Source organism: Marinobacter sp. L-80 (genome assembly GCF_056859395.1).
Genome location: NZ_JBSXOI010000076.1, coordinates 1 through 56,201, shown reverse-complemented (window position 1 = coordinate 56,201; position 56,201 = coordinate 1). Strand labels below are relative to the sequence as shown.

The 56,201-nt window shown below is 56.0% G+C and carries 56 protein-coding genes, 1 tRNA gene and 1 pseudogene (1 of these 58 running past the window's edge); 25 read left to right on the top strand and 33 right to left on the bottom strand.

The window, feature by feature from the left end:
• A protein-coding gene (locus AC13E3_RS18930) for a DUF1631 family protein (RefSeq protein WP_482902340.1) crosses the window boundary here: on the top strand, positions 1–792 show its end. The gene continues 1,032 nt to the left of window position 1, outside the view; only the last 792 of its 1,824 coding nucleotides appear in the window; its start codon lies off the left edge, out of view; the stop codon is at positions 790–792.
• Between the two features lie 25 nt (positions 793–817).
• Entirely contained in the window at positions 818–1,222 is a 405-nt protein-coding gene (locus AC13E3_RS18925; RefSeq protein WP_008171722.1) for a PilZ domain-containing protein, read from the top strand.
• A 71-nt stretch (positions 1,223–1,293) separates the two neighbouring features.
• On the opposite strand, the gene AC13E3_RS18920 is transcribed toward AC13E3_RS18925, so the two are convergent.
• From AC13E3_RS18920 to gloB, 7 genes are all read right to left on the bottom strand, one after another.
• Positions 1,294–2,079, bottom strand: coding sequence for an enoyl-ACP reductase FabI (locus AC13E3_RS18920; protein ID WP_008171720.1), 786 nt, complete (start codon positions 2,077–2,079; stop codon positions 1,294–1,296).
• 65 nt (positions 2,080–2,144) lie between these two features.
• The gene (locus tag AC13E3_RS18915; RefSeq protein ID WP_273085504.1) at positions 2,145–3,749 is read right to left on the bottom strand and encodes an ABC transporter ATP-binding protein; all 1,605 of its coding nucleotides are present in this window, start codon (positions 3,747–3,749) and stop codon (positions 2,145–2,147) included.
• 1 nt (position 3,750) lies between these two features.
• Entirely contained in the window at positions 3,751–4,779 is a 1,029-nt protein-coding gene (locus AC13E3_RS18910; protein ID WP_008171717.1) for an ABC transporter permease, read from the bottom strand.
• Positions 4,776–5,861: a microcin C ABC transporter permease YejB gene (locus AC13E3_RS18905; RefSeq protein ID WP_008171714.1), complete on the bottom strand. Its 1,086-nt coding sequence runs from the start codon at positions 5,859–5,861 to the stop codon at positions 4,776–4,778. Before AC13E3_RS18905 ends, AC13E3_RS18910 begins: the two co-directional genes overlap by 4 nt.
• Before the next feature lie 15 nt (positions 5,862–5,876).
• Positions 5,877–7,700 (bottom strand): extracellular solute-binding protein, encoded by a 1,824-nt coding sequence (locus tag AC13E3_RS18900; protein ID WP_482902339.1) that lies wholly within the window; start codon positions 7,698–7,700, stop codon positions 5,877–5,879.
• Between the two features lie 12 nt (positions 7,701–7,712).
• Positions 7,713–9,413: a LysM peptidoglycan-binding domain-containing protein gene (locus AC13E3_RS18895; RefSeq protein WP_008171711.1), complete on the bottom strand. Its 1,701-nt coding sequence runs from the start codon at positions 9,411–9,413 to the stop codon at positions 7,713–7,715.
• A gap of 168 nt (positions 9,414–9,581) precedes the next feature.
• Positions 9,582–10,376 (bottom strand): hydroxyacylglutathione hydrolase, encoded by a 795-nt coding sequence (gene gloB, locus AC13E3_RS18890; RefSeq protein WP_008171709.1) that lies wholly within the window; start codon positions 10,374–10,376, stop codon positions 9,582–9,584.
• Positions 10,377–10,472: 96 nt separating this feature from the next.
• Between gloB and AC13E3_RS18885 the strand changes: the two genes are divergently transcribed.
• The 5 genes from AC13E3_RS18885 to AC13E3_RS18865 all read left to right on the top strand — a co-directional run bounded on the left by AC13E3_RS18885 (position 10,473) and on the right by AC13E3_RS18865 (position 15,065).
• Complete coding sequence (locus tag AC13E3_RS18885; protein WP_273156510.1) at positions 10,473–11,267, top strand: class I SAM-dependent methyltransferase; 795 nt, start codon at positions 10,473–10,475, stop codon at positions 11,265–11,267.
• A 28-nt stretch (positions 11,268–11,295) separates the two neighbouring features.
• Entirely contained in the window at positions 11,296–11,739 is a 444-nt protein-coding gene (gene rnhA, locus AC13E3_RS18880; RefSeq protein ID WP_008171705.1) for a ribonuclease HI, read from the top strand.
• Between the two features lie 38 nt (positions 11,740–11,777).
• A complete protein-coding gene (dnaQ, locus tag AC13E3_RS18875; RefSeq protein WP_092032498.1) occupies positions 11,778–12,488 on the top strand; it encodes a DNA polymerase III subunit epsilon in 711 nt (236 codons plus the stop codon).
• Positions 12,489–12,706: 218 nt separating this feature from the next.
• Positions 12,707–14,413, top strand: coding sequence for a FimL-related protein (locus AC13E3_RS18870; RefSeq protein WP_092032501.1), 1,707 nt, complete (start codon positions 12,707–12,709; stop codon positions 14,411–14,413).
• A gap of 4 nt (positions 14,414–14,417) precedes the next feature.
• Complete coding sequence (locus tag AC13E3_RS18865; RefSeq protein WP_008171698.1) at positions 14,418–15,065, top strand: hypothetical protein; 648 nt, start codon at positions 14,418–14,420, stop codon at positions 15,063–15,065.
• Between the two features lie 63 nt (positions 15,066–15,128).
• Here AC13E3_RS18865 and AC13E3_RS18860 read toward each other — a convergent pair whose 3' ends face one another.
• Positions 15,129–15,443, bottom strand: coding sequence for an SCP2 sterol-binding domain-containing protein (locus AC13E3_RS18860; protein WP_008171697.1), 315 nt, complete (start codon positions 15,441–15,443; stop codon positions 15,129–15,131).
• Between the two features lie 231 nt (positions 15,444–15,674).
• Here AC13E3_RS18860 and sohB point away from each other — a divergent pair, with 231 nt between their 5' ends.
• Both sohB and AC13E3_RS18850 read left to right on the top strand, forming a co-directional pair.
• Positions 15,675–16,736 (top strand): protease SohB, encoded by a 1,062-nt coding sequence (gene sohB / locus AC13E3_RS18855; protein ID WP_008171694.1) that lies wholly within the window; start codon positions 15,675–15,677, stop codon positions 16,734–16,736.
• Between the two features lie 23 nt (positions 16,737–16,759).
• Positions 16,760–17,758: a YhdH/YhfP family quinone oxidoreductase gene (locus AC13E3_RS18850; RefSeq protein WP_092032504.1), complete on the top strand. Its 999-nt coding sequence runs from the start codon at positions 16,760–16,762 to the stop codon at positions 17,756–17,758.
• Between the two features lie 74 nt (positions 17,759–17,832).
• Here the strand turns inward: AC13E3_RS18850 and AC13E3_RS18845 are convergent, their stop codons facing one another.
• The 4 genes from AC13E3_RS18845 to metH all read right to left on the bottom strand — a co-directional run bounded on the left by AC13E3_RS18845 (position 17,833) and on the right by metH (position 24,313).
• Positions 17,833–18,339: a DUF934 domain-containing protein gene (locus AC13E3_RS18845; protein WP_008171689.1), complete on the bottom strand. Its 507-nt coding sequence runs from the start codon at positions 18,337–18,339 to the stop codon at positions 17,833–17,835.
• Complete coding sequence (locus tag AC13E3_RS18840; protein WP_008171688.1) at positions 18,332–19,984, bottom strand: nitrite/sulfite reductase; 1,653 nt, start codon at positions 19,982–19,984, stop codon at positions 18,332–18,334. The genes AC13E3_RS18845 and AC13E3_RS18840 overlap by 8 nt, the downstream gene beginning before the upstream one ends.
• Positions 19,985–20,344: 360 nt before the next feature.
• A complete protein-coding gene (locus AC13E3_RS18835) occupies positions 20,345–20,581 on the bottom strand; it encodes a DUF2970 domain-containing protein (RefSeq protein WP_008171686.1) in 237 nt (78 codons plus the stop codon).
• 33 nt (positions 20,582–20,614) lie between these two features.
• Entirely contained in the window at positions 20,615–24,313 is a 3,699-nt protein-coding gene (gene metH / locus AC13E3_RS18830; protein WP_482902338.1) for a methionine synthase, read from the bottom strand.
• 232 nt (positions 24,314–24,545) lie between these two features.
• Between metH and nfuA the strand changes: the two genes are divergently transcribed.
• From nfuA to AC13E3_RS18815, 3 genes are all read left to right on the top strand, one after another.
• Entirely contained in the window at positions 24,546–25,133 is a 588-nt protein-coding gene (nfuA, locus tag AC13E3_RS18825) for a Fe-S biogenesis protein NfuA (protein WP_008171684.1), read from the top strand.
• 219 nt (positions 25,134–25,352) lie between these two features.
• Entirely contained in the window at positions 25,353–26,552 is a 1,200-nt protein-coding gene (locus AC13E3_RS18820) for a DUF445 domain-containing protein (protein WP_008171683.1), read from the top strand.
• Between the two features lie 41 nt (positions 26,553–26,593).
• A complete protein-coding gene (locus AC13E3_RS18815) occupies positions 26,594–26,962 on the top strand; it encodes a hypothetical protein (RefSeq protein WP_008171682.1) in 369 nt (122 codons plus the stop codon).
• Here AC13E3_RS18815 and AC13E3_RS18810 read toward each other — a convergent pair.
• From AC13E3_RS18810 to AC13E3_RS18790, 5 genes are all read right to left on the bottom strand, one after another.
• Positions 26,949–27,275, bottom strand: a complete 327-nt coding sequence (locus AC13E3_RS18810) for a TusE/DsrC/DsvC family sulfur relay protein (RefSeq protein ID WP_008171680.1) — start codon at positions 27,273–27,275, stop codon at positions 26,949–26,951. The two genes, AC13E3_RS18815 and AC13E3_RS18810, sit on opposite strands and share 14 nt — an antisense overlap.
• Positions 27,276–27,278: 3 nt before the next feature.
• Positions 27,279–27,563: a sulfurtransferase complex subunit TusB gene (tusB, locus tag AC13E3_RS18805; protein WP_008171678.1), complete on the bottom strand. Its 285-nt coding sequence runs from the start codon at positions 27,561–27,563 to the stop codon at positions 27,279–27,281.
• Between the two features lie 5 nt (positions 27,564–27,568).
• On the bottom strand, positions 27,569–27,919 hold the full coding sequence (locus AC13E3_RS18800) for a DsrE family protein (protein ID WP_008171676.1): 351 nt from the start codon (positions 27,917–27,919) through the stop codon (positions 27,569–27,571).
• A 2-nt stretch (positions 27,920–27,921) separates the two neighbouring features.
• Entirely contained in the window at positions 27,922–28,326 is a 405-nt protein-coding gene (gene tusD / locus AC13E3_RS18795; RefSeq protein WP_008171675.1) for a sulfurtransferase complex subunit TusD, read from the bottom strand.
• A gap of 103 nt (positions 28,327–28,429) precedes the next feature.
• On the bottom strand, positions 28,430–29,128 hold the full coding sequence (locus AC13E3_RS18790; RefSeq protein WP_008171674.1) for a Bax inhibitor-1/YccA family protein: 699 nt from the start codon (positions 29,126–29,128) through the stop codon (positions 28,430–28,432).
• Positions 29,129–29,339: 211 nt separating this feature from the next.
• On the opposite strand from AC13E3_RS18790, the gene AC13E3_RS18785 reads away from it, so the two are divergent.
• Positions 29,340–29,430: transfer RNA gene (locus AC13E3_RS18785), tRNA-Ser, on the top strand.
• Positions 29,431–29,816: 386 nt separating this feature from the next.
• On the opposite strand, the gene hemH is transcribed toward AC13E3_RS18785, so the two are convergent.
• The 4 genes from hemH to AC13E3_RS18765 all read right to left on the bottom strand — a co-directional run bounded on the left by hemH (position 29,817) and on the right by AC13E3_RS18765 (position 32,360).
• Positions 29,817–30,926 (bottom strand): ferrochelatase, encoded by a 1,110-nt coding sequence (hemH, locus tag AC13E3_RS18780; RefSeq protein ID WP_008171672.1) that lies wholly within the window; start codon positions 30,924–30,926, stop codon positions 29,817–29,819.
• Positions 30,927–30,963: 37 nt separating this feature from the next.
• Entirely contained in the window at positions 30,964–31,395 is a 432-nt protein-coding gene (locus AC13E3_RS18775) for a protein tyrosine phosphatase family protein (protein WP_008171670.1), read from the bottom strand.
• A gap of 97 nt (positions 31,396–31,492) precedes the next feature.
• Positions 31,493–31,918 (bottom strand): YeeE/YedE family protein, encoded by a 426-nt coding sequence (locus tag AC13E3_RS18770; protein WP_008171667.1) that lies wholly within the window; start codon positions 31,916–31,918, stop codon positions 31,493–31,495.
• Between the two features lie 4 nt (positions 31,919–31,922).
• Positions 31,923–32,360 carry a YeeE/YedE family protein gene (locus tag AC13E3_RS18765; RefSeq protein ID WP_008171666.1) on the bottom strand — a complete coding sequence of 146 codons (438 nt, stop codon included), beginning with the start codon at positions 32,358–32,360 and terminating at the stop codon, positions 31,923–31,925.
• A 346-nt stretch (positions 32,361–32,706) separates the two neighbouring features.
• Between AC13E3_RS18765 and AC13E3_RS18760 the strand changes: the two genes are divergently transcribed.
• Complete coding sequence (locus AC13E3_RS18760; RefSeq protein WP_008171665.1) at positions 32,707–33,120, top strand: phasin family protein; 414 nt, start codon at positions 32,707–32,709, stop codon at positions 33,118–33,120.
• Positions 33,121–33,129: 9 nt separating this feature from the next.
• Here AC13E3_RS18760 and AC13E3_RS18755 read toward each other — a convergent pair whose 3' ends face one another.
• The 10 genes from AC13E3_RS18755 to AC13E3_RS18710 form a co-directional block, all read right to left on the bottom strand.
• Positions 33,130–33,759: a TetR/AcrR family transcriptional regulator gene (locus AC13E3_RS18755; RefSeq protein ID WP_008171664.1), complete on the bottom strand. Its 630-nt coding sequence runs from the start codon at positions 33,757–33,759 to the stop codon at positions 33,130–33,132.
• A gap of 18 nt (positions 33,760–33,777) precedes the next feature.
• Entirely contained in the window at positions 33,778–34,590 is an 813-nt protein-coding gene (gene xthA, locus AC13E3_RS18750; protein ID WP_008171663.1) for an exodeoxyribonuclease III, read from the bottom strand.
• A gap of 81 nt (positions 34,591–34,671) precedes the next feature.
• Positions 34,672–35,412, bottom strand: a complete 741-nt coding sequence (locus tag AC13E3_RS18745) for a hypothetical protein (RefSeq protein ID WP_008171662.1) — start codon at positions 35,410–35,412, stop codon at positions 34,672–34,674.
• Positions 35,409–35,930 carry a DUF2878 domain-containing protein gene (locus AC13E3_RS18740; protein WP_053115357.1) on the bottom strand — a complete coding sequence of 174 codons (522 nt, stop codon included), beginning with the start codon at positions 35,928–35,930 and terminating at the stop codon, positions 35,409–35,411. Before AC13E3_RS18740 ends, AC13E3_RS18745 begins: the two co-directional genes overlap by 4 nt.
• Positions 35,927–37,201 carry a class I SAM-dependent methyltransferase gene (locus AC13E3_RS18735; RefSeq protein ID WP_474546356.1) on the bottom strand — a complete coding sequence of 425 codons (1,275 nt, stop codon included), beginning with the start codon at positions 37,199–37,201 and terminating at the stop codon, positions 35,927–35,929. Before AC13E3_RS18735 ends, AC13E3_RS18740 begins: the two co-directional genes overlap by 4 nt.
• The gene (locus AC13E3_RS18730; protein ID WP_288365655.1) at positions 37,189–38,073 is read right to left on the bottom strand and encodes a DUF1365 domain-containing protein; all 885 of its coding nucleotides are present in this window, start codon (positions 38,071–38,073) and stop codon (positions 37,189–37,191) included. Before AC13E3_RS18730 ends, AC13E3_RS18735 begins: the two co-directional genes overlap by 13 nt.
• Positions 38,074–38,075: 2 nt before the next feature.
• Positions 38,076–39,341: an NAD(P)/FAD-dependent oxidoreductase gene (locus tag AC13E3_RS18725; RefSeq protein ID WP_053115354.1), complete on the bottom strand. Its 1,266-nt coding sequence runs from the start codon at positions 39,339–39,341 to the stop codon at positions 38,076–38,078.
• Entirely contained in the window at positions 39,338–40,138 is an 801-nt protein-coding gene (locus AC13E3_RS18720) for an SDR family NAD(P)-dependent oxidoreductase (protein WP_014577143.1), read from the bottom strand. The genes AC13E3_RS18725 and AC13E3_RS18720 overlap by 4 nt, the downstream gene beginning before the upstream one ends.
• Complete coding sequence (locus tag AC13E3_RS18715) at positions 40,135–40,602, bottom strand: nuclear transport factor 2 family protein (protein ID WP_062784247.1); 468 nt, start codon at positions 40,600–40,602, stop codon at positions 40,135–40,137. Before AC13E3_RS18715 ends, AC13E3_RS18720 begins: the two co-directional genes overlap by 4 nt.
• The gene (locus AC13E3_RS18710; protein WP_482902337.1) at positions 40,599–41,555 is read right to left on the bottom strand and encodes an acyl-CoA desaturase; all 957 of its coding nucleotides are present in this window, start codon (positions 41,553–41,555) and stop codon (positions 40,599–40,601) included. Before AC13E3_RS18710 ends, AC13E3_RS18715 begins: the two co-directional genes overlap by 4 nt.
• A gap of 116 nt (positions 41,556–41,671) precedes the next feature.
• On the opposite strand from AC13E3_RS18710, the gene AC13E3_RS18705 reads away from it, so the two are divergent.
• On the top strand, positions 41,672–42,700 hold the full coding sequence (locus tag AC13E3_RS18705; protein WP_482902336.1) for an NAD(P)/FAD-dependent oxidoreductase: 1,029 nt from the start codon (positions 41,672–41,674) through the stop codon (positions 42,698–42,700).
• Here the strand turns inward: AC13E3_RS18705 and AC13E3_RS18700 are convergent.
• Positions 42,690–44,174 (bottom strand): HD domain-containing protein, encoded by a 1,485-nt coding sequence (locus AC13E3_RS18700; RefSeq protein WP_092032525.1) that lies wholly within the window; start codon positions 44,172–44,174, stop codon positions 42,690–42,692. The two genes, AC13E3_RS18705 and AC13E3_RS18700, sit on opposite strands and share 11 nt — an antisense overlap.
• 114 nt (positions 44,175–44,288) lie before the next feature.
• On the opposite strand from AC13E3_RS18700, the gene AC13E3_RS18695 reads away from it, so the two are divergent.
• The 10 genes and pseudogenes from AC13E3_RS18695 (at position 44,289) to AC13E3_RS18650 (ending at position 55,799) form a co-directional block, all read left to right on the top strand.
• Positions 44,289–45,497 carry a PP2C family protein-serine/threonine phosphatase gene (locus AC13E3_RS18695; RefSeq protein ID WP_008171644.1) on the top strand — a complete coding sequence of 403 codons (1,209 nt, stop codon included), beginning with the start codon at positions 44,289–44,291 and terminating at the stop codon, positions 45,495–45,497.
• Between the two features lie 14 nt (positions 45,498–45,511).
• Positions 45,512–46,003, top strand: a complete 492-nt coding sequence (locus AC13E3_RS18690) for an STAS domain-containing protein (RefSeq protein ID WP_008171643.1) — start codon at positions 45,512–45,514, stop codon at positions 46,001–46,003.
• 60 nt (positions 46,004–46,063) lie between these two features.
• Positions 46,064–47,131 (top strand): NAD(P)H-dependent glycerol-3-phosphate dehydrogenase, encoded by a 1,068-nt coding sequence (locus AC13E3_RS18685; protein WP_008171642.1) that lies wholly within the window; start codon positions 46,064–46,066, stop codon positions 47,129–47,131.
• A gap of 42 nt (positions 47,132–47,173) precedes the next feature.
• Positions 47,174–47,623, top strand: a complete 450-nt coding sequence (locus AC13E3_RS18680) for a SixA phosphatase family protein (protein WP_053115346.1) — start codon at positions 47,174–47,176, stop codon at positions 47,621–47,623.
• Between the two features lie 45 nt (positions 47,624–47,668).
• Positions 47,669–47,785, top strand: a pseudogene (locus AC13E3_RS18675) (radical SAM protein); the annotation flags it as partial.
• A 90-nt stretch (positions 47,786–47,875) separates the two neighbouring features.
• A complete protein-coding gene (gmtY, locus tag AC13E3_RS18670) occupies positions 47,876–49,291 on the top strand; it encodes a gamma-mobile-trio recombinase GmtY (protein ID WP_323053715.1) in 1,416 nt (471 codons plus the stop codon).
• Complete coding sequence (gene gmtZ, locus AC13E3_RS18665; RefSeq protein WP_138437834.1) at positions 49,281–52,568, top strand: gamma-mobile-trio integrase GmtZ; 3,288 nt, start codon at positions 49,281–49,283, stop codon at positions 52,566–52,568. The genes gmtY and gmtZ overlap by 11 nt, the downstream gene beginning before the upstream one ends.
• Positions 52,561–53,196 (top strand): gamma-mobile-trio protein GmtX, encoded by a 636-nt coding sequence (gene gmtX / locus AC13E3_RS18660; RefSeq protein ID WP_127332577.1) that lies wholly within the window; start codon positions 52,561–52,563, stop codon positions 53,194–53,196. Before gmtZ ends, gmtX begins: the two co-directional genes overlap by 8 nt.
• Positions 53,189–53,629 (top strand): VPA1267 family protein, encoded by a 441-nt coding sequence (locus tag AC13E3_RS18655; RefSeq protein ID WP_127332576.1) that lies wholly within the window; start codon positions 53,189–53,191, stop codon positions 53,627–53,629. The genes gmtX and AC13E3_RS18655 overlap by 8 nt, the downstream gene beginning before the upstream one ends.
• Positions 53,622–55,799 carry an AAA family ATPase gene (locus AC13E3_RS18650; protein ID WP_127332575.1) on the top strand — a complete coding sequence of 726 codons (2,178 nt, stop codon included), beginning with the start codon at positions 53,622–53,624 and terminating at the stop codon, positions 55,797–55,799. The genes AC13E3_RS18655 and AC13E3_RS18650 overlap by 8 nt, the downstream gene beginning before the upstream one ends.
• Before the next feature lie 267 nt (positions 55,800–56,066).
• On the opposite strand, the gene AC13E3_RS18645 is transcribed toward AC13E3_RS18650, so the two are convergent.
• Positions 56,067–56,189 carry a hypothetical protein gene (locus AC13E3_RS18645; protein ID WP_482901970.1) on the bottom strand — a complete coding sequence of 41 codons (123 nt, stop codon included), beginning with the start codon at positions 56,187–56,189 and terminating at the stop codon, positions 56,067–56,069.
• Between the last annotated feature and the right edge of the window lie 12 nt (positions 56,190–56,201).

The following is a 56,201-nucleotide window of genomic DNA, read 5'->3' as shown; positions in this document are numbered from 1 at the left end:
CACTGGGACAGCACCTGGCTCAGCTTCGAAGTGCCCGCGGCAGAAGCTTTTGAACCGTATGAGGGGCAATGGTTTGTCGAGGGCGAGGGTGTCGCAGAGCAGCGCCGTTACTTCTATGCGTTCTTGCCGGAGTCGGCAGAAATCCTCTGGACCAACGGCGCCGGCGTGAAACTGGGGCTGCAGACCTGGGGCGAGTTTCAGAGGGCCCTTGAGCAGGAGCAGATCCGGCCATTGCCGCAGCTCACGCCGTTCGGAACGGTGTTGGCAGAAACCGTGGAACTGCTTGCCCGTGTCTGCGAGAAGCAGCGTCGGCAGAGGGAGCAGGCGGCGGAAGCTGCCAGGCTGCGTGCCGAGGAATTGAGGCGGGAAAAAGAAGCCGCGGAAGAACGGCGCAGAGCTGAGGAAGCGGAGCGTGAAGCCGAGCTTGAGCGCCAGCGGCAAGCCGATGAAGAGCAACGACTCGCCGATGAACAGGCTGAAAAGGAACGGATCCGGAAGGAAAGAACACTGCTGGCCGAGAAACAGGTGGATGCTATCAAGCTTGGTGGCTGGATTGTCGTTGAACCCGATGAAACGTCTGATGAACCTGCCCGTCTGAAACTGGCCGTGCGCATCAATGCGTCGAGAAAGCTCGTGTTTGTGGACCGTCTGGGCCTGAACAGGCGCGAATTTCTCGAGGACGCCCTGGTTGAGGGGATTGTCGGAGGACGGATCCGGGTTCTGGGAACCTCCGCGGAATTCGACGACACCCTTAGCAGGGTAGTCGGGCGGATTCGCGTTGGCCGCAACTGATATTGCCGAAGCAGGAAAAACAATAATGACAGATAATGACTATAGCTTTGGAACCCGGAATGAGCCGCCCGTTGATCAGGACAATCGGGCAGATTACCGTCTTACGGCGCGAGCCAGGGCAATACTCGAGCTTGAGTCCGGCTTGCCGGAAGAAACCGGAGCCGAGGAGCGGGACCTTGTCTGCGGTATTCGTGATATTTCGGCCAGTGGCCTTTGCCTGACAGCTGACGAACCCCTTTCCCTGGGGGCCCTGCTGCCGGCGAGCGTATTTCTTGGTAACCATGCCCAGCCTTTCGGTCTGATGGTCGAAGTGGTCTGGTGTCGACCCAACGAGTCGAGCTTTCTGGTGGGGGCGCGAATCATTGAGTCTGACGAAACCGCATACGTCGAGTGGGTGGAGGCCGTGGCCTCGGCGATGGCCCAGGATTGACTCTTGTCCGTGCAATCCAACGAAAAGAGCCGGCATAACGCCGGCTCTTTTACGTTCGGGGAGGGTGAGACTTACTCTTCAAGTTCACCCATTCCGGTAATGTTGAAGCCGCCGTCCACGTACATGATCTCGCCGGTAATACCGGAGGACATATCAGAGCCGAGGAATGCAGCAGCATTACCCACTTCGTCGATGGTGACGTTTCGCCGCAGCGGCGCACGCCTGGCATTTTCGGCCAGCATCTTACGGAAGCTCTTGATGCCAGAGGCGGCCAGGGTCTTGATCGGACCCGCGGAAATGCCATTCACACGAATGCCGTCCCGGCCCAGGCTGGCGGCCATGTAGCGAACATTGGCTTCCAGGGAAGCCTTGGCCAAGCCCATCACATTGTAGTTCTGCAGAACCTTCTCAGCGCCCAGGTAGCTCAGGGTAATCAGCGAGCTGCCTTCATGCATCATGCCGCGGGCACCCTTGGCCAGCGCGACAAAGCTGTAGGAGCTGATATCGTGGGCAATGCGGAAGCCATCACGGGTGGTCACGTCGACGTAGTTGCCGTCCAGCTCGTGTCCAGGCGCATAGCCGACAGCATGCACAATGATGTCGATGTTGTCCCAGTGCTTGCCCAGCTCTTTGAAGACGTTTTCAATTTCTTCGTCGCTTGCGACATCGCAGGGGAAAGTCAGCTTGCTTCCCCACTGTTCGGCGAACTTCTCAACCCGTGGCTGAAGTTTTTCATTCTGGTAGGTAAACGCCAGTTCGGCACCCTCGCGGGCGAAGGCCTCGGCGATACCGTAAGCAATGGACAGTTTGCTGGCTACGCCAACGATCAGTGCTTTCTTGCCACTGAGGATTCCCATGGGTCGTTCTCCCTGTGTTCCTGATTTGCGAGCATTATCCCTGAGTGCTCTGGTCGGGGTAACGCTCAAATAGTCGTAGTTGGTTTCTGGTAAAAGAACGCGGCGTTCAGCAGTTCACGGGTGTACTCCGCCTGCGGTGCATCGAAAATCCTGGCCGCGTCACCATATTCCACGATCCGGCCATGCTGCAGCACCAGCAGCTTATGGCTCAGGGCGCGCACCACAGCCAGGTCATGGCTGATAAAGATATAGCTTAGACCATAACGGGTCTGGATAGCCCTCAACAGTTCAATGACCTGCTTCTGCACGGTGCGGTCCAGGGCGGATGTGGGTTCGTCCAGAATGATCAGGTCGGGCTGCAGCACCAGAGCCCGGGCGATGGCAATGCGTTGGCGCTGGCCGCCAGAGAATTCGTGTGGATAACGATGCCGTGCCTCCGGATCAAGGCCAACGTCGGTGAGCGCGCGAATCACTTTGCTGTCGTGTTCGGCTGCGTTTTCCGCGTCGTGGATCTCCAGCCCTTCGCGGACAATTTCGGCAATGGACATTCTGGGACTGAGGCTGCCAAACGGATCCTGAAAGACAATCTGCACGCGCCTTCGCCAGGGCCTGAAATCCTTCTGGTTAAGAAACGCCAGCTCCTCGCCCGCGAGGCGGATACTTCCGGTACTGGCGGTAAGCTTCAGCAGCGCATGGCCGATGGTGGTTTTGCCGCTGCCACTTTCCCCGACGATTCCGAGCGTTTCGCCGCGATTGAGCTGGAAATCGGCGCCCTGCACAGCGTGAAAGGATTCCTTCACCTTGCCCAAAAGGCTCTTTCGTATCGGGAAACGCACGTCCAGTCGCTCAACAGCCAGCAACGGTTCTGCACGTTTATCGAGGGGTAGGGGCGCCTCCGGGGGCTCGGCATCCAGAAGCTTTCGTGTATAGGGGTGTTGTGGGCTGGCAAACAGGGCATCGGTATCAGCCTCTTCCACGAGTTTGCCATGTTCCATGACAGCCACCCGGTCGGCGTACCGCCGAACGATGGTCAGGTCATGGGTAATCAGAAGAATGGCCATACCCAGTTTCTTCTGAAGGTCCCTGAGCAATTCGAGAACCTGTTTCTGGACGGTTACATCCAGTGCCGTCGTAGGCTCGTCCGCGATAAGGAGATCGGGTTCATTGGCCAGGGCCATGGCGATCATCACCCGCTGCTTTTGCCCCCCCGAAAGTTGGTGGGGATAGGCGCCAAGCTTGCTTTCCGGGTTCTGTATCCCCACGAGTTGCAGCAGCTCCAGACAGCGCTGTTTTGCCTGTGGCCCGCGCATTCCCTTGTGCAGTTCCAGGGTTTCGCCAATCTGCTTTTCCACGGTATGTAGAGGATTAAGGGATGTCATGGGCTCCTGGAATATCATCCCGATCTCCCGGCCGCGGATCTGGCGCATGCGCTTCTCGGTGGCGGCCAGAAGATCTTCATCGCGGTACCGGATCTGCCCGCTGGGGTAGCTGGCGTGCCGCGCATCCAGGAGGCGCAGAATCGACAGTGCCGAAATGGATTTTCCGGAGCCGCTTTCGCCCACCAGTGCGAGGGTCTCGCCTTCACGGATTGCCAGTGACAGGGATTCGACGGCTGGAGGCCCGTGATCAAAACAGATGGAAAGATCGGAAATCTGAAGTAACTGGCTCATATCAGCTCTTCCTCGGATCGAAGGCATCGCGTACGGCCTCACCCACGAACACCAGCAAGGTGAGCATCAGAGACAGCGATACGAAGGCGGATATGCCCAGCCAGGGCGCATGCAGGTTGGCCTTGCCCTGGGCAATCAGTTCCCCCAACGAGGGTGAACCGGAGGGCAGACCAAAGCCCAGGAAATCCAGGGAGGTCAGGCCGGTAATTGCCCCCGTCAGAATGAACGGGAGGAAGGTCAGCGTGGCTACCATGGCATTGGGGAGTATATGCCGGAACATGATTTTGCGGTTGTCCAGACCCAGTGCACGGGCAGCTTTGACGTATTCGAAGTTACGGGCACGCAGGAATTCCGCACGGACCACATCCACCAGCCCCATCCAGCTGAACAGCAGCATGATGCCCAGCAGCCACCAGAAGTTTGGCTGCACAATGCTGGAGAGAATGATCAGCAGATACAGCACCGGCAGGCCGGACCAGACCTCGATAAAGCGCTGGCCCAGCAGATCAATTTTGCCGCCGTAAAAGCCCTGGATGGCGCCGACCACTACGCCGACAATGCAACTGGCGATGGTCAGGGTAAGGCCGAACAGAACCGAAATGCGGAAGCCATAGATCACCCGGGCTGCAACATCCCGGCCCTGATCGTCGGTTCCCAGCCAGTTCTCTGCACTCGGCGGCGCCGGTGACGGAACCTCGAGATCGTAATTGATGGTGTTGTAGCTGAACCGGATCGGTGGCCAGACCATCCATCCGTTCGCGCTTATCTCATCGGCGATAAAGGGATCGCGATAATCGGCTTCCGTGGGCAGGAAACCACCAAAGGTTTCTTCCGGCACGGATTGGACCACCGGGAAGTAGAGGTCGCCTTTGTAGGACACGACCAGTGGCGAGTCGTTGGCAATCAGCTCAGCAACCAATGACAGGCCAAACAGGGCGAGAAAGATCCACAAAGACCAGAAACCCCGGCGGTTTTTCCGGAAGTTCCGCAGGCGCCGCTGTTGGATCGGAGTCAGAGACCGGAAACTCACGCACCCTCCCGGCTTTCAAAATCGATCCGCGGATCGACCAGGACGTAGGTAATGTCGCTGATCAGCTTCAGGATCAGGCCCATCAGGGTGAAGATATACAGGGTGCCGAAGATCACGGGATAGTCGCGGTTCAGGGCCGCCTCGAAACCGAGCAGCCCGAGCCCGTCGAGGGAGAAGATCACTTCAATCAGCAGGGAGCCCGTAAAGAACAGAGCGACAAGGACGCCTGGCAGGCTGGCAATCACGATCAGCATGGCATTGCGAAATACGTGGCCATACAGCACTTCTTTCTGGTCCAGACCCTTGGCGCGGGCGGTTACCACGTACTGCTTTCCGATCTCATCCAGGAAGGAATTCTTGGTAAGCAGGGTCAGGGTGGCAAAACCGCCGATCACATTTGCGGTGACGGGCAACGCCAGGTGCCAGAAGTAATCCCCGATTTTCTGGTACCAGGTAAGCTCGTCGAAATTCGAAGAGGTCAGGCCCCGGAGCGGAAACCAGTCGAAATAACTGCCCCCGGCAAACAACACGATGAGCAGTATCGCGAAGAGGAAGCCCGGAATGGCGTAGCCCACCACAATGGCTGAGCTGGTCCAGACATCGAACCTGGAGCCGTCTGTAACGGCTTTCCGGATGCCCAGGGGGATGGAAATAAAATAGATGATCAGCGTCGACCACAGCCCCAGGGAGATCGAAACGGGCATTTTATCGATTATCAGGTCGATGACGCTTTTTTCCCGGAAGAAGGAATCACCGAAGTTGAAGGTGGCGTAATCGCCAAGCATCTTGAAGAAGCGTTCGTGAGCAGGCTTGTCGAAGCCATACATGACTTCGATTTCTTTCAGAAGCTCATCGGGTATGCCGCGGGAACCACGCGTGTCGCCGGAAGAGTCGGCTACCTCGCCACCGGTTCCACCACCGGAAGCCCGGGCCAGCGCGCTGCCGCCGTGGCCTTCCATCTCAGCGATAAGCTGCTCAACGGGACCACCGGGGGCCGCCTGCACAATGACAAAGTTGAGCAGCATGATTCCGATCAGCGTGGGGATGATCAGCGCCAGACGCCTGAGTATGTAGATGCCCATTTGGCGGCGTTTTCCTCAGGGCTTCGCCCACCAGTTGTCCAGATCAATGCCGTTTTTCGGCGTCTCGGCTGGACGTTGCAGATGGTTCCAGTAGGCGACACGGTCGCTTCTCAGGTGCCAGTGAGGAATCACATAATAGTGGTGCAGCAGAACCCGGTCCAAGGCGCGAACCCGGTAAACCAGTTCCTCTCGGTTTGGCGCCTGAATGACCATGTTCACAAGCTCGTCGATCACCGGATCGCTCACGCCCATGTAATTCCGTGAGCCTTTGGCATCCACGGTGGATGAATGCCAGTATTCCCGCTGTTCATTGCCCGGGGAATCCGATTGGCCGAACACCTGGGTGATCATATCGAAATCGAATTCCCGCAGGCGCTGGATGTACTGGTTGCTGTCCACGAGGCGTACGGTCACATCGATACCGAGACGGCCGAGGTTGTTCTTGAAAGGCAGAACCACCCGCTCGAAGCTTTTCTGGAACAGCAGGATTTCGAACGCCAGTGGTTCGCCGGTTTCGCCGTGTACCATCTTGCCATCGCGGATGATATACCCGGCGGACTTGAGCAGACCCAGAGCCGTCCTCAGATTCTCGCGGAGGCCCTGCTGGCCTTCGGTGGTGGGTGGCTGGTACTCCTCGGTAAACACATCATCGGGCAACTGATCCCGGTAAGGTTCGAGTATTTCCAGTTCACGGCCGGTGGGGAGACCCGAGGAAGCGAGATCGCTGTTTTCAAAGTAGCTGTCAGTACGGGTGTACTGGTCGAAGAAGAGGTTCTTGTTGGCCCACTGGAAGTCGAAACCATAGGCCAGCGCTTCACGAACCAGCGGGTCCGAAAACACCTTTCTGCGGGTGTTGAAGGCAAAACCCTGCATGCCTGAAGGCCGGTGATGCTCGATGGCTTCCTTCATGATCGTGCCGTTTTCGAACCGCTCCCCGGTGTAGGCTGTGGCCCAGTTCTTGGCAGAAGACTCCAACCGGAAATCGAAACTGCCGGCCTTGAACGCCTCCAGCGCCACGGTGTCATCGGTGTAGTAGTCGTAGGTGATCTGATCGAAGTTGAAGCGGCCATTCCGGACGCCAAGATCCTGTGCCCAGTAATCGTCAACCCGTTCGTAAGTAATCGACCGGCCTGCTTCGAAGTCACCAATCCGGTAGGGGCCACTGCCCAACGGCGGGTTGAGGCCATTCTTGCCAAATTCGCGATCGGCCCAGTAGTGTTGGGGCAAAATGGGCATCTGGCCGAGGATCAGCGGCAGCTCCCGATTGCTGGTTTCCTTGAAGTCAAAACGTACTCGCTGAGGGCTTTCTATCGTGACTGTTTCGACGTCAGCGTAGTAGTTCCGGAAGAAGGGGTGCCCCTGGGTAGTAAGCGTGTCGAAGGAGAATTTCACATCCTCAGCGGTAATGGCTTCGCCATCGTGGAACCGCGCCTGTTCACGGATATTGAAAACCACATAGCTCCGGTCTTCGGGTGTCTCCAGGGATTCGGCAATCAGGCCGTAGGCCGAAAAGGGCTCATCGTCAGACGACTCAAGGAGTGTGTCATACAGATAGTTGCTGATGCCCGCGGCGGCAACACCCCGGATATCAAAAGGATTGAATGAGTCGAAGCCGTTGGCAACAACCGCCATTTTCAGGGTGCCGCCTTTCGGGGCTTCCGGATTCACGTAATCGAAGTGGCTGAACCCGGCGGGGTATTTGGTGTCCCCGTGCATGGCAATGCCATGGGCTGGCATTGCCTCGTCGGCGACGGAAAAGGGTGAGATAAGCGGTGTGGCAATAAGTGCCAGGGCTGATAAAAACGACGTAAGGGATGAGGCTTTCCGTGTTCTTGTCATAAGTCTCGCACGTCAGGGACTGTTTCGGATATCAACGTAGAGTACCAGACTTTGCCCGGGTTGCAGATAACGGGCGGTATTCAGATCGTTCCAGCTTGCGATGTCCCGCACATTCACGGAAAACCTGCTGGCAATCCGGGCAAGGGAGTCGCCTTTGCGCACCCGGTAGCCTACTTTCCGAACCATAGCCTTGCCACGGCCACTGTTGGCTGCCACAACCGTCGGCTGACTGGTTTTGGACCAGATGACCAGTTCCTTGCCGGGTATCAGCGGATCGCCCGGCGCCATACCGTTCCAGGCAGCAACTTCACGTACGGACACCCGGTGCTCGCGGGCAATGTCCCAGAAGGTGTCGCCCTTGCGCACCGTGTAACGAACCTTGTTACCGTCCCGCTTACGCTCCTGTTTGCGCTCAAGGCGCTGGGAGGCGCTCAGGGCGTAAGCATCGCTGCCCTTGGAAGCAAAGGGAATCATCAGGCGCTGGCCAATTCGTATCAGGTCGCTGTCCAGATTGTTGACCTGCTGCAGCACTGACGGCGTTGTGGAGAACTTGCGGGAGATCGAATTGAGACTGTCTCCGGATTTGACTTCGTAGTTGCGCCAGGACACCCGTTGATTGGCTGGAATTTCAGCCAGGGCGGCACGGAACGTCTCCGCATTCCCAACCGGAACGAGCAACCGGTGAGGTCCATCCGGCGAAGTTGCCCAGCGATTGTAGGAGGGGTTCAGGAGGTAGATCTCGTCGACATCTACTCCGGCCAGTTCTGCCGCCTGGGCAAGGTCGAGCTGGGAGCCGGTATCAACAACTTCGAAGTAGGGTTCGTCTTTCAGCGATGGCAGTTCAATGCCATAGGCCTCGGGATTGTCGAATATTTTCGCCAGAGCAATCAGTTTGGGGACGTAGTGTCTGGTCTCCCGGGGCAGGTGAAGAGACCAGAAGTCTGTCGGCTTGTTGGCGTTCCGGTTGCGGCGCATGGCGCTGGAAACCGTGCCGCCGCCGCTGTTGTAGGCGGCAAGGGCGAGCGTGTGGTCGCCATCAAACCGGTTTGCGAGGCGCTCGAGATAGGTCAGGGCAGCGTCGGTTGCGGCGATGACGTCACGACGGTCATCGTGCCACCAGCTCTGTGTCAGGCCAAAGTATTTGCCCGTGGAGGGAATGAATTGCCAGAGACCGGCCGCGCGCCCATGGGAGTACGCAAACGGATCGAACGCGCTTTCAACAACGGGGAGCAGAGCATATTCGGCAGGCAAGCCCCGCTTTTCGGTCTCGTTGACGATATAGTGAAGGTAGCGACTGCCGCGTTCCACAACCCGGTCAATGTAGCCGGGATGTCGGGCATACCAGTTCAACTGGTCCCGAACCCGTTCATTGTCGATATCGTGATCCAGAACAAATCCTGAGCGCAGTCTTGCCCACAGATCTTGCTCAACTGCCTCCGCCTCAGCGGTTTTCTGAACCGGATTGTCGAGCTTCTCCCGGGCATCCCTGGCAGCATCCTTCAATTCCGGAGCAATAGCTTCGTCCAGCGGCTCGTCGCGGGCAGCGTCACGGTTTTCTCCGGTCTCGACAGCTTTCTTGAGCCCTTCATCGCCCGCGGCGACCGTGACTTCCTGTGTGTTCAGCGGGCTTTGCTCTCCCTGGCTGATCAGGCTGGTGCAGCCACTTGCGAGGGCTCCGGCGAAAAACAAAAACGACAATCGTCTGGCCGACATAACAGCATCCGGGTTCAGGTTGAGGCCGGATTCAGCATCTGAAACTCCGGCATATTGAACAATTTACGGTCACAATTTTGAAATGATTCTATGGGACCGATTAAAAAGGGGTCAAGAAACCTCTCGTTACGGCTCTGAGAGGATTTGTTAAGTGCGTATCACCAGGCGTCAGAAATTATCCTTGCCGTGGCGAATGGCCGCAAAAATAGCGTTATCGGAATCGGCGGGCAGGCCGCGGCTTGAGCAATAGGCCCGGGCGGAGTCCACTACCGCCGGATCATCCCACCGCAGAAACGGATTGAGCCGTTTCTCGTTCTCGAGGATTGAAGGAACCGTCGGTTCTCCTGCATCGCGGGCGGCCTGACACTCCTGCTCGAACGTCCGGAGACCTTCGTCTTCCGGCAACCAGCTGCGGGCAAAGCGCAGGTTCGCGAGGGTGTACTCGTGGGCGCAGTAAACGGCGGTCTTGCCAGGCAGCGCCCGGAGGGTCTGAAGAGACTGACGCATCTGCTCCGGTGAGCCCTCGAACAGACGTCCGCATCCACAGACAAAAAGGGTATCGCCACAGAAGAGAACCGGCCGACCATTTACCTCGACGTCGGTGAAGTAGGCAATATGATCGAGAGTATGGCCGGGAACGCCCAGGACCTGGAAGGTGATATCTTCCCAGATCACCTCGTCACCGGGATGAACCAGGTTGGTACTGCCTTTGTAGGGCGAATCCGCGGGGCCCGTTACCCTGCAATCCGGAAAACGGGAGAGCAATTCTTTGACACCGCCGACATGGTCCGGATGATGGTGGGTCACCAGAATGGTATCCAGGGTCAGTCCGTTCTCGGCCAGATGGTCCAGGACCGGTTGGGCCTGGCCCGGGTCCACGATCAGCGCCTTGTCGCTGGCGGTGTCGGAAAGGCACCAGATATAGTTGTCACTGAAGGCGGGTATGGCGGAAATGGTCAGCATAGGGCCCCACATGTGCTTATCGAATGTGACTGATATGATAGAGCATTAAATACAAGGCCCCAACCATGGGAAAGGGCTTCCTGGAGTGGCGCATTGGTGAGTGAATCCGAGGCAGTTGATTATTCCGCCAGACATGAGAGCTTTGAGCGCTGGTTCCAGACTCCGTTGGGTCGGGCACTGTTGGCCGACCAGAGACGCTTTGTCGACGCCGAGCTACAGCGTCTGACAGGCGCCAGGCAGTTGCAGGTGGGGATCAGCCATCGGCTGCCATTGGCTACCGGCACGGATTTTTCCCAGAAGATCATGACAGCGCCAAGATGGTATCCCCATATTCCGGATGGAGTCGCCATCTGCGATGCCGACGAGCTGGCCTTTCCCGGTGACTCGATGGATCTTGTCGTGCTGCATCACACGGCCGATTTCTCTCCTTACCCTCACCAGGTGATTCGCGAGGCGGCGCGCGTGCTCCGGGGAGAGGGCACGATGGCGCTGTTTGGTTTTAACCCTCTGAGCCTCTGGGGCGCGCGCAAACTGATCTCCAGGAGCAGCGAGGGCCCGTGGGGCGGTCGCTTCCTCTTGCGCGGACGCATGGAAGACTGGCTGCACTTGCTGGGCTTTAATGTCGAAGCGTCGATTACCCGGTTTTTCAGGCCACCACTGCAGCGCAGTGGTCGCAAGCCGACGAGCCGGATTGACAACCGTTTGTCCGGAAATCGACTCCTGCCAGTAGGCGCCTATTACTGTATCCTTGCCAAAAAACGCGTCCACGTTCGGTTGCCAAGGCGCCCCGTCTGGCGCCAAAGCAAGGTGATTGCCCTGCCGGGCACCGGTACCGTTGGCGCCTCCCGAGGTTGCAGCCGCAGTGGCTCGCCGATTAACAGACCGAAGTGAATCACCGAAAATTAAATCAGGAGGCTGAATGGCCGGCAAGGTAACCCTCTATACGGATGGCGCCTGCAAAGGCAACCCCGGGCCCGGCGGCTGGGGCGTGGTTTTGCGCTATGGCGACAATCGAAAGACCCTGCACGGCGGGGAGGCGAATACCACGAACAACCGCATGGAATTAATGGCAGCCATCCGTGGTCTGGAGGCCCTGAAGCGCCCGTGCGAGGTGGAGCTGTTTACGGATTCGCAGTACGTGCGCAAAGGCATTACGGAATGGATGGCAGGCTGGAAGCGGAACGGCTGGAAGACCTCCGCGAAAAAGCCCGTGAAGAACGAAGATCTCTGGCGCGAGCTGGATGCCGAAGTGGCCCGGCACCAGATTAACTGGCACTGGGTAAAAGGGCACTCTGGTGTTCCTGACAATGAACTGGCGGATGAACTGGCCAATCGCGGTGTCGACGAGCTTTCCGGCGCATAGATTCAGAGCGCATAAATACAGTTAACCAGGTACAGGCAATGAGACAGATCGTACTGGATACAGAAACCACGGGTATCGACCCGGCAGAAGGTCACCGGATCATCGAGATCGGTTGTGTTGAATTGATGGAGCGCCAGCTCACCGGCCGCAACTACCATGTCTATATCAACCCGGACCGGGAAGTAGAGGCTGAGGCGATCACTGTTCACGGCATCACCAACGAGTTCCTTGCCGACAAACCCCGTTTCGCGGAAATCGCCGATGAGTTCTTCGAGTTCATCAAGGGCGCCGAGCTGGTTATCCATAACGCTGCGTTCGACGTCGGCTTCATGGACTCGGAATTCGCCCGTCTCAAGCCGGTACGGAAAACCGCGGACCACTGCGGAATCGTGGACTCGCTCGCTATCGCAAGGGCCCGTCACCCGGGGCAGAAGAACAACCTTGATGCGCTCTGCAAGCGCTACGGTGTGGACAACAGCAACCGTGACCTCCACGGCGCGTTGCTGGATGCGGAGATCCTGGCCGATGTTTACCTCCTGCTTACCGGTGGCCAGACCGCGCTGTCACTGGATGCCGGATCCGAGAACGGCGGCGGTAACGGCGGAATTCGAAGGCTGCCTGCTGACAGAGCGCCCCTGTCGGTGGTTCGTGCCTCCAGTTCAGAGGCCGAAGCCCACAAAGAGTTCATGTCCCTGCTCGAAAAACAGGCGGGCGAAACTGTGTGGGGTAAACTCCAGAGCCCGGAATGAGAACTGGGTCGGGCTGTACCAAATGTTACATTCCGCCTTTCTTGAGGTACTTGAGTTTTATGTTATAAGTAATGATAAGTTCGCCAGTTTTTTGCGAACTGGCTTTGGCCGGAAAAGGGGTTAGCCGGCCCAGAACAAAAAGGCCTGGTACGCGACAGCCGGACCAGTGACCACCAAAGAGGATGCGGTAGTCTCCGCAACATTAACGGGAAGCGTTTATGGTTCAGTCGTCTCTCGCGACGAAATCGCAGTCGTTTGATCTGGTCAAAAGTGAAATAGAGCAGACCATCAAGCAGGCAGAATCCAGCCTTGAACGCTTTCAGGAAAACCGCGAAAGGGGTGAGGATCTCCAGAACTGTGTTGATTTCATCAACCAGTTGCGGGGCATTTTTATTCTGGTGGAGCTGCGGGGCGGAACCCTGCTGTGCCAGGAAGCAGTAACTATGGCCAACGACGTTCCCGTTGGCGCTAATGACGACAAAAACATCCTCCTTACTACCCTCAATAGCGCTCTGTTCATTCTTCGGCGCTATGTCGAGTACTATCATCAGCAGCGCGAAGACCATCCCGAGCTGTTGCTTCCCGTGATCAATGACCTCCGAGAGGCCCGCCGGGAAAAACCCTATCCCGAATCCTGTTTTTTTGATGTCGATGTCAAAGAGAGGCCGGATTTTTGTGCCGGTTTGTCATTGCAGCCGTTTGAAGGCAATGAGGCGGATTACGAAGTCATGGCGCGTCGCATGCGCCTGACCTTCCAGGTTGCGCTTTTGGGAATTCTTCGCGACCGGAACGATGTGGTAAACAAGAAATTGATTGGCCGCGCTTCGAGAGGACTTGCCCGCCTTTGCCAGGGCGCACCTATGGGGCAGATGTGGTGCCTTGTCGGCATTGTTGCGGACACCATGCTTGATCGCGCTATGGTCTTTAACAAGGCCCGCAAGCGCATGTTCATGCGGATCGAGAAGTACGCCCGGGAAGTGGTGTACGTGGGCAAGGTTGCCACGGGTAAAGACGCGCCGGATTCGCTGATTCGGGATCTGGTCTATCTGCTGTACCGCAGCGGGTCTGCTAACCCTGAAGTTACCGAGGTGTTATCCGCTTACCATCTCGCGCCGGCGGATTTTCCGGATTCTATGCTGGAAGCCCATGCGCGCAGGTTGTACGGTCCTGGCAGTGATGTCCTTAAATCCCTGTCAGAAGCGCTGCAGGATGAACTGAACCAGTTGAAGGACAAGCTGGACATCATTGAACGCGGTATCGAGCCGGATCTGGCGGAGCTGTCTTCGATTGCCGATGCCCTCGAACGACTGGCCAACACTTTGGTGATGCTTGACCTGAACAAGCTGGCGGGCGTTTCAAGAGAAGAGGCGAGCAAGCTTCGGGGTTGGGAAGCAGAATCTCGCTTGCCAGGTGATGATGAACTGTATCGACTCGCCGATTCCGTCCTGGGAATCGAAGACGCCGTCATGCAGATCGTGACCCGCGGCATCACGTCGGAAACCGACGCGTTGGCCGGTGGTGAACGCAAGCGGGAGGAGTCTGTCTACCTCCGTGAGGCGCTCTATGTCGTGGCTGACGAAGCCCGTGGGGCATTGACCCTGGCAAAGCGTGCAATCACCGCTTTTATCGAATCCGACTACGACAAACTGCATCTTGCCAATCTGCCAGCAACCCTGCACAGCATCTGGGGTGGCCTGCAAATGGTGAATGATCCTGGAGCCGCCGGGGTTCTCGAGCGGGTTGCGGCTTCAATCCAGGAGCGCTTGCTGGATGCGAAGGAAGCGCCAGCCGCCCAGGTGCTCGAGGCGCTGGCGGACGCTCTGACTTCGCTGGAGTACTGCATCGAGAGTATTGGCAAAAGCGAAGACCGCAACGTAGATCTACTGAAACTGGCTGAATCGTCGCTGGACGATGTAGGTTTGTAGTTCCATGTCCCACACGCTCGCTATCATTGTACTGGCCGCTGCCGGCGCTGTGATGGTTATAGCGGGCCTGCTGTTTTTCAGGCACCCCCGATGGTTGCTCACCTGGATTAAAGGAACAGCGGTTTTCGGTGTCATTCTGGCCGGTTTATATGTCCTCGTGATTGCGGTAAATCTGAGCAGCTATCATTCACTGGTAGGCTTGCAGACCGCGGCAAGCATCTCCACCCAGAGACAGGCCGAACAGATCTGGCAGGTTTCCCTTCAGAGTCAGGATGGGTTGTCTGTGGTGAGAACGCTGCAGGGCGATCAATGGCAGATTGACGCCAGGATTCTCCGTTTTACCGGCCCCTTCCGTTGGCTTGATATCGCTCCCGGTTACCGGCTCGAGCAATTGAGTGGGCGTTACACGTCGCTTGAGCAGGAGAGGTCGGCTCCGAGGACTTCCATAGGCCTCGCTGAAGGCATCTGGCCTGATCTCTGGCAGTGGGACCGTCAATTCAACTTGCCGTTTGTGGAGGCCGTGGACGGAAGCATGACGTTCATGCCAATGCGGGATGGGGCTGTTTTCGAGGTAAAGCTATCCTCTTCGGGTCTGGTTGCTGTTCCGGTAAACGAGCAGGCGAGGGAAGCCGTGCAGTTCTGGAATCAATAGATTCTCGGGCATAAAAAAAGCCTGCGTCGAGACGCAGGCTTTTTTGTGCTTGACGGGGGGCAATCAGCCCATCTTGAACAGTTCGCCCAATTTGGTTGCCAGCATCATATCGCCTTCGGCGCGCAGTTGACCTGCCATGAATGCCTGCATGCCGTCGGTCTCGCCTGAAACGATGCCCTGCAGGGTTTCGGAGTTCATGATCAGGGTAACGGATGGATCGTCATGGGCGCCTTCGTGCATTTTGCAGGTGCCGTCATTAATAACGAGGTGGTAGGTCTTGTCGTCCTCGATGTCGAACTGGAATACCAGGTCCAGGCCTTGAGCTGCGTCTGCGTTGAAATTCTGTTCGAGTTGTTCAAATACCTGAGCTACAGACATTGTTTTACCCTTTTGATGGTTGTCTAGTCATGATCACGACGGCTTGATGTCCCTGGCTGCACGAGCCTGATCGGGTGCCCGGGTAGAGCCGACCTCGCAATCCGACTTTATGGTGAGTGGTCGGCCCTGTCAAGATCGATCGAACGCTTGTTTTAATTTTTTTGCTCTCCTTATCACCATAAATTCGGTAAGTTACACTCTTGTTCCCGCACACTGAGTTGGAGAAGCACTTTGGAGTTCCTGACAGAATACGGTTTGTTTTTGGCCAAGATCGTTACTTTCGTGGTGGCGGCCCTGGTAGTGATCTCTGTCATCATGTCCGCGGCCCAGAAGGATCGGGGCGATCATGAGGGCGAGGGAGAACTCAAGATCCGGAAACTCAACGAGAAATACGAAAAGCTGCGTGAATCGATTCAGTCACGGCTGATGTCTGATCACCAAAGAAAGGTGTTCCAGAAGGCCCGGAAAAAGGCTCAGAAGGCGGAGAAGAAAGCGGCCAAGGCCGCGAAGAATACCGATGAGCAGGATGACAGTCGTGGTCGCGTCTATGTTCTGGATTTCGACGGCGATATCAAAGCCAGCGACACAGATCCGCTTCGCAGGGCAATTACTGCGGTGCTGAGTATTGCCGATCCGGAAAAAGACGAAGTGGTTATCCGCCTCGAAAGCGGTGGTGGGCTGGTTCATTCCTATGGCCTTGCGGCCGCCCAGCTGGACCGGATTCGCAGCAAGGGTCTTCGCCTCACCGCCTGCGTTGACAAGGTGGCGGCCAGTGGAGGCTACATGATGGCCTGCGTCGCAGACAGGATCGTTGCTTCGCCCTTTGCCATCCTGGGCTCGATCGGTGTGGTTGCCCAGCTTCCGAATTTCCATCGTTTCCTCAAGAAGAACGACGTGGACTTCGAGGTGCTCACCGCTGGAGAGCACAAACGCACCATGACTATATTTGGTGAAAACACCGATAAAGGCCGACAGAAATTTCTGGAAGATCTTGAAGACACTCACGGTCTTTTCAAAGAGTATGTCAGCGAACGCCGGCCGGACCTGGACATTGCAGCCGTTGCCAATGGAGATATCTGGTTTGGCAAGCGAGCGCTCGAAGTGAAACTGATCGACGAGATCAAGACCTCCGACGAATATCTCATTGAAGCCTGCGACCGGGCAGACGTAGTCTCAGTGGCATATCAGCGCAAGCGGACCCTTCCGGAAAAACTCGGATTGGCCACCAGTTCGGCGCTTGAACACACTGTCTGGAAAGTCCTGGGCGCCTTCCGCAACCAGAAGTTCCAGTAGACCACCGAAAGCGGAGAAGAATGATGACCACCAATTCCGAATTCAAGGCCTGGCGCGTTGAAGAGCAGAACGGCGAGTATGTCGGTGCGGAGAAATCTTTGAGTACTGCCGACCTTCCTGATGGTGACGTCCTGATACGGGTAAGCCACTCTTCTCTCAACTACAAGGATGCGCTGTCGGCTTCCGGCAATAAGGGCGTTACCCGTTCCTTTCCCCATACCCCGGGTATTGATGCAGCAGGAGAGGTCGTCGATTCCGCCACTGGCAACCCCTCGAACGGCAGTCCGGTTATCGTGACCGGGTACGACCTGGGCATGAATACAGACGGCGGTTTTGGCGAATACATCCGCGTACCTGCCGCCTGGTGTGTTCCCATGCCGGAAGGATGGAACGCTCGTACCGCTATGATCTATGGCACCGCCGGCCTCACCGCCGGTCTCTGTGTTCAGAAGCTTCTGACTATGGGCGCCAAGCCGGAGCAGGGCAAAGTCGCTGTTTCAGGAGCCTCCGGTGCCGTTGGCACCGTTGCGGTGGAACTGCTTGCCAAACTTGGGTTCGACGTCGTCGCCATAAGCGGCAAGGCCGACCATGCAGACGATCTCAAAGCTCTTGGGGCTAAAGAAGTTGTGGGTCGTGAAACCCTGGCCGAGGATAAGAAACCCCTCGTTAAACCGGCATTTGCGAACGCTGTCGATACGGTGGGTGGTAGCCCATTGGCCGAACTGCTCAAGCAGATCAAGCCTGGTGGCTCAGTATCCTGTTGTGGTCTCGTAGCCGGTCCGGGCCTTCAGTCCACCGTGCTGCCGTTTATCCTGCGAGGCGTGAATCTGCTGGGTGTCGATTCGGTAGAGATTCCCCTGCCAGAGAAAGAAGCGGTATGGAAGAAATTCGCCGGGGAGTGGGCGTGTCCGAAGACCGAAGCGTCTGCCCGGGATATCGGTCGCAGTGAGCTGGATGGGGCGCTGAAGGCGTTCTTGAAAGGTGAATCAGCCGGCAAGATTGTCCTGGATCACTCTAAATAAGAAGCGACTCCAACCGATAAGATGGAATAGAAGAGAGGGAAAAGCCCCTCTCTTCGTACTCTAAAGCTTCATAACTAGGAGGCCCGACGCCGGAACAGCGGGATCTCCGTATCGGTCGCGGCCTGGTAGCCCTGGCTGAAGAAGTTCAGGCACCGCGCAGCTTTGTTGATGTCCTTGTCAGCCCGAAGGACATAAGCATCGAATCCGCAGCGCTTCATGAACTGCAGCTGATCCAGCAACACGTCTCCAATCGCCCGAAGCTCATTCTTGTAGCCGAAACGTTCACGCAGTAGCCGGCCAATGCTGTAACCACGCCCGTCACTGAACTTCGGAAAATTCACAGCAATTACCGGCAGTTCGTTCACCCGACCGTCCAGAATCTCCGGCTCGTCGTGGCTGTCGAACCACACGCCAATCTCCTGCCGTCCGGTAAAATGCTCATAGCCTGCCAGCCAGAGATCCGCAGGGATTAACGCCGGCTGGTCGGCCGGAATATCCAGCGATTCGCCCTCGGCGGGGCGGGGCACCACTACCCAGTTGTCCTGGCGGATGCTGCCATCCGGAGAAATAACGTTAGGCATAAACCCGCTCCTTGAATGGATCAATTCCTACGCGGCGATAGGTGTCGAGGAAGGTTTCCTCTTCCGTGCGCTTGTCCACGTAGACATCAATGATCTTTGAAATCACCTTGGGCATCTCATCCCGTGCAAAGGAAGGCCCCAGAATCTTGCCGATTGAGGCATCATGATGGGACGACCCGCCCAGACTGATTTGATAGAACTCCTGGCCTTTCTTGTCGACACCGAGAACACCAATGTTGCCGACGTGGTGGTGGCCGCAGGCATTCATGCAGCCGGAAATGTTCAGATCGATATTGCCCAGGTCGTACAGATAATCCAGATCATCGAACTGCCGCTGGATGGCCTCGGCCACCGGGATGGACTTGGCATTGGCCAGGGCGCAGTAATCACCGCCGGGGCAGCAGATAACATCAGTCAGGGTGTTCAGGTTCGCGGTACCGAAACCCATGGGCGTAATCGCCTGCCACAGTTCAAACAGCCGATCCTGGCGCACATCGGCCAGCACCACGTTCTGTTGGTGAGTGACCCGGATTTCACCGAAGCTGAACTCGTCTGCCAGATCGGCAATCTGTTCAAGCTGCTTGTCACTGACATCGCCAGGAGGAGTGCCGGTTTTCTTCATCGTCAGGGAGACGATGGCATAGCCTGCCTTCTTGTGGGTGTCCACGTTGTGGGTCAGCCACTGGTCAAAGCCCCGGTTCTCAAACCGCTGGCTGGCCAGCAGGTCCGTGGCATTGTCGATAGCTGCGTAATCCGGTTCGGTAAAGTAGCCCTGGATACGTTGAATCGCCTCGGGCGTCAGCCGGGTCGGGGATTCCTTGATATGCTGCCACTCTGCTTCCACCTTTTCAGCAAAGCCCTCAGGGGTCAGAGCCTTCACCAGAATCTTGATCCGGGCCTTGAACTTGTTGTCGCGCCGACCGTATCGGTTATAGACGCGAAGCACGGCCTCCAGGTAGGTCAACAGATCCAGTTCCGGCAGGAAATCGCGAATTACCGGCCCGACCATGGGCGTACGGCCAAGACCACCGCCCACGTGTACCCGGAAACCGAGATCGCCGGCCTCGTTGCGTACCATCTGAAGCCCGATGTCGTGCACCTGGATGGCGGCTCGATCGGTTTGCTCGGACGCGTTTACGGCAACCTTGAATTTCCGCGGCAGGAAGGCAAATTCCGGATGGAACGTGGACCACTGGCGAATGATTTCGCAGTAGGGCCGCGGATCCGCAATCTCGTCCGACTGAACACCGGAGAACTGGTCTGTGGTGGTATTACGAATGCAGTTGCCGCTGGTCTGGTTGGCGTGCATTTCCACTTCAGCGAGTTCTGCAAGAATGTCGGGAACGTCTTCCAGCGCCGGCCAGTTAAGCTGCACATTTTGGCGAGTGGTGAAGTGCGCATAGCCTTTGTCGTAGTCCCGGGTGATTCGCGCAAGCCGGCGAAGCTGGTCTGAGCGCATCATGCCGTAAGGAACACAGATCCTGAGCATGGGGGCAAGACGCTGAACGTACAGGCCGTTCTGCAGGCGAAGGGGAAGAAACTCGTCTTCAGCCAATTCTCCGGCCAGCGCTCTTTCTGTCTGGTCACGGAACTGGGCAACCCTCTCGGCAGCCATTTGCCGATCGTGTTCATCATATACGTACATAGTGGGAAGATCCTGCTTGAAAGCGACATATCCAGGCCGACGGCCTTATATCTGACTGGAAGGATAACAGCGGGTTTTTATTCTTAAAATGATTATTTCAAAATATGTTTATCGACTCAGGCGATAAGCAGAAGGAACAAGGGACTGGACGAATATCAATTAACTGCTTAACTTGGAGGATGACGTTAGCAGTGTGCGCTGCTGCCGTGATAACAAGAAAAACACGAGACAAAAACTCGGAAAGAGGAACAGACATGAAAAAGACCGCACGTTCTGACAGTCAGGCCGATGCCGTTGCCGCAGTTCTGCTGGTGGTTCTTGCCGTGGCTTTCGCGGTGGTCTGGGTAGCTGGCCAGTAGTCTACTGGCTCGCCAGGACCAGATTTACAATAACGATCAGGCCTACAACAAAGCTGGCTGTGAACAGAATGCCGGCAATGATGTAAGGCCAGGGGCTATGGCTTGAAAAGTCCTCTTCCCGGCGCTTGTCGGACTGAACTCCGAACGCGCCTGCGAGTATGCTTTGCATGACTTTCAATACGCCAGGTCCACGCGGCTTTTTTTCGTCCCGTTTTTCCGCTTCTGAAGATTCAGTCATACATCCGCCCCTGATCTGTGCTTCACCCGAAGCTTACTCTGCCGGATCGTACGCCAGGCTTGGCGCAAGCCAGCGTTCTGCCTCGGCCTTGGAAATGCCTTTGCGTTCAGCATAGTCCTCAACCTGGTCAGCGCCAATTTTCCCTACCGCAAAATACTTGGATTCCGGATGCGCAAAGTACCAGCCGGAGACGGCAGCGGTCGGGAACATGGCAAAGTGCTCGGTCAACTCAATGCCTGCAGTATCAGTGGCCTCAAGCAAATTGAACAAGGTTGCCTTCTCCGTGTGGTCCGGGCACGCCGGGTAGCCGGGTGCCGGACGTATTCCGCGGTACCTTTCCTTGATCAGGTCATCGTTGGCCAGCTTTTCATCAGCGGCATAGCCCCAGAACTCCTGGCGAACCCGCTCGTGCATCCGCTCGGCGAAAGCTTCTGCCAGGCGGTCGGCCAACGCCTTCACCATAATCGCGTTATAGTCGTCGTTGGCATCTTTGAACTCTACCGAGAATTCTTCTGCACCAATGCCGGTGGTGACCGCGAAACCGCCCACGTAGTCCACCGTCCCGGAGCCTTCAGGCGCGACAAAATCCGACAGCGCCATCATGGGTTTGCCCGGTGCCTTTTCATCCTGCTGACGGAGGTGGTGCAGAGTAGTCAGCTCCTCGGTGCAGGATTCGTCCGTGTAAAGCACAACATCGTCACCGCGGCGGTTGGCTGGCCAGAAACCGATGACGCCACGGGCAGAGACCCGCTTTTCATCAATCATCCGGTGCAGAATCTTCTGGGCATCGTCAAAGAGGTGGCGGGCAGCCTCGCCACGCTTCGGGTCATCAAAAATGGCCGGGTACTTGCCAGAAATATCCCAGGACATGAAGAACGGCGTCCAGTCGATGTAGTCCACCAGCTCGTTGAGGTCATATTCCTCGAACACCCGGATGCCGGTGAAAGCCGGCTTTGGAGGCTGGTAGCCTTCGAAGGAGATGTCGGGGGCGCGATCACGAGCTTCCTTCAGGGAAACCAGCTTGGTGCGGTCACCCCGGTTCTTGCGGCGCTCGCGGATTTCGTCATATTCAGTTCGGGCGGCTTCCACAAACTCGGGCTTCGCATTCTTGCTCAGAAGCTGGGATGCGACGTTCACGCAGCGGGATGCGTCCGACACGTACAGCGCGATGTCGTTCTTGTACTGGGGCTCGATTTTTACCGCGGTATGCGCCTTGGAAGTTGTTGCGCCACCGATCATCAGCGGAATGTTGAAATCGAGTCGTTGCATCTCGCGAGCCACGTGGACCATTTCGTCCAGAGACGGTGTAATCAGACCGCTCAGACCAATAAGGTCGACATCGTGTTCTTTTGCAGCAGCGAGGATCTTGTCGCAGGGCACCATCACACCCAGGTCAATCACCTCATAGTTGTTGCATTGCAGGACCACTCCCACGATGTTCTTGCCGATATCATGGACATCGCCCTTTACCGTGGCCATCAGGATCTTGCCCTTGGCTTTCTGGTCTTCCGTTTTCTCCGCTTCGATGTAGGGAATCAGGTGTGCAACAGCCTGTTTCATGACGCGGGCGCTTTTGACCACCTGGGGCAGGAACATCTTGCCATCGCCGAAGAGGTCTCCGACCACGTTCATGCCATCCATCAATGGGCCTTCAATGACCTCAATGGGATGTGTGGCTCTCTGGCGGCAGGCTTCGGTATCGTCCACGATATAGGTGGTAATGCCTTTGACCAGTGCATGTTCCAGGCGCTTCTCCACCGGCCATTCACGCCAGGCCAGGTCTTCCTCCTGGGTTTTGCCGCCTTTGCCTTTGTAGCGTTCGGCGATCTCAAGGAGCCGGTCGGTGGAATCATCACGGCGGTTCAGGACAACATCTTCCACCAGCTCTTTGAGCTCCGGATCGATTTCATCGTAGATCACCAGTTGGCCGGGGTTCACGATGCCCATGTTCATCCCCGCCTTGATGGCGTGGTAGAGGAACACCGAGTGGATGGCTTCACGGACTACATCATTGCCGCGGAACGAGAAGGACACGTTGCTCACGCCGCCGGAAATTGAGGCGTGGGGCAGGTTTTCCCGAATCCAGCGGGTGGCGTTGATGAAATCCACCGCGTAGTTGTTGTGTTCCTCGATGCCTGTGGCAATGGCAAAGATGTTCGGATCAAAAATGATATCCGCCGGGTTGAAGCCGATGCCGGTCAACACGTCGTAAGAGCGCTTGCAGATCTCGGTCTTGCGCTCGTAGGTGTCTGCCTGGCCCTGTTCGTCAAAGGCCATTACCACCACGGCGGCGCCATAGCGCATGCAATCTCTGGCGCGCTTGACGAACTCCTCTTCGCCTTCCTTGAGACTGATGGAGTTCACAACCGCCTTGCCCTGGATGCAGCGCAATCCTGCTTCGATCACATCCCACTTGGAGGAGTCGATCATGATCGGCACCCGGGAGATATCCGGCTCGGAGGCGACGAGGTTCAGGAAGGTGACCATCACCTCTTTCGACTCCAGCATGCCCTCATCCATGTTGATGTCGATGATCTGGGCACCGTTTTCCACCTGATCACGGGCGACGCTGAGGGCCTCTTCGTATTGCTCTTCCTTGATCAGACGCAGGAAGCGCTTGGAGCCGGTGACGTTGGTCCGCTCACCCACGTTGATAAACAGAACATTGTCGTCGCCTGTGAACGGCTCAAGGCCAGAAAGACGCAACGCTTTCGGGCGTTCGGGAATCTTCCGGGGCGGGTACTTGGACACCGCCTGGGCGATGGCTTCGATGTGATCCGGCCGGGAGCCACAGCAGCCACCGATGATGTTCAGAAAACCGTCACGGGCGAAGCCTTCGATGATCTCGGCCATTTCCTCGGGTGTCTGATCGTATTCACCAAACTCGTTGGGAAGGCCGGCATTCGGGTGGGCGCTGACATAGGTTTCCGCCTTTGCAGACAGCTCTTCCACATAAGGTCGCAGGGCGTCGGCCCCCAGTGCGCAGTTCAGGCCAACGGATATGGGTTTGGCGTGGGCCACCGAATTCCAGAAAGCCTCGGTGGTCTGACCGGAAAGGGTTCGGCCGGAGGCATCGGTAATGGTGCCGGAAATCATGATCGGCAGGGTGATGCCGCTGTCCTCAAAATACTGCTGAGTGGCGTAGATCGCCGCTTTCGCGTTCAGCGTATCGAAAATGGTTTCAATCAGGATCAGGTCGCAGCCGCCTTCGACCAGGCCTCCTACCGCTTCGTAGTAGTTATCGACCAGGGTCTGGAAATCGACATTGCGGTAGCCCGGGTTATTGACATCCGGTGAGATGGAGGCGGTCCGCGATGTCGGCCCGACGGCACCGGCAACAAATCGCGGCTTTTCCGGGTTTTTCGCGGTGTACTCATCCGCGATCTGCCGGGCCAGTTCGGCTGCGGCCACGTTCAGTTCCCTGGCAATCGCTTCCAGCCCATAGTCCGCCTGGGAAAGCTGGGTGGAGTTAAAGGTGTTGGTCTCGATAATGTCTGCGCCGGCGTCCAGGTAGTCCGCGTGGATGTTGCGGAGCAGGGCGGGCTGGGTCAGGTTCAGCAGGTCATTATTGCCCTGAACTTCCCGCTCGTAGTCGGCAAACCGATCGCCACGGAACGCCTTCTCGTCCAGCTTGAGATTCTGGATCATGGTGCCCATGCCGCCATCAAGGATCATGATGCGTTCCTGCAGGGCCTTGTGGAGCTGGTCGAGACGGGTGGTGCGATCGGTCATAGGTTTACTTCCGGATGTCGTTAAAAACGCGGTATTAAAATCAATGGCGCGGGATCATAGCAAAATTGCCCGAGCCCGTCTTAGTACGAATGACGATTATCAATTGCCTACTGCAAATACCTGCCAATACGGGAAATTCATTACCTTCGTAAAGCCCGACTATTTTACTTGGTCTTTCATGTTCCCGCGAACTCCCTTAAAATGAATCCAAATTTTCAAACGGGTTGAAAACATGGCTCAGGTTACTGTGACAGATCCCGCTCGGGATTATCTTGCACAACTTATCGAAAAACAGGACGTGGAAGGCATGGGCGTACGTATCTTCGTGACCCAGCCCGGCACCAAAAACGCCGAAACCTGTCTGGCCTACTGCCCGCCTAACGAAGTAGTACCGACGGACGAGCAGGTAGATCTGGACAAGTTCATCCTGTATCTGGACCACAATTCCGTGCCCTTCCTCGAAGAGGCCTACGTGGATTACTCCAAGGACCAGATGGGTGGGCAGCTCACCATCAAGGCACCAAACGCAAAAGTGCCCAAGATTGATGACGACGCACCTCTGCCGGATCGGGTGAACTACATACTCGCTTCCGAGATCAATCCGAATCTGGCCGCCCATGGCGGCGAGGTGTCCCTTGTGGAGATCGTCGACGAATCCGTGGCCGTGCTGCGTTTCGGTGGCGGTTGCCAGGGTTGCTCGGCAGTCAGCCTGACCCTGAAGCAGGGCGTGGAATCAACCTTGAAAGAGCGGGTTCCGGAAATCACTGCAGTGCGTGATGTGACCGACCACTCCTACACCGAAAACGCCTACTACCAGTAAGTCCTTCCTGCCCGGTTTGCCGCGCCCTGCGGGGCGCGGCATCTATTCGGCCTGCCGCATTACCGCTTTCGCCATGGCTGCTCGGCCAATGTTGTGACATTTCAATTACTTCATCATTTGTCGCATACACAGCAACTGCAGGCAGGTACTATCCTGTCTGTCCGTTAACGGCATTATCACCGCCTAAAAACGGATTACACTCTTCTACCGGGGTCAAACTTGTTCGACGTTGCGCTTCTGTCAGTGCCTCTTATGGCGGCTGTTGTTGGTTGGCTGACCAACTGGCTGGCCATCCAGATGTCCTTCTATCCGGTGCAGTTCATCGGGGTGGGGCTGATAGGGTGGCAGGGCGTTATTCCCCGCAAAGCGGAAAAGATGGCGCATATCTGCATCGACAGGACGCTTCGGCAGTTCGGCGACCTCAACGCTGTCTACCAGAAGCTTGAACCGCAGCGCATCGTTGAGCAGGTGATTTCCCAGGTGACCCCGCGGATGGATGAGTACATCGATGAGGTTATGTACGAAATCCAGCCGGTCCTTTGGGACAACCTTCCGTTATTTGTCAGAAACCGGATTTATCAGTGGGCCCGTGAACAGCTGCCCTCCAGGGTAGAGGAGCTGGTGGAGGACTTTGGTGACGATCTGGACGAGTTGGTCGACCTCAAGGCTCTGCTCAGCCGCGAACTCGAAAAACATCCGGACATGATGAACCGGATTTTCCAGCAAGCCGGTGCGGTGGAGCTTCAGTCTGTGATCAACCGAGGTGCGGTTATCGGAGGCATTCTTGGCGCTCTCCTTGTGCCCTTATGGACCCGCTATCCGGAGCCCTGGCTGCTGCCGCTGGGCGGCTTCGTGGTCGGTTTCGTGACCAACTGGATTGCCATCAACCTGATTTTCGCGCCGCTCAAGCCCCGACGAATCCTGTTTTGGAAGGTTCAGGGTTTGTTTTTGCGCAGGCAGCCAGAAATCAGTGATGTCTGGGCCAGGCTGGTGGCGGAGGAACTGATTACTGTAGAGAAGGTTGCCGACGCCATGATCAACGGCAGCCACGGTGACAGAACCCGTGCGATTATCCAGAAACACCTTCGCCCCTTACTGGACAACTCTGTCATCATGAAGCTGACGGCGCAGGTCACCGTTGGTATGACGGGTTACACCGAGCTCAAGAAAGCCATGAACCAGAAGGCGGTACTGGCTACGCGTGACGTGTTCAGTGACCCGGCTTTTAACCGTGAGCGGGCACCTGTGGTAGCCGAAGTTCTGTCCGGCCAGATGAAAGCGCTGAAACCCGATGAATTCCAGGACATCCTGCGCCCTGCGTTCCGGGAAGAAGAGGTCCAGTTGATGATTGTGGGCGGTATTTTTGGTGCCCTGGCAGGGCTACTCCAGTTCGTTTCCCTGAACTATCTGAATTTCTAGCCGGAATGAATCCCGTTATCGGGAGTACAAGGAGGAAGGCCATGCCTTTTTGGCTAACACTGACAATCCAGATTCTTGCAACCGTTGGCGCCGTGCTTGTCACTCTCTGGGGGTTCTGGCGTTTCGTGGTCCGTCCATACCTCGATGCCAGGGTGGCGGAACTGATTGAGGCCGGCCGGGAAATCGAACCGGCGGTGACTCGCGGTGTAAAAAAGGGTGTGGCAGATACCATCCGGGAACTGCCAGAAAGCGCCCTTGACGGCACCGTTAAAGAATCGACCCGCCAGTTCCTGAAATTTGGCTCTGGCCTGTTTGAGAACGGCCTGAGCAGCTTCCTTGGCAGTGCAGCGGACCTGGAACGCAACAGGCAGAAGGACGGCGCTGCCTCAAAGGACTCTAAAGACAGTTAGTTGGCCTTGGCAGCCCCGCAATCCTGCAGGCGGTCTTTGCAGGGGTGCCGGGAAACAGCTGCATCAGGTAGATGCTGTTCCCCTTATCCTCGCCGAGCGCTTCTTTGACCGCCTTCACAAACAGGCGATTAGAGGGTGGCGACATTTCATGCTCTTTATAAAAAGATCTAAGAAACTTTATGATTTCCCAGTGTTTTTCTGTGAGATCCACGTCGTCCTCGGCAGCGATGGCCGTCGCGACACCTTCGGTCCACGTCTGGGCGTCTTCAAGAAAGCCTTCGTTGTTTCGTTGTGGCATTGCATTACTGACCATGGTTTACCAACTGATTACCCGTTGTGCCTGCAATGAAAGCGTTACCATCTCCGCAAAGTCCACAGAACTGACGTTGCCGCTCAGATCTCCCAGTCCGCGCGCCTCGACGTCCGGAATGAGCGCAAAGACCTTGCTGGCGCCCGGCAGAAGGTTCCCGCGTGCCAGCAACAGCACGCCGTTGCCGGTCAGAAGAAGGCCGTCTTCTGCAGACATCATTTCAACGCACCGCGCGGCCCGGGGATGATCGGGGGATTTGTTCAATATGTGCAATGTCTGGATGTCAGTCATCTGAGCTAACCTGCAAATGCGGTGTGGTCATAGTCAGTGAGGAGATCGGCATCAGCATCTACCAGGGTGACGCCTTCAATCAGCGAATGCTCATCGAGGCCGTAGGCAATACAGGCAGCCCGATCAGCCAGGATCGCGTCCATGCCGAATATCGGTGCTGCAGCGAGATTCTTCTCCACAGACTTCTGTTCAATGCCTCCGGCGTGCTGAGTCTGTCTCAGCCAGTTAACGCCAGGCCCGGTGAATAGCAGGGATGCCGACTGGTCGAAGGCTGCCAGCGAAAACGCCATATCCAGTGCTTCCCGTCCGGTCCACGCGCCGTAGGGAGGCTGGTCAATCATGATCAGTGTGGTCATGGTCAGTCTCCAGCGTGGAAATAAAGCGTGCGCGTGGATTTGATTCGCCCCTCGACCCATTCTCCGAGGCCAGCGATTTCAAACGGGGCCCGAAGATTGGCCGAAGGCAATTCATAGCGTTTCTGTTCGGTTTCGTTGACGAGGCCACGACGCAGCGCGGAGGCAATGCATGCCACACCGGGAATCTTGTGCTGAGTCAGAAACCGGGACCATTCGTCTGGCCAGTGGGTTTCGTCAGACGGCGGCGCGCAGAGCGCAGAGGCCAAATGGACCCCGTCACCGTAGAGGAACACCCGGTCAATCTGATGGCCAGCATCTACCGCTGCCTTCGCAAAGCCGAGAGCAGTCTGGGGCGCCTGAGACGAGTAGGGCGCGCCAGTAATTACCAGGGTAAAGGTTTCGGACATGGTTCCTGTTCGTTATAAGTCTGCAAGACAATGACTTTCAGTTTACCGAAAGCAAAAACCCCGGCAACTGCCGGGGTTTCGAAGCGGCTGATTCAGCCTGGTATCAATCTTCGCCACTGAACGCAGACAGCAGGTGCAGCAGGCTGACGAACAGGTTGTAGATGGATACATACAGACCAACAGTGGCGATGACGTAGTTACGCTCACCACCCTTGATGATCTGGCTGGTCTCGAACAGGATCATGATCGAAGCAAAGATCGTGAAGCCGGCGGACACTGCCAGATGCAGAACAGAGCTCTCCATCAGGAAGGACAGAAGCATGGCACCGATCAGTACAAACGCACCAGCGGTCAGGAAGCTGGACATGAAGCTGAAGTCTTTCTTGGTGATGATGGCCGTGGCAGACAGACCAACAAACGCAACTGCGGTCAGTGTCAGCGCCTGGGCGACAATCGAGGAAGCGCCGGCAGCTACGAAGGCGCCAATGATCGGACCCAGGGTGTATCCCATGAACCCGGTCAGGGCGAAGGTAGTCACGATGCCCCAGGGGCTGTTTTTCAACTTATAGGTTGCGAACAGCAGCCCAATGTATCCCACGATGGTGATCAGGAAGCCCGGGTGGGTTCCGTTCATGTTCAGGAATGCTGTCAGCGCCGAAAAGGCGAGTGTCATGCCAAGCAGCATATAGGTGTTGCGCAACACCTTCATCGCATCATCGCTGATGCCTGTGGTCGCGCGCTCCGTCTGGGGAGTCGAATAGGCTCCCTGAGAGTTCTGAACGCCGAATCGTCTGTCTTCCATTGTCATCTCCGTTTATAACGACTGGATACTGGTTCCCATAATAGTGTCAGATACGCAACTTTCAATCATTTACGACAGGAAAACGTCTTCCGGATTCCATTAAAAACCGTTAATGTTGAAAAATGCGGCGGGTTTTATGCAGAGCGTTGACAGCACAGGCAATTCCGGTATCATGCTCACCGCTGTCGCAATGACGGCGAATGGAAAAACCGGTGGGCTGGCAGAGTGGCTGAATGCAGCGGTCTTGAAAACCGCCGAAGGTTAGTAGCCTTCCCGGGGTTCGAATCCCTGGCCCACCGCCATTTTTCCTCTTACCTTTCTTTCTTCCGAATCTCCTGTTCCCCACGTGATATTTCCCGTCATAACGACGTGGTTATCCCTACTTGGTTTGAAGCCAGTTAACCCTCATTATCCTTGCACAGAGACTATGAGAGGGTGTTATGGGCGAATTTCAGAATCATCAAACATCTGATACCGGTTCGGCCGAACGCCGGAACCGCAAGTTTTCCGTGTCCGCAAATCGGGGCAGGGCGAGCCATAAGGTGCGTTATGTGGAGGCTGGCGGCGCCGCCGTTGATACGGGCGAATGCACGTTCTGTCAGTCTGTACCGGATCTTTCAGAGGGCTTTGAAGGCAAGGAGGGAAACCGGGGCAGCTGACGCAGCCCCGGCTATAACTCGGGGGCGGATCAGAGATCCCGGCCCGGATAGATTGCTTCTTTCTGCTCGGCTGCCCGCTGCTGGCGAGCTGCCAGAGCCTCTGGCTCGTTCTTTGGCACCTGCCAGCCTTCCAGATTTTCCTCGATCAGTTTTACCAGGGCTTCGATGTGCCCGGGTGTGGCGTTCAGCGCTGTGATGTAGCTGAACCCTTCACCGCCGGCCTCCATGAAGTACTCACGGTTTTCTTCGTCGATTTCCTCAATGGTTTCGAGGCAATCGGATGAAAAGCCGGGGCAGAATACGTCGATGGATTTGACGCCTTTGCCTGGCAGGGACTTCAGGGTTTCATCCGTGTAGGGCTTGAGCCACTCTTCCTTGCCAAAGCGGGATTGGAACGTGGTCATGTAGTCCTCTTTGCTCAGGCCCAGCCGCTCAGCCAGCAGGCGAGACGTTTTGTGGCACTCGCAGTGATAAGGATCGCCCTTGGTCAGGTACTTGAGCGGCACGCCATGGTAGGAAAATACCAGCTTCTGGTTGCGTCCATGGTTGGCCCAGTGCGCCTCGATATGGCGCGCCATGGCTTCAATGTACGGAGGATAATCCGGGTAGTGAGAAATGAAACGGAAATCGGGCAGCCAGCGCCGTTTCGAGAAATCCTTGGCAATGGCATCGAAGGTGGAGGCCGAGGTCGACGCGGAGTATTGGGGGTAAAGTGGCAGAACCAGCAGTTTCCGTACGCCCTGTTCCTGCATCTCATCAAGAACCCGGGAAATTGAGGGGTTGCCGTAGCGCATCGCAAAGCCGACGACCACGTTAGGGCCGTACTTGCGCTTGAGTGCCTCTCGGATACCCTCAGCCTGCTTTGCAGTGTGCAGCAGCAGGGGAGAGCCCTCCGGCTGCCAGACGCTTGAGTAAGCCTCTGCGCTTCGCTTGGGACGAATTCTCAGGATCACACCGTGAAGGATCAGCCACCAGAGCGGCCGCGGCAATTCGACCACCCGGGGGTCCGAGAGAAATTCAGCCAGGTAGCGACGGAGGGCCGAGGTTGTTGGCGCATCCGGTGTCCCCAGGTTGGTAACCAGCACTCCCAATCGGTCAGACTGGTTGTGGCTGAAATTCTCTGAACCTTTGTATTGCATGCGGTAGATCCTGAACGTTGGTTAGGCGGTGGCAGTGTCAGCCTTTGTCGGCGGCCTGCTGCGCCATTCTTGGTGCAAGGCCGGAAATGTCGTAACCGGCGTTGCGTGCTTTGGTAAAAATCTCATCGGCTGATGTGTTTCTGGCCGCGCTCAGAGCCCAGAGCACGGTGCAGCGGGTCCCGGAACGACAGAATGCCAGTACGGGTTTTTCGGCGTCCCGGATCATCGGCGCGAAGCGGTTTACGTCGTCGTCAGTGATGTTTCCCGACTCCACCGGCATGTATACCCACTCAAGGCCCTGTTCCCTGGCGGCGGCTTCAATATCCGCCATGGCAGGCTGGCCCGGCTCTTCGTGGTCAGGGCGATTTGCTACGAGAGTCTTGAACCCCAGCTTCGCGGCTTCTGCCACGTCTTCAATGGAAATCTGCGGGGCTACCGAAATGTTGTCGTCGATTTTTCTGATATCCATGGATGTCGTTCTCCGAATCGGGTGGTGGAGCTGCCGCCATGATCGCACAGCCCCCGGGCTGTGTCAGAATGGCGGCGGGTAAATTTACAGAAAATACTTACACTTTCGCACGGTTGCGCTCAATGACTTCGAAAATGCCCATGCCCGCAACCATGGCCGCAACAAACACCGCCGCCTTGGTTTCACCGGCACCGAGCGCGACCAGTCCCGGCCCGGGGCAGAAGCCGGCGATACCCCAGCCAACGCCGAACATAAGACCCCCGAGTACCAATCGTTTATCGATATGGGCACTGGTGGGCATTTTCATGTGGAACCCGAGGAAGGAAAGGGTGCGCTTGCGGGCAACAGCAAACGCGACCACACCCACCATGATGGCGCCGCCCATCACAAACGCCAGTGAAGGATCCCAAAGGCCTGCGATATCAAGGAAGCCGAGCACCTTTTCAGGATTGGCCATGCCGGAAACGATAAGCCCCATTCCGAAGACAAGGCCAGCAAACAGAGAAGCAAGAGAAAATTTCATGGCGTCACACCCCCATCAGGTGACGAATCACGTACACGGTGACAAATCCGGCAGCCATGAAGCTCATCGTGACTGCCAGCGAGCGCAGCGATAGGCGGGACAGACCGCAAACCCCGTGTCCACTGGTACAGCCGGAACCATATCGGGTGCCGATCCCCACCAACAGCCCCGCAACAATGAGCGCGGGATAGCCGGCCTCGATTTCGATAGGGGGAAGCTCTGTAGCCAGTACCCAGACTGCCGGTGCACCAATCAGTCCGGCAAGGAACGCCACGCGCCAGGCAATATCGCCTTTTGCCGGTGAAAGAAGTCCGCCAAGAATGCCACTGATGCCTGCAATCCGCCCGTTGAGAAGCAGAAAGCTGGCGGCAGCTATGCCCACCAGTATGCCACCCGCCAACGCTGACCAGGGGGTGAAGTTACTCCACGCAATTTCAATCATCTGATACTCCGAATTTTATAGACTTTCATTTTGGAATAAGCATATATCTTGGGGCAATAATAACAAAAAAAAGCCCGGCAAAGGATGCCGGGCAGAGGCGTGCGAGTAGTATCCATGAAAGACTTCCAGACAAACCGGCATCAGCAGGGACGCCGGTATTGGGAAGTATTGACTATATTTTGAACACTTCAAGCGAGACTCACTTTCGTTTGAAAACATTTTTTCATATCGGATGCGTCTTTATACTGCCGCCTTTCGTTGCGCGGGTTCCAGGCCGACTGAAATCCGGGCCAAGCTGTAATACAATGGCGGTTAGAAAGAACTATCCGCACTCCCGAGGTTGTACATGTCTGACGAGAACGACAATAAGCCGGAGAATGATCCGCAACTGGCGGCAAAAATCAAGGGTTCAGCCCGCCAGATCTGGCTGGCCGGGTTGGGCGCCTATACCAAAGCCGAGGAAGATACTGGCCGTTTCTTCGAGCGTCTTGTGCAGGAAGGTGAGCAGCTCGAGAACAAAACCCGGGGCGTCGTCGAAAAGCAGATCAAGTCCGTGGAAGATCGGGTTGAAGGGGTTCGGGAGCGAGCCACTGGCACCTGGGATCGGCTTGAGCACATGTTTGATGAACGGGTGTCCGGTGCCCTGAGACGTCTGGGCATACATCGCCGTGAAGAAATCGAATCTATGGAGCGGCGTATTGAAGCCCTTGAATCAGAACTTGCCCGCCTGCGGAAACGTGCCGGTGACGACGAAGAATAACGTTACGGCTCAGAGATAATCCCGGCTCATCAGCCGGGCTTCCTCCCGGTCGGCCGGCGCAAGGTAGGGCAGCACCAGGTGCATCATCTGGTAAACACCCCGCCCCGGATCCACTGCCTCCCGGTCATCCAGGTGAGAGAGCGTATCGAAAGCACTCCAATAACAGGCGGTTAGCGTCAACTGCTCACAAAGAGAATCAAGCTCTTCCTGCTCAATCGCCATAATGCCCTGGCGTCGAAAGCTCTCGCAAATCGTCTTGAAAGCCAGTCTTTTCTTTTTCTGGATGCGCTTGAATCGTACCTGCAGCTGATCGTACCGGGACAACACGTTCACCAGATCCTGATAGAGGAACCGGTAGCGGGCTACGGTCTCGAACAGCAGGTGCAGAAAGAACCCCTGCTGGTCGAGGCTGATGTCGGCGTCTTCCGGAACCGCCAACAAGTCGACCATGTCGTGTTCGTACTGGTCGAAGATTTCCTCGACAATATCGCCTTTGCTCTTGAAGTGGTAATAGAGGTTACCCGGGCTGATATCCATCTCATCAGAGATCAGCAGGGTGGTGACATTGGGTTCGCCGACGGTGTTAAACAGCGCCAGGCTGGTCTGGAGTATACGGTCGCGGGTTTTGATTTTTTTCATATCGCGCCGGGCCAGCCCCTAGAGCTCGAAGCTCGCCCAGACCGGACAGTGGTCGGACGGCCTTTCCATGGCTCGAATGTCGTAGGAAACACCCGCTTTCCGGGCTTTGGGCAGCAGGCTGTCACTGGCCATGATCAGATCAATCCGCAGACCACGCTTGGGGTCTCGCTCGAAACCCTTGCTGCGGTAGTCAAACCAGCTGAAAGTGTCCGCTTCATCAGGATGAAGGTGCCGGAACACATCGGTATAACCGCGAGACTCGACCTGGCCCAGCCATTCCCGTTCCTCCGGGAGGAAAGAGCATTTACCGGTTCGTAGCCAGCGTTTGGCGTTGTCGGCGCCAATGCCAATGTCTTTATCGGTTGGAGAGATGTTCATATCCCCCATCACCACCACGTAGCCGCCCGCTTTCTTGAGCTCGTCCAGGTAACGCATCAGATCCCCGTAGAACTTCTCCTTGGCAGGAAACTTCACCGGATGGTCACGGCTTTCACCCTGGGGAAAATAGCCGTTGATCACCGTCAGCTTTTCGCCATTGACCGTGAAATGGCCGGTAATCAGCCTGCGCTGGGAATCCTCACCATCCCACGGGTAGCCTTTGACAACCTCCTCCGGCTCCGCTTTTGAGAGCAGGGCAACGCCATAGTGGGTTTTTTGCCCGTGGAAATGCACGTGGTAGCCAAGGTCCCGGATTGCTTCTACCGGAAAGTCGTCGTCCTGAACCTTGGTTTCCTGAAGGCCGATAAAATCCGGTGCGAGGGCGTCTATTACGGCTTCAAGCTGGTGCAGGCGGGTGCGGATACTGTTGACGTTGAAAGAGACGAACATCATTTCAAAATACTCTCCGGCGTTGATTCCCGTCGGAGTTTACCATACTGACCCCCGGGGTCTGCCTTGGCAGGGGCGACAGTTTCAGGGGGTCAGTTCACAATCCGGGGTGGTATTCACTTTATAGCGGATATGGGCGGTGTAGTTTTCATCCTGGTTTTTCCGGATATTGGTGAGGCCCAGATAGTCGGAAAGGGCACCCGAGTTGCTGTAACCCAGCACGATGGGGTCGACCAGGAAACGCAGCACCATGCCGGTAGGGCGTATCTGTACGACATGGTCAGCATTCACCCGGTCGTTCTCGACCCGTTCCAGAACGAAACCATAATGCTCGCCCCGGGTAGGTCCAAGAAACCGGAATTCAACCGGCTCGCCAGCCACAACACTCTGCCAATTCTGACGTACGAAGTTATCGAACCCGGCATCCACAACGGTAGTTTCCGGGTATGTCACCTCGAATTGCTCTGAATCGCCGCCTGGCGTCTGCCAGTCGATCACCAAAGTGTCGGGTGCAGGGTAGGTGATCTGCATTTCTTCACTGAATGTCGGCTGAACGAAGTCTACGGACGGACGCAGTACTGAAACCTCGTATTCAAGGTCTTTGCGGGCGAATGACTCGTCCGCGTCCGGTTTGAAGTAGGTCACCTCGTGTTGCCGGGGCCGGAATACGCCTTCCTCACAGGTACCATCAACGGAATGGCGCTCTTCGTAAATAACGTTGCCGTCTCCCGTGCTTGCGGTACCGATGAAACTGAAATCTGCGGCCGCGGCCGGCCCTGCGACTGCCAACAGCGCCACGTAAACTGACCAGGTAGCGCGTTTCATCGAACCAGCTCCGGGTAAAGCGTTTTGCGGGCGAAAAGCAGCAGCGGGAAGACAACCAGCCAGCCAAACCCGAGTGCAATCAGCGATGGCAGCAAGTCTGGCAGCTGCACTGCACCGAGCTGGCTCGCCGACCAATAGGCGAAGGGGCCGGCAAAGGGCGCAAGTACGAAGGGCAGCCAGGCTTTCTTGCTGATCCAGTCGAGGGAATGGCTCAGAGTCGTCATGAAGATGGCCCAGATGGCGACAAGCCAAGGGGGAGTGAGCATCACTTGTCCGGAGCCGTCGTCCAGAATGCCGGTCCGGAACCAGATGCCGTCCAGAACTGAGCCGACGACGGTTCCCAGGCCGATGAACTGAAGCTCGGTCATCCGGTTCTGGCTGACCAGGACAAAATGCAGCACCAGAAATATCACCACGATCCCGGCGCCGATCAGCCCGGGATAAAACACGCAGGCAAACCAGCCTGCCTGGAACAGCAGGAAATTAAGAACGTTACGGGCAGTTTCGGAGGCGATCATACGCTCAAGATGTTCTCGCGTTTGTTGCCGGGCTTGGCGAACACCAGCTGCGCAACGCCAATGGCCCGCTCGCTGAAGCCCGCTTCACAATAGGCAAAGTAAAAGTGCCACAGGCGCCGGAATCCTTCGTCGTAACCCATCGACTCCAGCTTGTCCCGCTGGGCCATGAACCGGTCGCACCAGTCGTGAAGGGTCCTGGCATAGTGGAAGCCGGTATCCTCGGCATGGGTGAGTACCAGCTTGCTTTCTTTTCGAACCGATTCGAGGATGGCTCCGAAAGAGGGAATAAAGCTCCCCGGGAAGATAAATCGCTGGATAAAATCAACGTTTTTCAAAGCTCTCTGGTACCGCTGCTCCGGCATGTTAATGGCCTGCACCAGAGCCAACCCGTCGGGCTTCAACAGGGCGTTAATTTGGGAGAAATAGCTGTTGAGAAACTGAGGGCCAACGGCTTCAATCATCTCGATGGAAACAAGTTTGTCGAATTGCCCCTGGAGGTCCCGGTAATCGTCAAACAGTAGGGTAATCTGGTCCTCCAGCCCCTCTTTCTGGACCCGTTCTTTCGCGAGCTCCAGCTGCTCTCTGGAAATGGTCGTCGTGGTGACATGACAGCCATAGTGTTTGGCGGCATGGATCGCAAAGCCGCCCCAGCCGGTGCCGATTTCAATCACCTTGTCCCCGGGCTGGAGGTCCAGCTTCCGGCAGATGGTGTCCAGTTTGTGCACAGCCGCTTCTTCAAGGCTCGATTCGGCGCTGGGATAGATCGCCGACGAGTACATCATGGTTGGGTCGAGGAAGGTCTCGAACAGGTCGTTACCCAGATCGTAATGGGCGCTGATGTTTTTCCGGGAGCCTTCTTTCGTATTACGGTTCAGCCAGTGCAGGCCTTTCAGGGCAGGTTTGGTAACCCAGCTGAACCGGTCTTCAAACTCATTCATACGGTCGACGTTGCGGGTAAAGAAGCGGAGCAGGGCAACCAGATCGGGCGTCGACCAGTCCCCGGCAACGTACGCTTCTGCTGCGCCAACGCTTCCGCCCGTCAGCAGGTCCCGCCAGGTGCTGTGATCGTGGATAATCAGCTCTGCCGGCTGGTACTGGCTATTGCCGTCTCCGAATACAAGGTCTTCAAACCCGGATTCCTTCACCGTCAACTGGCCTTCGCCCAGTAAGCGGAGCTGCTGAATCACCAGGGTCCTCGCAAACCGGCTGAGCGCCGGAAGGCTGCCAGAGTCGGATGACGTGTTTTCAACCGAAGTATTCAGGTTCTCCATGAGCTTACCCTTCCACGAATCTTGTCATTGGTCTCGGAGCTGGTGACATCCAGCCCGGAATCATCATGCCCACGGCGGTAGGCGGTATCGTCCTCGTAAAGCTTATCGGGGTGGGTGTAGAACGGTGCCCCCTTGAGCTTGAGGCGCAGGGCGTGCCAGTAAATACCTGCCACAACCTTGAATGCCTCGAGCGGAAACTTTCGAAGACTTCTGTGCACATCTTTACGAGTGAGAGGGGTACGTTGGACTACCAGAGTGGCATCAAAATGCTTGCGGCCCTCTTCCAGAACATTCATGTGAATTCTCAGATCAGGGCCCCGGAAACTGAATGTCCACTCGTAGTGCTGGTTCATGCCGTTGAACGGCGACACGTGAAAGCGTTTGCTAAAACCAAACTGTTCGGTGCGCCAGCCCGCCTGGTTCGGCTCTGCGCCGGTCGTCTCCAGGCAATAGGCATGACGGTCATGCCACGGGGTGTTGGTAATCTGGGCAACGATGACCTTTGGAACCACGCCATCCGCCGGGCACTCGCCGGCGCGGTAGCAGAAATAGAAGCTGACCGGATTGAACACGTAACCAAAGTAGCGCGGATGAGTAATCAGCTCGACTTCTCCATCCGGACGCCAGCCGGTGGCCCGTTCCACGTGGTCACGCACAGCCCCGGACAGGTCGCCTGTCTCCGGACGGAAGTAGTCCCTGCGCTTCAGAGACATCCAGTTGAAACGTTCCAGGGAAAATAGCGGGCTGATATCGGAAACCTGGTTCCACTCGTCGGTGTCCAGGGCCAGCATGCCGGTGCTGTAGCTGAATTCGTGTTGCACCGGGTACTTCCGCCTGTGCCGGACAGTACCCTCCAGCCATTGGCTGTTCACGGTCAAAGCTCCACCCCGAACGCTTCGGTGACCCGCAACGCGCTGCGAACGCCATCTTCGTGGAATCCGTTGAACCAGTAAGCACCACAGAAATGGGTTCGATTTTGGTTACCGATTTCGTCGTAGCGTTCCTGGGCTGCCACCGCGTCCAGTGTGAATACCGGATGGGCGTATTCGAAGCGCTTGATCACCTTTTCGGGGTCGATATCTCGGCTGCGATTGAGGGTCACACAGAAGGTTTCCGGGGCATCATGGAAGTTCTGTAGTATGTTCATGTTGTAGGTGACAGAAACCGGTTCAGTACTGTGGGTCGGAATAAAGTAGTTCCAGGCAGCCCATGCCCGGCGATTGTCCGGCAACACGCTGCTGTCTGTATGGAGCACGACATCGTTGTTCTGATAGGCCATGGCTCCGAGTATGTCCCGTTCCTTGTCGGTCGCGTCAGCGAGCATGGCAAGGGCCTGGTCGCTGTGGCAGCCAAAAATCACCTGGTCAAAGTGGTGTTCTTCGCCCCTGACAGTCACGGTTACACCGTCCTCATGGCGGACAACCCTGTCGACAGGGCTGTTCAGGTGCATGCCATCACCCAGCCGTTCCATCATCTTCTTCACGTACTGGGCAGACCCACCGGAAATCACCCGCCAGGTCGGGCGGTCATCCACAGACAGCATGCCGTGATTGTTGAAAAACTGCAGGAAGAACCGGATTGGAAACTGTTCCAGCACGATTTCCGGTGCTGACCAGATCGCCGCACCCATCGGAACAATGTAGTAGTTCCTGAAATAGCGGGAGTACCCGTTCCGGTTCAGGTATTCCCCCAGTGTTTCTTCGTTATTGATATTGCCGGCTTCAAGGTCTGCACGGGTTTCCTTGTTAAAGCGCAGAATCTCCCTCACCATTTTCAGGAACGGCAGGTTGAAAAGATTCTTTCGCTGGGCAAACAGGGTATTCAGGCTGGTGCCGTTATACTGCAGGCCGGTGCTGCTGCAGTCCACGCTGAAGCTCATGTCGCTGACTTCCGATGGAACTCCCAGCCGCTCCATCAGTTTGATGAAATTCGGGTAGGTCCAGTCGTTGAATACGATGAAGCCGGTATTCACCGGCCAGGTCCGGCCACCGGCTTCGACCTGTTCGGTGTTTGTGTGACCGCCGGCATAGTCACCCGCTTCAAAAACCTGAACATCGTGTTTCTCGGCCAAAAGCCAGGCAGCCGTGAGGCCGGAAACGCCGGCCCCAATGACAGCAATCCGCTGACGCTCACTACTCATCCATTATTTTCCTGTTCGGTGTTGCTTTTACGGGCCATAGAGGCCGACATACGGTCGATCAAGGGCCGGGGAAGGGCGCCCAGCGCTTTCAACATCCAGGTGAAGCGCTTGGGGAATGCAATCTCATTCTTGCCACGCGCGAGACCACTGACAATGCGCTCCGCCGCATCCTCTGCAGAAACCAGAAAAGGCATTGGAAAATCGTTCCGATCGGTCAATGGTGTCTTGACGAATCCGGGGGAAACCACCACTACGTCGATCCCTTCGGCGTCAAGGTCTGCCCGGAGTGCATGGGCAAAATAGGTCAGCGCCGCCTTGGAAGCGCCGTAGCCTTCAGCCCGGCCGAAAGGGAACCACCAGGCGGAAGAGCTGACGATCACGAGGGTCGCCGGCTGGCCTTTAGCCCGGCTGCGCCTGAGGGCCGGCAGAGCAATATCGAGACACCGCGCCGTGCCAATCACATTGGTGTGAATGTTCTTCTCGATAACGTCACTGTTGTAGTGCGCTATCTCCAGATATTCACAGGTGCCGGCGTTCAGTATCACCATGTTCAGGTCGCCGTGATTTTCCAGCGTACCTGCAATGGCCTGGAGATCTTCTTTGCTGGTGGTGTCTGCAGCCGCCGGTATAATCCGGTCTGGCGCTGCAGAAGCCAGTTCTTCGAGAGCACCCTGTCGGCGGCCGGTAATCACAAGCCGGTGACCACCGCGTGCCAGGGCACGGGTAACGGATTCGCCAATGCCTGAACTGGCGCCGGTAATCCAGATATTCGAGGTTTCCTGAAGTCGATCACTCATCCTGCCTGATCCTTGATCCAGCGAATGGCCCTGCCAATCACCGGCAGGTTTTCGTAGAGCATTTCCCCGGCGTCAAAGTAATCACGGTGGTAGCACACCATCCCGTCCCGGATTTCGAGGTGGCTGATGCCCTGCACCTGGACTTCACGCCCCTTGCGAAGGCGCTTGTGACGAAGGTGCATAACCCAAGGCAAGGCGGCAAACTCACCGTGAACCACGGCTTCACCGAATTCAAAGCGACAGGAGATGACGTTCGCATAAGCCCCGGCGAAATAGTGGGTCAGCTCATCCAGGCCCGATACGGTGCTCAGTGGGTCCTGGAACCGGATATCCTCGCTGTAGACCCGGGAGAGCTTGTTCAGATTACCCTTGTCGAGTTCGTTGAACAGCGCTCTGAAATTATCGAGCGTTGCCGGCACCGCCGAATTACGCGTACCTACTTCGATCTTTGAGGCGGTTGTCATTGCCTGCTCCTCCTCATTTTATCCAGTTCGCGTGTTTCTTCCTGAATGTGCTTGGGTATCGGGTTGAGCTCCCAGATGATGCCAAGCTTCGACATCAGCCATAGCCCGTACCAGGTGATGTCAATTTCATACCACCGGAACCCCTGACGAACAGATTGCGGCCAGCGGTGGTGATTGTTGTGCCATCCCTCGCCCAGGGTAAGTAGGGCGAGCCAGAAGTTGTTTCGGCTGTCGTCCGACGTTTCAAATCGGCGCTTGCCCCACACATGGGACAAAGAGTTGATGGATACCGTGGCGTGAAACAGCACGACGGTCGAAATGAAGAATCCCCAGACAAGCATCTGCAGACCGTTGGTCCCCAACCCCGGAGCCCACGCGGCCAACGCCTCGCCCAGCCCGTAAATACCAACGGCAGCGAGAGCAGGTACCAGGGCATCAAACCGGTTAATCAGCCTTAGTTCCGGGAATTTCAGCCAGTCCCGAACCCGACGTTCGTCGGTCGCGAAGCCGGCGTCACAGGTGAACCACCCCATGTGGGACCACCAGAATCCGCCCTGATGGGGCGAGTGCAGGTCCTGAACATCATCGGAGTGCTGATGATGATGGCGGTGGTGGGCAGCCCACCAGAGCGGGCCGCGTTGGGCCGCGCTAGCGCCGAGCACCGCGAATACAAACTGGGCAGGCCGGCTGGTCTTGAACGTCTTGTGGGCAAAATAACGATGGTAGAATCCGGTAATCGCAAACATCCGCACGAGGAAGAAAGCAATCGCGAATCCGATGGCGAATGCGCTTACGCCGGTGTAAAACGCCAGAAGGCAAGCCAGATGGAGCGCAATGAACGGAATAACGCGTAAAAAATTGAATGATCGGGACGTGGTGTCTATGTGATCCGAACCTGCTTCGGAATCGAACCACCTCAGAATGTTTGTAAGCCAATGTTGCATTCGGGTCATACCCTGATTGCCCTTTCTCTTTAATGGAATCTTGATCGCACACTCAGTCTTGATGCCGCTGGTGTTTCATGGAGAGTAGTACGATCTCACTACTGTAATTGGATGCACGATAAACCATGTTTAATCAAACCTTTTATTCGTCACTTATACGCCGTATCGCCATTGTCGGTTCAGGCCTCTCCGGGCTGACCGCCGCTATCCAGCTGCGCGGTCTCGGCCATGACGTTACGGTCTTCGAAAAAAGCCGGGGACCGGGTGGCAGGCTCGCTGCGAAGCGGGTAACCGGCGGATCAGCAGATATGGGCGCGCAATACTTCACCTCCCGGAACCCGGATTTCCTGCCGTTTCTCCATAAATTTGCCGGCCCTGAAAGCTTCGGACCGTGGGAAGGACGGTTTGGTTTCCAGACGAATGCTGATAAATGGGAGTCCTTCCCTGAGGAGACCCGTTACGTCGGTATTCCCCGCATGACAGCGATTACCCGGGCCCTGTCCGGACACGCTCACGTTGTTACCGAGACACGCGTTGCCAGATTGGCCCGAAACGACCAGTCCTGGTCGCTCTTTTCCACCGCCGGCTCGCACCTCGGGGATTTTGATGCAGTTATCGTTACCGCGCCTCCGGCACAGGCTCGGGATTTGCTGGCGGACAGCGGCCTCGACGCTCTGGCCTCCCACCTGGACGAGCCGGTGAGCCGGGTTCTGCCATGCTGGGCCGTTGCCGCCCACTTCCCGGTATCGCCCTGGCCGCATCACGAAGGCATGCGCTGCAAGCACCCGGCGCTGTTCTGGGTGGCCAACAACTCCAGCAAGCCCGGTCGAGACGACGAGGGCCAGTGGTGGGTTTTGCACGCCAGCCCAGCCTGGACCGAAGACAATGTGGATACACCAGCCGAGGAAGTGGCCGAAAAACTGTTGGCTGCGTTTCGTGAAACGACCGGCTTCGATACCGGTCCGGACGAAGTGGTTACCCATCGCTGGCTCTACGCGCGTTCTGAAGGCGGAGAACACCCTGGCCATCTATGGTTCCCGGATTACAAGATCGGGCTCGCAGGCGACTGGCTCAGTGGCGGCCGGGTAGAAGGCGCGTTCGACAGTGCCTGCGGACTGGTTGCCGAACTGACGACCGCTCCCACTACTCAGTGAGAGACTCCTGGTTACCGGTGGTCACATCGGGCCGGGTATAGAAATGCGTGATGGTGCCGTCACTGAACTTGCTGAAGAAGGCGCTGACGTCGGTGATCTTCTTCAACGACCGGGTGCGGAGGATAGGTTCGCGCACGAGCACCTTGATGCCGTTAAAGTTGTCCTGAATGTTCGAGAAGCGCGCCCGCATCGAACAGGTCACTACCTGGGCAGGGCTGAGAGAAAGCTCTTCGGCCAACCATGCGCTATGACGTTCGATCCCCCTGGCTGAGAGGTCTTCCCGGGTATCCAGATGGTTCAGTTTCACCCGGTTTACAATGCAGAACGAGAAACTCTTCGGGTGCTTGCGGGCCACTTTCCGAAACGCCTCCCAGAAGAAGTTGTCGGTCAGTTCTGCAAAGTAGGCCATGTCGCTCAGGCAGGTATCCACCCATTCAAAGTTCTCCGGGTCATCGAGCACTTCGTTAATCGCTTCCCGAAGCAGCCAGTCAAAGCCCAGCGCGGTCTTGTGGGCGTAAACCTTGCGGTACATCTGGTGGCGACTGTAGACAAAGTCCTCGAGCGCCCCCAGTCCTTTCTGGGTTATGGCCAGCCCCAGCCAGGGTTCGGACACATCCCATCCAAAACGCAGGTTGCTCAAAAGGTGGTCCAGGTTGAAACCGCCGATGGTTACCGAAGAGTGGAAGCCGTCCCGCAGCATGTAATCGGCCCGGTCAGCGTCAATTTCGCCGGATACAATCGATGACAACAGATCCATCACCAGCCCGGGTATGTTTTCGCTGAGCGGTGATCCCGCCGCGGCATCCTCTCCCGCAATAAAGGCCCAGAATGTGCGGGCGTGACGACAGAACGTCTCACTGGGTTTTACCTCTGTCGTTTCCATAATTCCGATAACGTCCCGCGCGAAAAGCCCGGCACTTTCCAGGTCCACCGCCATGAGCACATCGTGGGCGACACGCACGGAATAATGCTCGTGTTCCAGCTCATCGGGTTCTTCCGGGTGATAGGCGGAATAATCCACGCCGCGCCACAGATCCCGGAAGCGGCCGGGACGGGACATCAATTCCCGGATGCGCCGGGCCTGGGTGAACTGATGCGAAAAACTTGAATGCCCGCTGTCATGCAGAAGACAGCCCAACCGGATGGTTTTGGCCAGATAGTCGATGGCGTCGAGCTGGCTCAGGCTCAGGTCGGTTTGCTCGCTGAGCTGGCGCTCCCTGAGGTAGGCGTCGATCATCGAGCGGAACATGCGCGTGCCCACATGCATCACACCAATACTGTGCAGAAAGCGGGAATGGGTTGCGCCGGGAAAGACCAGGCTCAGGATGTCGTTCTGGCAGATGTTTCGCAGTCGCTGGAACAGTGGGTGATCAATCACCTGGATCTCGTGCCGGTAAAGCGGAATGCCTCCGTGAACCGGATCCATGATCAGCTTGTCATAGGCTCCGAGTAGATCGTTTACGGCACGTCGCATCAGATGGAATCCTCCGATTTCATGAACTTGGCCTTGTTATATCACAGGGGCGTGCCAGAATAGGCTTAATCAAGCCAATTTATCGTTTATCGCTGGTAGTTTAGGGCAGTCGCCATGACCTCGCGCACCGAGCGCATACTTATAATAGACGCCGATGAAAAGGCCCGTACGGATCTCGCCCGTTACCTTGAAGCGAGGGGGTTCTACGTGACCGGCTACCGGGATCTCGCCAGCGCCAAGGCGCTTTTTGACGATAACATTCCCGATGTCATCTTTGCAGACCTGCCTCCGGAGTCCATCCGGGATCTCGCCAATCGCCTGGAAGAAGCCGAAACATTCACGCCGATCGTCGCCTGTTCGTCCAGCGAGTCCAGCGCCGATGTGGTCAGCGCCCTCAGGGCCGGGGCGGCGGATTTTGTCCTCAAACCCTGCAACGACGACAAGGGCGCACTGGACGACGTTATCGGGAAATTGTTCGACCGGGTCCGGGTCAACCGGCTGAATCAGCTTTACCGGCAGGAGCTTGAAGAGGCAAATCGTGACCTGCGGGACGGCATCGCCGAGCTGCGGGCAGACCAGCGTGCCGGCCGAAAGGTCCAGTTACGGATGCTTCCGGAGCACGAACAGGTGATGAGTGGCCTGCACGTGGACCACATGATCAAGCCATCGCTCTACCTGAGCGGTGATTTTCTGGATTACTTCCGTATTTCCGACGACAAGGTTCTGGTGTACATCGCCGATGTCTCCGGCCATGGCGCCAGTTCCGCGTTTGTAACCGTATTGCTGAAGAACCTGACCAACCGCTTGCAGCGAAACCTTCGCCGGGGCTCCAGTGAAGATATCCTGTACCCGGACCGATTCCTGGAACGCATCAATTCCGAGTTGCTGGATACCGGCCTCGGTAAACACGTAACCGTATTCGTTGGCATTATTTCCCTGAGCGAACGTAAATTGAATTATGCAGTCGGCGCCCATTTCCCGATGCCTATCCTGTCCTTTGAAGGTGGGGAGGCTGCGTTTCTCGAGGGAAGCGGGCTTCCGGTAGGGCTGTTTGAGACGCCGGAATGGGAAGTGTATGAGGTTCCCCTGAACAAACCGTTTCATCTGACCCTGTTTTCGGATGGAATTCTGGAAGTTATCCGGGAAAAGGGACTGGATGAAAAGGAGCGGACACTACTTGAACTCGTATCGGGAGGTCGTCACACTATCGCCTCTCTGAACGAGGCTCTGCATCTGGAACAGATCACAGAGCTGCCGGACGATATCGCTATCGTATCGGTAACTGATACCATTAACGGATCAGATAACACCCCGTCGAATTAGTGGCAGTGTGAAACATGGCTGGTTACAAGATCCTGCAAGCTGAAAAACAGGGCATCTATGTCCTGAAGTTTATTGGGGAAATCCGGCTGAACCTGTGTTCGACGCTGGACAATCTGGTTGAGTCCATCACCCAGGACCCGGAGTTCAAGACCGTGGTGATCGACCTGACCGAGACCGAGATTATCGACAGCACCACACTCGGACTGCTTGCCAAGATCGCCATGGCGGCCCAGAAACAGAGCAACTTCCTGCCCACACTTATTTCGACCAATCCCGATATTACCCGCATTATCACTTCCATGGGTTTCGACAAGATCTTTATTATTGTGCGAGAACCCGCGTCCCGAATTGAAGAGCTTGAAGAGATTCCTGTACTCAGGGCCAGCGAACAACAGGTTCGAGACAAGGTTCTTGATGCCCATAAAGTGCTGATGGGCCTGAACAGCCGAAACAGGGAAGAATTCAAGAATCTGGTGCGCGCTCTGGAATGTGAAGAGCCCGGTTAACTGCGCCACCCTGGTGCGACATGGCCGGTATCACACCTGATCTGACAGAACGGAAGAACTATGTCTGAACAATCGACGCCCCGGAACACTGAGGCAGCCGCGCCAGTACATGATGTGGCGGTTCTGGGCGGTGGCAGTTTTGGTACTGCCATGGCCAAGGTGCTGGGTGAAAACGGTCACCGTGTTCATTTCTGGATGCGTGGCAAAGCCCAGGCCGAAGAGATCCGCAGCACCCGAATCAATAGCCGCTACATGCCAGGCATTGAGCTGACCGGTGACATTCAGCCCACCACAGACCTGGCGGACGCTGTCAGCAAGGCCGAGATCGTCTTTGTTGCCATTCCGAGCAAAGCCTTTCGGGCCGTTATCCGCGAGAACAGCGACAAATTCCGCGACGAGCAAATTGTCATCAGCCTCACCAAGGGGATTGAAGAGCACGGCTTCAAACTGATGAGCGAGATTCTGCAGGAAGAGATCCCTCGTTGTCGTACTGGTGTGCTCAGTGGCCCCAACCTGGCTGGTGAAATCGTAAACCGGGATCTGACCGCCACTGTTATTGCCGCCAAGGATCCGGATGTACGCCGCTCGGTTCAGGACCTCCTTGGGTGCGAGTATTTTCGCGTTTACGCGAACGTGGATGTGTATGGCGTGGAACTCGCCGGGGCACTGAAGAACATCTATGCGATTGTTGCAGGTCTTGCCTCCGCCCTTGAAATGGGTGAGAACGCCAAGGCCATGCTGATTACCCGCGGTCTTGCAGAGATGAGTCGGTTTGCCGTCAGCCTTGGCGCCAACCCAATGACATTCATGGGGCTGGCGGGTGTCGGTGATCTGATCGTGACTTGCACCTCATCCAAGAGCCGGAACTTTCGAGTGGGTTACGCCGTTGGCCAGGGCCAGAAACTGGACGATGCCGTGGCGGAGCTCGGGCAGGTGGCCGAGGGCATCTATACCCTGAAGCTCGTCAAGCAAAAAGCCGAGGCCATCGGGATCTATATGCCACTGGTTCGTGGGCTTTACGAGATCCTCTATGACAACGCTTCAATCAAGGCGGTCATCAATAGCCTCATGATGTCGGTCCAGAATTCCGACGTAGAATTTATACTGCCGCGGACCATCAGCCAGTAACAGGCCCGCTGAACCGGGACCAGGCCGGAAAGGAGAGAGCCCTTGCAACTGCTCATCATGCGCCATGGGGAAGCTGGCTGGCATACGCTGGATCAGGAACGTGAACTGACAGAGGCCGGGCGGCTTGGCGTGGCTGAGGTTGCCGCTCGCATCGCGGAGTCGCCCTGGCGCCCGAAGCTGGTCTGGAGCAGCCCCTATGTGCGTGCCAGGCAAACGGCGGCGATCGTCTCCGAAATTCTCAATTGTCCCGTTGAAGAAAAGATGTTTATCACTCCGGACGACGACCCGGCAGCCTGCCTTGATGCATTGATTGAGCATCACGAATCACCCCTGTTGATCGTTTCCCACATGCCCCTGGTGGGAGGGCTTGCCACGCTTCTGGTTGACGCACACCGCCGGGGCATTCCGTTCATGACCTCCCAGGCCGTCATGCTGGATATGCCAGTAGTCGGCCCCGGTTGCGCTGACTTGAAAGCCCAGTTTCTGCCCTGATATCGCCAGTAAGTAATTTCTGAATCCTCAAATCCGAGCCCGACTATGTACAGCTTTCCAATCGACTACGTGGAGCCGGTCTTCCGGCCTCCCAGTGAAGCCAAGTCACTGATCCTGCCGGTCACCAACGGCTGCTCCTGGAATAAGTGCACGTTTTGCGATTAGTAGAATTAAATTTCTGTACTAAAAACCCCTTAAAAATCCCCAATAGCTCCTAATCCGCACTTTCTTTTTTTCTTTAAGCACACTATAGTGCTATTAAAAATATACTACAAATACGAGAAAAATGTGCTTAATAGTGTTTGTGTGGAAGCGAACATCAGAATGGATAACACCGGACTCCAGGTCAGTCTTCCGGTAATCGTGACGCACGATGGCCTGCTGAGAAGTTATCTGGACTATTTGATCGTCCATCGGAATAAGTCACGGAGTTGGAAAGACAGAAGCGCCTTCGCAGTCCGGCTTTTGATCGATTACACGAAGCAAAATGAGGGCTGCTTCGATAAACCTTATGAACTTTTTCGAGAGTTTTCCAACAGCCTTTACACGGGAACGATTGGCGAGGACGGTAATGACCCCAGTTGGTTGCGCTGGAAACCACGCTCAGATAACGATGCGGCCTTTTTGATCAAGCTCATTACAAGTTACACCGACTGGTTGGCTCGCCAACACGAAGAAAAAAAATTCCAGATAAACCCGAAGGTCAAACCAACTCGTTACGAGGAATGGATGGGGTTGGCAGCCCACTATCAGAAAAAGCGCCGTGCCTTTTTATCCCATCTTTGGGCAAACAATCCGGATCCCTCTTATTCTCGATATGTCATGCCCAGGAAGGTTTCTGGCTCTAAGGGTACCGAAAGCAAGAAAAGTTTTCCGGAAGGACGGATTGATGATTTGCTTTGGGATGGATTCGTTCGATACGGCTTCGAGACCAGCGATAGGATTCATGAGCGGCTCGACCTAAAAAATGTACTGATCACGATGCTGATGCACTATGGAGGGCTGCGCCTTAGCGAATGCTTTCACCTTTGGGTAGAAGACATTATCCCCTGGGAAGATGGAACGGCGCTTGTAAAAGTCTTTCACCCCGACAAAGGAAAAGTCGGTCAGAACAGCCCAAGCAGGCGAGAAGAACTGCGTCAGCGGTTCGGCCTAAAGCCGCGATTCGAGTACCCGAAATCCCACACCCTGCATGCGGGCTGGAAAGATCCGAAAGAAGACAATGAAAATAGGCACTTCTTACAGGTTTGGTGGTTTCCACAATCTGCGGGCGAAACCTTCAATGAGTTATGGCGGCTTTACCTGACCTATCAGCGGTATTCGGACGATGACAATCATCCGTTTGCGTTTACAACACGCACTGGGGCTCCTCACTCGATCAAAGGCTACAACCAGTCGCTCAAAAGAGCAGTAGAACGAATCGGCCTGCCATTCTCAAAAGAAGCTGGAACGACGGCCCATGCCCATCGTCACTCATACGGGCAGGCGTTGTCTGACGCCAAATCCAGCTCCCTGATCATTAAAAATGCTCTCCATCATAAATCGATAGAAAGTCAGCAAGTATACACCGAACTGTCCGAGAAACAGATGCGAGCGCACTTGAAGAGGCTCTCACCCGAACAGCACTCGATATCTGCCATTTCGAAGGGAATTTCACATGACGACTAAATACGCCACCTACGCCGAAGCGTGCGAGGCCGCGCAGAAGTTGGGTTTTAAGACGGCGGCAGAATACCAAAAGGGCTATAAGGAAGACGACAGGCTGCGAAGAATGCCGGACAAAGCCTACCCAGATGAGTGGGTAAGCTGGCCTCATTTTCTCCGTAATGCACAACAAAAATACATTACCCTCGACGAAGCGTCAGCGGCCGCACGGGCGCTGGGTTTGATGAGTCAGAAAGAATACTACATGGGGTATAAAGATGACCCCAAACTGCCGAGTAGCCCCGAACAGTCCTACCCCAATGAGTGGGTGGGCTGGTACGAGTTTTTGGGTACAGAGCGTCCGGTTGAGAAATACTCCACCCTGGCCGAAGCATCAGAGGCCGCGCGGGCGCTAGGTTTCAAGAGCCAGAAAGAATACAACACGGGGTATCGAGACGATCCCAAGCTCTCGCGCACTCCCCAGCAGTCCTACCCCGATGAGTGGGTGGGCTGGTACGAGTTTTTGGGAACAGAGCGTCCGGTTGAGAAATACGCCACCGTGGCCGAAGCGTCACAGGCCGCGAGGGCGCTAGGTTTCAAGAGTTCGAAAGAATATCGGGCGGGGTACCGGGACGATCCAAAGCTTCCGCACCTTCCCCAGCAGTCCTACCCGGATGAGTGGGTGGACTGGTGCGAGTTTTTGGGAACAGAGCGTCCGGCTGAGAAATATGCCACCTTGGCCGAAGCGTCTCAGGCCGCGCAGGCGCAAGGTTTCAAAAGTATAAATAAATACCAGGCGGGGTATCGGAACGACCCCAAGCTGCCGGGTCGCCCCGACCAGGTGTACGCCGATGAGTGGGTAGGCTGGTTTAGCTTTTTGGGAAACGAAAGCGCGTTCGATCCAGAATTACTCACCGTTTATCCGAGGTTCTGGGAAGCAATCCAGAGATATGTGGAAGCAGGGACCAACCAAAACACTAAATACTATCAGTTAAGAGCCTTCTTAAAAGACGTTGTTGCGAAGCAAAACCTACCTGACAATCCCGGCGCCATGCTGTCGAAGGACATACCGTTCAACGAACGCATTTATGAGGCGTTCGTCCAGTCGACGGGAGATACCCAAAAAAGGACAAGGCACAACATTTGTGCGGATTTCTTTGACTGGGCTTTAGACACCTATTGTTCCGATGAGGACGATGAGGGCGTGCTGCTTCTCTTGCCAGGATATCGCAACCCATTGCGGACCGTTCTCAAAGGCTACTTGGACCAGTTGCCAACCATAAGACGCAGCGAGTCCAACAAACCGCCGCTCCCAATGGACTCTATCGTCCGCGCCAGAAAGCATCTGATTCCTTCGGAGATCAAATCTTTCCGCGATCTGCATCAGTTACATTGCTTTTTGGAGGACTGCTGGTTTGAGTGCGATCCCGAATTAATTGATGAGACCGATCCAAACTGCATTTATCGGACCGTGACTAAGGATCGTAGAAAGTCGGATGGTGAGCGGTATTTTGAGGAGGCCGTCGAACTCTGGTCGCCGGTCAAGGTTGTGGCGAACTACATGTTGTTGTCGATGCCGCTGCGCGGGCAGCAAATCTGTTGGCTGGACAGTGGCGAGGGCGACGAGATCATTCCTGTCTGGCACGACGGTGAGGTTCGATGGGTCAAAAATACCAGTCATCTTGCCACTCCGAAGCGCAACCAGGGCTTCCTGCGAAGAGGCGAAGACGGGGAACTGAGTTCCTACATCACGACGAACAAAACCGGAAAGAAACTCGGGGGCTACAGCGTGCCCTATATGCCCGATGACCTGGCCTACTGGGTGATCCAATTACGGGAATGGCAAGCCAAGTACAACCCAATCGAAAGGTTAACCCCTTGGACTGCAATCAAACTTCGACAAAAAACTAACAAGGACATCCTCAAGAGAAGGGGGACGCAGGCGTTTTTGTTTCGCGATCCGGCTTCGTTGGCTTGCGAAGACAAAGTTTCGCCCATGTTCACGACAACCGCCTTCGCACGCACCTTGCCTGCGTTGCTATTCTATAGCCAGAAACTAGGGGAAGACCTCGCTGAGAAAATTGAGAAAAAGAACAGTGTGGAGTACAAGAGCCAATTTACCCCCCACGCTCTGCGGGTCAGCCTGATTACGGCGTACATTGTCGATGGGGGAATGCCCATCACTGTGATCTCAAAGTTGGTTGGCCATGCGTCACTCGTAATGACAATTTACTACACGAAAGTTGGCCATAGCCTGATGCGAAAGGAGTTGGCTGCTGCCGAGAAACGGGCGATCGAACAAAGTCTGGACCGCTACCAGGACCTCATCATCCAGAAGAAGATTGATGAGGCTCGACCAGAGCTCATTGCCACAGATCGAACCACTCTGGATCAGTGTTTGAATTCGGACTGGCCGGCCGCCGCCTTTCAATTGATGAGTATCGGAATTTGTCCCGTGGGCGGAGCCAAGTGTGACGAAGGTGGTGAACCATTGGTCGAGCGGAAGGCCGAGGCTTTTTACGCGCCGGTTCCCAGTGGCTATCTGGGAACGAGAAACTGCCCCCGATGCCGGTTCTTCATCACGGGCCCAGCTTTCCTTGGGGGCTTATCGGCCATCGCCAACGAAGTCATTCTCGAAATTAACGTCATCCGCAAGGAATACCACGAGCTGGAGGAACAAAGGCAGGCGTTCGATGACGAGCGGTACGATGCCGAGAGTGCAGGCAAGGTGTTTGGGAACGCAAGAAAACTCAAAAAAGTCACTGCTGCTTACGAAGAAAAAGCCAAAAAACTCGACATGCTGGCGTGCGACCTCCAGCACTTATACCGGCTCATCACTCAATCTACGGCACTCTTGAGCAAAACTGAGACGGATAAACAGCAATTGATTGTCAGCGAAAATTACGTGGAAATGGGCATGCATCTGGAAGAGCAGCAAAGCGATTTCAGGCTATTGGCTGAAGTTTGCGCGAACGCCGAAATCTACGAAAGCGCGAGTGCGTCCAGAGCACAGCCTTTGCTCAGTCAGATGTTAGATAAACTTGCTGACACCAATGGGATCGCTCCGGCAATGTTCAGGCTAACCGAAGACCAACAGCTCAAGGCTGCCAACCAGGTTGTTCAATTGCTTATGAAGGAAACAGGGAATGACTGGCACCTTGCTGACAGGTTGGTGAACGGTCAAATCTCGCTGGAAGACCTGGCTGAACCATTGAGATTCGCTGACATACGCAAAGAGATCGAATCGGTCATGAATGGGTCTCTGAAATTCGCGTTAGGAATCGAGAGCTGCCATGAGTGATCCAAACGAAGTCTACGAGGCGGTACTGAGCCAACTAAAAAGCGCTCGCTCAAGAAAATCCCTGGAAGCACTGCATGAGGTCTGTCAGGAGCATCATAGCTCGGGTGCCGTTGATTTTAGAATCGCAACGATTGCCAAGCTCGGCGATAACCGTGGGGTTCCGAGTGCTCAAACGATCCGGAATAAAACGGGCGAACCGTATCGAGCTTTGATTGAAGCATGGCAGGCGCTTGGCGATCAGAAGAAAAAAGAAATCAAAGGTCGCATGACGCCGTCTGGGAAATATGATTGGGTGGATGATCTGGGAAACCCGACTCACCGTTACCTTGTCCTCGATTTGATTGCGCAAGTGCGTCACCTGAGAGCCGAAAATAAAGGGTTTGCGTCGATTAAAAAGCTGGAAATTGACTGCCGTTCCGGTTCGGAAGTTGCGGTTGAATCACAACTTCCAAATTTCCTGAGTCATGAGTTGGACGCACTGAAGGAAGCGATTTCTGATGAGTTCCTGATGCGACAGGGTTGGGTTCGAGGGGAACGTGGAAGTATCAAGGACCAAAACGGCAAGGTGATCTTCCGTAATGGCTTCGTTGACATCATTGAAAAAGTGCTGAGTTTAAAGCATGTCTAATGGACAAGAGAAAGCTCGCCAGAACCTCGTTGGCTTCCAACGCTGGGCGGCCACGCAAACGGACGAGGATTTTGAGCAAATCGTTCACCGGGGCCAGTTAAACCGTGGCGAGCTAGCGAAAGCCATTGGCATCGGCAAAAGCGCTCTGCGTCAGAATCCAGCCATCAAGGACGCACTGGAAACGTTAGAGCAAGGTCTACGTGAGCGGGGTGTACTGCCACCACTTACTCAGGAGGCTTCGGTTCAGAGGTCTCAACCTAAACGCTATGATCCCACGGTCAACCAGAAAGCTTTGGAGTCCCGGCGTCTCTCGGCACTGGAGCAGGAAAACATCGAGCTGAAAGCTCGTGTGGCAACCCTCGAAGCCAAGCTCAAACGTTACGGCGAGCTATCGGAGGTACTAACCGAGTTCGGGGTAGCGCCCGATGCATGAAGACTATTTTCGTGTTACCAGCTGCCAACACAGTGGCTCAAAGTATACGATCTTCACAGGCATCCCCATCAAAGCCGACAGTTACAAAATCAATTCGGGCAAATACATTGTCAGCATCCGATGCGAAAACCAGTCTCTACCGATCCAGCCTTCGGTGGGGCAGCAGTGGCGGGTTCGCGGCCAGCGGGCCCTTGAGGCCGTCCAGGCGGGCGATTATGAGCTTCAGCAGCATCTGTATAACGATCCGGCTGAGATGGAATGCACGCTGCCGGAAACGGGTGAAGCGCTCATTCGCTTCATCGCTACCGAGAAAGCCTTCACTGGAATTGGTGAGTCGAAAGCTCGCGCCCTCTGGGAAGCCTTCGGGAGCGACCTGCACTCGTTGCTCCAAACGGACACGGAAGAGCACAGAGAGTGTCTTAGAGACGTTCTGAGCGACGCATCAATTGAAGCCCTGTATAACGGCTACGCCAAGTATCGGAATCTCGCACACGCGAACTGGCTCGCTTCACTGGGCATTCCGCTGCGTATTCAGCAGCGTATTCTCAAATATCACGATGAGCGCACTGTCGATATCCTAAAAGCCAATCCCTGGGCTCTGCTGGGCTTTGGGATGCCGTTCGCCGACATCGATACGATGTCCGAGCAATTGGGCTTTGAGAAATCAGCTCCGGTGAGGCTCGCAGCTGCCCTGGAAAGCGCAATCCGCAGGCAGGTCGAAAAAGGTCACACCTACGCAACGCATCAAGTTTTAAGGCCCGAGATCATAAAGCTTCTGGGCGATAAAGACCTGGTTGCCGAGGTCTTTGCCAATGGCTATCTCAATGGCCAGTTCATTCTCAGGCCACAGACCGGCACCTATCACCCGACTGCACAGATAATAATGGAATCGGTGGTCGCCAAGCGGCTCAAAACACTGGCAACCATCACGGACGAAGATGAATCCGTTTTCAAAGCACTGACCGAAGCCGCCCGGGAGTTGCCTTACGATCTTACTGAGCATCAACTGGAGGCGGTTGAATCCAGTCTCACCAACGGTGTGTCCTGCATTACGGGCGGTGCCGGTACTGGAAAAACCACGGTGCTTCGGACCGTATTAAAGGCTTACGCCGCACTGGGCTATGAAATACACGCCGTGGCGTTGTCTGGGCGGGCTGCCATGCGACTGCACGAAAGCATCGGTTTTTTCACCATGACGATTGCTCGCATGTTGCGGGAGGAGCCGATCTCACCCTCTCTGGTTCAGCCCAAGCACCTCTTGGTTATCGACGAAAGCAGCATGATCGACCTGCCGACCATGTACCGGATCGTCACGCACCTTGATCCGTCGGTACGTATTATTCTGACGGGCGACCCAAACCAACTGCCGCCCATAGGCTGTGGCAAAGTCCTCTCAGACATAATCGAATCTGGCGCAGTTGCCAATGTTGAGCTGAATATCGTGAAGCGTCAGGAAGGCTCAACGGGTATCCCTGAATACTCTGCCACCATCAACCGGGGCGATGTTCCTCCATCGTTATCATTTGGTGCAATCACGTTCCACGAGACGCCTCCGGAGCGTGTAGTCGATAAGTGCAAGACCCTGTATGCCGAATCCGCTCACAATACCCAGATTATCGGTGCAACGAAGGCCCTGGTTGGCGAGTTAAACCTGGAATGTCAACGGCTAATCAATCCAGGCGGCCAGAGGCTGGAGTTCAAGCTGCATGGGGATGATTTCTTTATTGATCTGAGGGTAGGCGACCCGATCCTATTCACTAGGAACAACTATACTGTCGGCATCCAGAACGGATCTCTTGGTGTCCTATCCTCAGCAGACCGCGCTTTTCAAGGCGACCAGGAGACATTTGGTGTCGTAACTCTGGATACCGGAGAGGAGATAGACATCACCGAGGATGTGTTCGACTGCATGGAACTTGGCTATGCGATCACGCTCCACAAGGCTCAGGGTAGCCAGTTCCCAAGAATTATCGTGGTAGTACAGAAGGGCCGCATTTCCGACCGAGCATGGCTTTACACCGCGATTACCCGCGCCGAGGCAGAAATCCATATTGTTGGGCAAGTTAGCGATTTCGAGGTAATAACAAAAGCGGAAAGCCATGCGAATCGGCGAGCGAGTTTTTTGAGAGAACTACTGACAGAGAGGAAAAGGGATTCGGGGGTTGTCTGACAGAGCACTACCCCCTCATCGCCGGTCGCGGCCAATGGGGCCTCAGGCTGTGCCGCATTTCCAGCTTAGCGGATCATCCCTGGTCCTTAAATACCTCTGGTGAATCGCCGCTTGCGGCGAGAAGGCAGAGCCCTGTTCCTGTTCATCAAATTGTGTTCATGAAAGCACTTGAAGCGATCCAAAACGTTTGTTTCTAAACAAAAGCGAACATTCGCCGCACTCCCAATTCCAGGCTTTACGCCCCTTAAACGGGTAAGCAACGCCCCATCAAGAACTTGGCAAACGATCAAAAGGGCTGACGGTTCCAGCACGTCGATCGCCAATGACATGCGTGTAGATTTCTGTCGTTCGAATGTCGCTATGCCCAAGAATTTCCTGAACCGTCCTGATATCGCTCCCCGA

Coding starts and splice junctions, on each gene's coding strand:
- AC13E3_RS18925 (WP_008171722.1), top strand. CDS start 818: ATGACAGATAATGACTATAGCTTTGGAACCCGGAATGAGCCGCCCGTT.
- AC13E3_RS18920 (WP_008171720.1), bottom strand. CDS start 2,079: ATGGGAATCCTCAGTGGCAAGAAAGCACTGATCGTTGGCGTAGCCAGC.
- AC13E3_RS18915 (WP_273085504.1), bottom strand. CDS start 3,749: ATGAGCCAGTTACTTCAGATTTCCGATCTTTCCATCTGTTTTGATCAC.
- AC13E3_RS18905 (WP_008171714.1), bottom strand. CDS start 5,861: ATGGGCATCTACATACTCAGGCGTCTGGCGCTGATCATCCCCACGCTG.
- AC13E3_RS18900 (WP_482902339.1), bottom strand. CDS start 7,700: ATGACAAGAACACGGAAAGCCTCATCCCTTACGTCGTTTTTATCAGCC.
- AC13E3_RS18895 (WP_008171711.1), bottom strand. CDS start 9,413: ATGTCGGCCAGACGATTGTCGTTTTTGTTTTTCGCCGGAGCCCTCGCA.
- gloB (WP_008171709.1), bottom strand. CDS start 10,376: ATGCTGACCATTTCCGCCATACCCGCCTTCAGTGACAACTATATCTGG.
- rnhA (WP_008171705.1), top strand. CDS start 11,296: ATGGCCGGCAAGGTAACCCTCTATACGGATGGCGCCTGCAAAGGCAAC.
- dnaQ (WP_092032498.1), top strand. CDS start 11,778: ATGAGACAGATCGTACTGGATACAGAAACCACGGGTATCGACCCGGCA.
- AC13E3_RS18870 (WP_092032501.1), top strand. CDS start 12,707: ATGGTTCAGTCGTCTCTCGCGACGAAATCGCAGTCGTTTGATCTGGTC.
- AC13E3_RS18865 (WP_008171698.1), top strand. CDS start 14,418: ATGTCCCACACGCTCGCTATCATTGTACTGGCCGCTGCCGGCGCTGTG.
- AC13E3_RS18860 (WP_008171697.1), bottom strand. CDS start 15,443: ATGTCTGTAGCTCAGGTATTTGAACAACTCGAACAGAATTTCAACGCA.
- AC13E3_RS18850 (WP_092032504.1), top strand. CDS start 16,760: ATGACCACCAATTCCGAATTCAAGGCCTGGCGCGTTGAAGAGCAGAAC.
- AC13E3_RS18845 (WP_008171689.1), bottom strand. CDS start 18,339: ATGCCTAACGTTATTTCTCCGGATGGCAGCATCCGCCAGGACAACTGG.
- AC13E3_RS18840 (WP_008171688.1), bottom strand. CDS start 19,984: ATGTACGTATATGATGAACACGATCGGCAAATGGCTGCCGAGAGGGTT.
- AC13E3_RS18835 (WP_008171686.1), bottom strand. CDS start 20,581: ATGACTGAATCTTCAGAAGCGGAAAAACGGGACGAAAAAAAGCCGCGT.
- metH (WP_482902338.1), bottom strand. CDS start 24,313: ATGACCGATCGCACCACCCGTCTCGACCAGCTCCACAAGGCCCTGCAG.
- nfuA (WP_008171684.1), top strand. CDS start 24,546: ATGGCTCAGGTTACTGTGACAGATCCCGCTCGGGATTATCTTGCACAA.
- AC13E3_RS18815 (WP_008171682.1), top strand. CDS start 26,594: ATGCCTTTTTGGCTAACACTGACAATCCAGATTCTTGCAACCGTTGGC.
- AC13E3_RS18810 (WP_008171680.1), bottom strand. CDS start 27,275: ATGGTCAGTAATGCAATGCCACAACGAAACAACGAAGGCTTTCTTGAA.
- tusB (WP_008171678.1), bottom strand. CDS start 27,563: ATGACTGACATCCAGACATTGCACATATTGAACAAATCCCCCGATCAT.
- AC13E3_RS18800 (WP_008171676.1), bottom strand. CDS start 27,919: ATGACCACACTGATCATGATTGACCAGCCTCCCTACGGCGCGTGGACC.
- tusD (WP_008171675.1), bottom strand. CDS start 28,326: ATGTCCGAAACCTTTACCCTGGTAATTACTGGCGCGCCCTACTCGTCT.
- AC13E3_RS18790 (WP_008171674.1), bottom strand. CDS start 29,128: ATGGAAGACAGACGATTCGGCGTTCAGAACTCTCAGGGAGCCTATTCG.
- hemH (WP_008171672.1), bottom strand. CDS start 30,926: ATGCAATACAAAGGTTCAGAGAATTTCAGCCACAACCAGTCTGACCGA.
- AC13E3_RS18775 (WP_008171670.1), bottom strand. CDS start 31,395: ATGGATATCAGAAAAATCGACGACAACATTTCGGTAGCCCCGCAGATT.
- AC13E3_RS18770 (WP_008171667.1), bottom strand. CDS start 31,918: ATGAAATTTTCTCTTGCTTCTCTGTTTGCTGGCCTTGTCTTCGGAATG.
- AC13E3_RS18765 (WP_008171666.1), bottom strand. CDS start 32,360: ATGATTGAAATTGCGTGGAGTAACTTCACCCCCTGGTCAGCGTTGGCG.
- AC13E3_RS18760 (WP_008171665.1), top strand. CDS start 32,707: ATGTCTGACGAGAACGACAATAAGCCGGAGAATGATCCGCAACTGGCG.
- AC13E3_RS18755 (WP_008171664.1), bottom strand. CDS start 33,759: ATGAAAAAAATCAAAACCCGCGACCGTATACTCCAGACCAGCCTGGCG.
- xthA (WP_008171663.1), bottom strand. CDS start 34,590: ATGATGTTCGTCTCTTTCAACGTCAACAGTATCCGCACCCGCCTGCAC.
- AC13E3_RS18745 (WP_008171662.1), bottom strand. CDS start 35,412: ATGAAACGCGCTACCTGGTCAGTTTACGTGGCGCTGTTGGCAGTCGCA.
- AC13E3_RS18740 (WP_053115357.1), bottom strand. CDS start 35,930: ATGATCGCCTCCGAAACTGCCCGTAACGTTCTTAATTTCCTGCTGTTC.
- AC13E3_RS18735 (WP_474546356.1), bottom strand. CDS start 37,201: ATGGAGAACCTGAATACTTCGGTTGAAAACACGTCATCCGACTCTGGC.
- AC13E3_RS18725 (WP_053115354.1), bottom strand. CDS start 39,341: ATGAGTAGTGAGCGTCAGCGGATTGCTGTCATTGGGGCCGGCGTTTCC.
- AC13E3_RS18720 (WP_014577143.1), bottom strand. CDS start 40,138: ATGAGTGATCGACTTCAGGAAACCTCGAATATCTGGATTACCGGCGCC.
- AC13E3_RS18715 (WP_062784247.1), bottom strand. CDS start 40,602: ATGACAACCGCCTCAAAGATCGAAGTAGGTACGCGTAATTCGGCGGTG.
- AC13E3_RS18710 (WP_482902337.1), bottom strand. CDS start 41,555: ATGACCCGAATGCAACATTGGCTTACAAACATTCTGAGGTGGTTCGAT.
- AC13E3_RS18705 (WP_482902336.1), top strand. CDS start 41,672: ATGTTTAATCAAACCTTTTATTCGTCACTTATACGCCGTATCGCCATT.
- AC13E3_RS18700 (WP_092032525.1), bottom strand. CDS start 44,174: ATGCGACGTGCCGTAAACGATCTACTCGGAGCCTATGACAAGCTGATC.
- AC13E3_RS18695 (WP_008171644.1), top strand. CDS start 44,289: ATGACCTCGCGCACCGAGCGCATACTTATAATAGACGCCGATGAAAAG.
- AC13E3_RS18690 (WP_008171643.1), top strand. CDS start 45,512: ATGGCTGGTTACAAGATCCTGCAAGCTGAAAAACAGGGCATCTATGTC.
- AC13E3_RS18685 (WP_008171642.1), top strand. CDS start 46,064: ATGTCTGAACAATCGACGCCCCGGAACACTGAGGCAGCCGCGCCAGTA.
- gmtZ (WP_138437834.1), top strand. CDS start 49,281: ATGACGACTAAATACGCCACCTACGCCGAAGCGTGCGAGGCCGCGCAG.
- gmtX (WP_127332577.1), top strand. CDS start 52,561: ATGAGTGATCCAAACGAAGTCTACGAGGCGGTACTGAGCCAACTAAAA.
- AC13E3_RS18655 (WP_127332576.1), top strand. CDS start 53,189: ATGTCTAATGGACAAGAGAAAGCTCGCCAGAACCTCGTTGGCTTCCAA.
- AC13E3_RS18650 (WP_127332575.1), top strand. CDS start 53,622: ATGCATGAAGACTATTTTCGTGTTACCAGCTGCCAACACAGTGGCTCA.